Source organism: Pseudomonas sp. GW821-FHT02A08, assembly GCF_059422045.1.
The window spans coordinates 1-57,671 of sequence record NZ_JBWKWD010000011.1; the positions used below are offsets into that span (position 1 = coordinate 1).

The 57,671-nt window shown below is 58.8% G+C and carries 46 protein-coding genes and 2 pseudogenes (1 of these 48 running past the window's edge); 8 read left to right on the plus strand and 40 right to left on the minus strand.

What is annotated here, in order from left to right; all coding sequences use genetic code 11:
- Positions 1 to 281: 281 nt before the first annotated feature.
- Both AC07W4_RS10395 and ptrR read right to left on the minus strand, forming a co-directional pair.
- Positions 282 to 2,486, minus strand: coding sequence for an OsmC domain/YcaO domain-containing protein (locus AC07W4_RS10395; protein WP_495032345.1), 2,205 nt, complete (start codon positions 2,484 to 2,486; stop codon positions 282 to 284).
- Between the two features lie 77 nt (positions 2,487 to 2,563).
- Entirely contained in the window at positions 2,564 to 3,442 is an 879-nt protein-coding gene (ptrR, locus tag AC07W4_RS10400) for a putrescine utilization regulator PtrR (RefSeq protein WP_008047600.1), read from the minus strand.
- A gap of 100 nt (positions 3,443 to 3,542) precedes the next feature.
- On the opposite strand from ptrR, the gene AC07W4_RS10405 reads away from it, so the two are divergent.
- Together AC07W4_RS10405 and AC07W4_RS10410 are read left to right on the plus strand one after the other, a co-directional pair.
- Positions 3,543 to 4,934, plus strand: a complete 1,392-nt coding sequence (locus AC07W4_RS10405) for an aldehyde dehydrogenase family protein (protein WP_495032346.1) — start codon at positions 3,543 to 3,545, stop codon at positions 4,932 to 4,934.
- A gap of 632 nt (positions 4,935 to 5,566) precedes the next feature.
- Positions 5,567 to 5,773 (plus strand): hypothetical protein, encoded by a 207-nt coding sequence (locus tag AC07W4_RS10410; RefSeq protein WP_495032347.1) that lies wholly within the window; start codon positions 5,567 to 5,569, stop codon positions 5,771 to 5,773.
- Here the strand turns inward: AC07W4_RS10410 and AC07W4_RS10415 are convergent.
- Positions 5,760 to 6,131, minus strand: a complete 372-nt coding sequence (locus AC07W4_RS10415; RefSeq protein WP_495032348.1) for a proteasome subunit beta — start codon at positions 6,129 to 6,131, stop codon at positions 5,760 to 5,762. The two genes, AC07W4_RS10410 and AC07W4_RS10415, sit on opposite strands and share 14 nt — an antisense overlap.
- 56 nt (positions 6,132 to 6,187) lie before the next feature.
- On the opposite strand from AC07W4_RS10415, the gene AC07W4_RS10420 reads away from it, so the two are divergent.
- On the plus strand, positions 6,188 to 6,529 hold the full coding sequence (locus AC07W4_RS10420; RefSeq protein ID WP_495032349.1) for a hypothetical protein: 342 nt from the start codon (positions 6,188 to 6,190) through the stop codon (positions 6,527 to 6,529).
- 67 nt (positions 6,530 to 6,596) lie between these two features.
- Here AC07W4_RS10420 and AC07W4_RS10425 read toward each other — a convergent pair whose 3' ends face one another.
- Positions 6,597 to 6,878, minus strand: coding sequence for an excalibur calcium-binding domain-containing protein (locus AC07W4_RS10425; protein WP_495032350.1), 282 nt, complete (start codon positions 6,876 to 6,878; stop codon positions 6,597 to 6,599).
- Positions 6,879 to 7,376: 498 nt separating this feature from the next.
- Between AC07W4_RS10425 and AC07W4_RS10430 the strand changes: the two genes are divergently transcribed.
- Positions 7,377 to 8,009, plus strand: coding sequence for a sulfotransferase family 2 domain-containing protein (locus AC07W4_RS10430; RefSeq protein WP_495032351.1), 633 nt, complete (start codon positions 7,377 to 7,379; stop codon positions 8,007 to 8,009).
- 63 nt (positions 8,010 to 8,072) lie between these two features.
- On the opposite strand, the gene AC07W4_RS10435 is transcribed toward AC07W4_RS10430, so the two are convergent.
- Complete coding sequence (locus AC07W4_RS10435; RefSeq protein WP_495032352.1) at positions 8,073 to 8,276, minus strand: hypothetical protein; 204 nt, start codon at positions 8,274 to 8,276, stop codon at positions 8,073 to 8,075.
- A 40-nt stretch (positions 8,277 to 8,316) separates the two neighbouring features.
- On the opposite strand from AC07W4_RS10435, the pseudogene AC07W4_RS10440 reads away from it, so the two are divergent.
- A pseudogene (locus AC07W4_RS10440) lies at positions 8,317 to 8,532 on the plus strand (integrase); the annotation flags it as partial.
- A gap of 320 nt (positions 8,533 to 8,852) precedes the next feature.
- Here AC07W4_RS10440 and AC07W4_RS10445 read toward each other — a convergent pair.
- From AC07W4_RS10445 to gtdA, 24 genes and pseudogenes are all read right to left on the minus strand, one after another.
- On the minus strand, positions 8,853 to 10,178 hold the full coding sequence (locus tag AC07W4_RS10445) for an acetylornithine deacetylase (protein WP_495032353.1): 1,326 nt from the start codon (positions 10,176 to 10,178) through the stop codon (positions 8,853 to 8,855).
- Positions 10,179 to 10,188: 10 nt separating this feature from the next.
- Entirely contained in the window at positions 10,189 to 11,214 is a 1,026-nt protein-coding gene (locus AC07W4_RS10450) for an FAD-binding oxidoreductase (protein ID WP_495032354.1), read from the minus strand.
- Positions 11,215 to 11,410: 196 nt separating this feature from the next.
- Positions 11,411 to 12,814 (minus strand): amidase, encoded by a 1,404-nt coding sequence (locus AC07W4_RS10455; RefSeq protein ID WP_495032355.1) that lies wholly within the window; start codon positions 12,812 to 12,814, stop codon positions 11,411 to 11,413.
- On the minus strand, positions 12,811 to 13,674 hold the full coding sequence (locus tag AC07W4_RS10460; protein WP_495032356.1) for an alpha/beta fold hydrolase: 864 nt from the start codon (positions 13,672 to 13,674) through the stop codon (positions 12,811 to 12,813). Before AC07W4_RS10460 ends, AC07W4_RS10455 begins: the two co-directional genes overlap by 4 nt.
- A gap of 55 nt (positions 13,675 to 13,729) precedes the next feature.
- On the minus strand, positions 13,730 to 15,067 hold the full coding sequence (locus AC07W4_RS10465) for an aromatic ring-hydroxylating dioxygenase subunit alpha (protein WP_007994901.1): 1,338 nt from the start codon (positions 15,065 to 15,067) through the stop codon (positions 13,730 to 13,732).
- Between the two features lie 170 nt (positions 15,068 to 15,237).
- Positions 15,238 to 16,452 carry an AraC family transcriptional regulator gene (locus tag AC07W4_RS10470; protein WP_495032357.1) on the minus strand — a complete coding sequence of 405 codons (1,215 nt, stop codon included), beginning with the start codon at positions 16,450 to 16,452 and terminating at the stop codon, positions 15,238 to 15,240.
- A 43-nt stretch (positions 16,453 to 16,495) separates the two neighbouring features.
- Positions 16,496 to 17,047 carry a cupin domain-containing protein gene (locus tag AC07W4_RS10475; protein ID WP_008047627.1) on the minus strand — a complete coding sequence of 184 codons (552 nt, stop codon included), beginning with the start codon at positions 17,045 to 17,047 and terminating at the stop codon, positions 16,496 to 16,498.
- 62 nt (positions 17,048 to 17,109) lie between these two features.
- Positions 17,110 to 18,216: an alcohol dehydrogenase catalytic domain-containing protein gene (locus AC07W4_RS10480; RefSeq protein ID WP_495032358.1), complete on the minus strand. Its 1,107-nt coding sequence runs from the start codon at positions 18,214 to 18,216 to the stop codon at positions 17,110 to 17,112.
- A 129-nt stretch (positions 18,217 to 18,345) separates the two neighbouring features.
- Positions 18,346 to 19,614, minus strand: coding sequence for a DUF1329 domain-containing protein (locus tag AC07W4_RS10485; protein WP_495032359.1), 1,269 nt, complete (start codon positions 19,612 to 19,614; stop codon positions 18,346 to 18,348).
- A gap of 20 nt (positions 19,615 to 19,634) precedes the next feature.
- On the minus strand, positions 19,635 to 21,242 hold the full coding sequence (locus AC07W4_RS10490) for a DUF1302 family protein (protein ID WP_495032360.1): 1,608 nt from the start codon (positions 21,240 to 21,242) through the stop codon (positions 19,635 to 19,637).
- Positions 21,243 to 21,307: 65 nt separating this feature from the next.
- The gene (locus AC07W4_RS10495) at positions 21,308 to 23,680 is read right to left on the minus strand and encodes an efflux RND transporter permease subunit (RefSeq protein WP_495032361.1); all 2,373 of its coding nucleotides are present in this window, start codon (positions 23,678 to 23,680) and stop codon (positions 21,308 to 21,310) included.
- Between the two features lie 35 nt (positions 23,681 to 23,715).
- Positions 23,716 to 24,765 carry a WD40/YVTN/BNR-like repeat-containing protein gene (locus AC07W4_RS10500; protein WP_495032362.1) on the minus strand — a complete coding sequence of 350 codons (1,050 nt, stop codon included), beginning with the start codon at positions 24,763 to 24,765 and terminating at the stop codon, positions 23,716 to 23,718.
- Between the two features lie 198 nt (positions 24,766 to 24,963).
- Positions 24,964 to 25,677 (minus strand): methyl-accepting chemotaxis protein, encoded by a 714-nt coding sequence (locus AC07W4_RS10505; RefSeq protein ID WP_495032430.1) that lies wholly within the window; start codon positions 25,675 to 25,677, stop codon positions 24,964 to 24,966.
- Positions 25,654 to 26,937: pseudogene (locus AC07W4_RS10510) on the minus strand (PDC sensor domain-containing protein); the annotation flags it as partial. The gene AC07W4_RS10505 and the pseudogene AC07W4_RS10510, both read right to left, overlap by 24 nt.
- Positions 26,938 to 27,039: 102 nt before the next feature.
- Complete coding sequence (gene dmpG, locus AC07W4_RS10515) at positions 27,040 to 28,059, minus strand: 4-hydroxy-2-oxovalerate aldolase (protein ID WP_495032363.1); 1,020 nt, start codon at positions 28,057 to 28,059, stop codon at positions 27,040 to 27,042.
- A gap of 10 nt (positions 28,060 to 28,069) precedes the next feature.
- On the minus strand, positions 28,070 to 29,005 hold the full coding sequence (locus AC07W4_RS10520) for an acetaldehyde dehydrogenase (acetylating) (RefSeq protein WP_495032364.1): 936 nt from the start codon (positions 29,003 to 29,005) through the stop codon (positions 28,070 to 28,072).
- 32 nt (positions 29,006 to 29,037) lie between these two features.
- Positions 29,038 to 29,844 (minus strand): 2-keto-4-pentenoate hydratase, encoded by an 807-nt coding sequence (gene mhpD / locus AC07W4_RS10525; RefSeq protein WP_495032365.1) that lies wholly within the window; start codon positions 29,842 to 29,844, stop codon positions 29,038 to 29,040.
- 118 nt (positions 29,845 to 29,962) lie between these two features.
- Positions 29,963 to 30,832: an alpha/beta fold hydrolase gene (locus AC07W4_RS10530; protein ID WP_495032366.1), complete on the minus strand. Its 870-nt coding sequence runs from the start codon at positions 30,830 to 30,832 to the stop codon at positions 29,963 to 29,965.
- Positions 30,833 to 30,875: 43 nt separating this feature from the next.
- Complete coding sequence (gene mhpB, locus AC07W4_RS10535) at positions 30,876 to 31,820, minus strand: 3-carboxyethylcatechol 2,3-dioxygenase (protein WP_495032367.1); 945 nt, start codon at positions 31,818 to 31,820, stop codon at positions 30,876 to 30,878.
- Positions 31,821 to 32,203: 383 nt separating this feature from the next.
- Positions 32,204 to 33,403: a 3-hydroxybenzoate 6-monooxygenase gene (locus AC07W4_RS10540; RefSeq protein ID WP_495032368.1), complete on the minus strand. Its 1,200-nt coding sequence runs from the start codon at positions 33,401 to 33,403 to the stop codon at positions 32,204 to 32,206.
- Between the two features lie 65 nt (positions 33,404 to 33,468).
- Entirely contained in the window at positions 33,469 to 34,107 is a 639-nt protein-coding gene (gene maiA, locus AC07W4_RS10545; RefSeq protein WP_495032369.1) for a maleylacetoacetate isomerase, read from the minus strand.
- 21 nt (positions 34,108 to 34,128) lie between these two features.
- A complete protein-coding gene (locus tag AC07W4_RS10550) occupies positions 34,129 to 35,496 on the minus strand; it encodes an MFS transporter (protein ID WP_108231499.1) in 1,368 nt (455 codons plus the stop codon).
- Between the two features lie 86 nt (positions 35,497 to 35,582).
- Complete coding sequence (locus AC07W4_RS10555) at positions 35,583 to 36,281, minus strand: fumarylacetoacetate hydrolase family protein (RefSeq protein WP_495032370.1); 699 nt, start codon at positions 36,279 to 36,281, stop codon at positions 35,583 to 35,585.
- Positions 36,282 to 36,311: 30 nt separating this feature from the next.
- Positions 36,312 to 37,361: a gentisate 1,2-dioxygenase gene (gene gtdA / locus AC07W4_RS10560; protein ID WP_495032371.1), complete on the minus strand. Its 1,050-nt coding sequence runs from the start codon at positions 37,359 to 37,361 to the stop codon at positions 36,312 to 36,314.
- Positions 37,362 to 37,535: 174 nt separating this feature from the next.
- Here gtdA and AC07W4_RS10565 point away from each other — a divergent pair, with 174 nt between their 5' ends.
- Both AC07W4_RS10565 and AC07W4_RS10570 read left to right on the plus strand, forming a co-directional pair.
- Entirely contained in the window at positions 37,536 to 38,471 is a 936-nt protein-coding gene (locus tag AC07W4_RS10565; protein WP_007992557.1) for a LysR substrate-binding domain-containing protein, read from the plus strand.
- A gap of 1,236 nt (positions 38,472 to 39,707) precedes the next feature.
- Positions 39,708 to 39,836: a hypothetical protein gene (locus AC07W4_RS10570; RefSeq protein ID WP_264082326.1), complete on the plus strand. Its 129-nt coding sequence runs from the start codon at positions 39,708 to 39,710 to the stop codon at positions 39,834 to 39,836.
- Between the two features lie 189 nt (positions 39,837 to 40,025).
- On the opposite strand, the gene AC07W4_RS10575 is transcribed toward AC07W4_RS10570, so the two are convergent.
- The 8 genes from AC07W4_RS10575 to AC07W4_RS10610 all read right to left on the minus strand — a co-directional run bounded on the left by AC07W4_RS10575 (position 40,026) and on the right by AC07W4_RS10610 (position 49,100).
- The gene (locus AC07W4_RS10575; RefSeq protein WP_495032372.1) at positions 40,026 to 41,222 is read right to left on the minus strand and encodes a hypothetical protein; all 1,197 of its coding nucleotides are present in this window, start codon (positions 41,220 to 41,222) and stop codon (positions 40,026 to 40,028) included.
- A 999-nt stretch (positions 41,223 to 42,221) separates the two neighbouring features.
- Entirely contained in the window at positions 42,222 to 42,386 is a 165-nt protein-coding gene (locus AC07W4_RS10580) for a hypothetical protein (RefSeq protein WP_495032373.1), read from the minus strand.
- 228 nt (positions 42,387 to 42,614) lie between these two features.
- The gene (locus AC07W4_RS10585) at positions 42,615 to 43,175 is read right to left on the minus strand and encodes a hypothetical protein (protein WP_495032374.1); all 561 of its coding nucleotides are present in this window, start codon (positions 43,173 to 43,175) and stop codon (positions 42,615 to 42,617) included.
- Complete coding sequence (locus AC07W4_RS10590; protein WP_495032375.1) at positions 43,172 to 43,687, minus strand: hypothetical protein; 516 nt, start codon at positions 43,685 to 43,687, stop codon at positions 43,172 to 43,174. Before AC07W4_RS10590 ends, AC07W4_RS10585 begins: the two co-directional genes overlap by 4 nt.
- Before the next feature lie 69 nt (positions 43,688 to 43,756).
- Positions 43,757 to 45,364: a DUF2357 domain-containing protein gene (locus AC07W4_RS10595; RefSeq protein ID WP_495032376.1), complete on the minus strand. Its 1,608-nt coding sequence runs from the start codon at positions 45,362 to 45,364 to the stop codon at positions 43,757 to 43,759.
- A gap of 3 nt (positions 45,365 to 45,367) precedes the next feature.
- Positions 45,368 to 47,632, minus strand: coding sequence for an McrB family protein (locus AC07W4_RS10600; protein WP_495032377.1), 2,265 nt, complete (start codon positions 47,630 to 47,632; stop codon positions 45,368 to 45,370).
- A gap of 305 nt (positions 47,633 to 47,937) precedes the next feature.
- A complete protein-coding gene (locus AC07W4_RS10605) occupies positions 47,938 to 48,768 on the minus strand; it encodes an HNH endonuclease (protein WP_495032378.1) in 831 nt (276 codons plus the stop codon).
- A gap of 71 nt (positions 48,769 to 48,839) precedes the next feature.
- Positions 48,840 to 49,100: a hypothetical protein gene (locus AC07W4_RS10610; protein WP_495032379.1), complete on the minus strand. Its 261-nt coding sequence runs from the start codon at positions 49,098 to 49,100 to the stop codon at positions 48,840 to 48,842.
- Between the two features lie 117 nt (positions 49,101 to 49,217).
- Between AC07W4_RS10610 and AC07W4_RS10615 the strand changes: the two genes are divergently transcribed.
- The gene (locus AC07W4_RS10615) at positions 49,218 to 50,093 is read left to right on the plus strand and encodes a helix-turn-helix transcriptional regulator (protein ID WP_495032380.1); all 876 of its coding nucleotides are present in this window, start codon (positions 49,218 to 49,220) and stop codon (positions 50,091 to 50,093) included.
- A 327-nt stretch (positions 50,094 to 50,420) separates the two neighbouring features.
- Here AC07W4_RS10615 and recD read toward each other — a convergent pair whose 3' ends face one another.
- The 3 genes in view from recD to recC are tightly spaced (each overlapping or abutting the next) and all read right to left on the minus strand, a layout consistent with a single transcriptional unit that may run on beyond the window.
- Positions 50,421 to 52,514, minus strand: a complete 2,094-nt coding sequence (gene recD, locus AC07W4_RS10620) for an exodeoxyribonuclease V subunit alpha (RefSeq protein WP_495032381.1) — start codon at positions 52,512 to 52,514, stop codon at positions 50,421 to 50,423.
- Positions 52,511 to 56,185, minus strand: a complete 3,675-nt coding sequence (gene recB, locus AC07W4_RS10625) for an exodeoxyribonuclease V subunit beta (protein WP_495032382.1) — start codon at positions 56,183 to 56,185, stop codon at positions 52,511 to 52,513. Before recB ends, recD begins: the two co-directional genes overlap by 4 nt.
- Positions 56,182 to 57,671 carry the final stretch of an exodeoxyribonuclease V subunit gamma gene (gene recC, locus AC07W4_RS10630; protein WP_495032383.1) on the minus strand. Its footprint extends 1,981 nt past the window's final position, so the window shows 1,490 of its 3,471 coding nt (coding positions 1,982-3,471); the start codon falls outside the window, past its right edge; the stop codon is at positions 56,182 to 56,184. Before recC ends, recB begins: the two co-directional genes overlap by 4 nt.

The following is a 57,671-nucleotide window of genomic DNA, read 5'->3' on the forward strand; positions in this document are numbered from 1 at the left end:
CAGTCGTGAGTCCAGCTGACGCGGCCTGCCTGACGTACCGCAATGACTGATTTTACGACTGCTTCGCAGCCGAACGCCGCCTCGCGGGCTCGGCAGCTGCTACAGATCGCATTACCGCTTGACTGACTGGCATTAGCCCAAACGCCCTTCTATATAGAAGGGCTTCCTCATAGGCAGCAACAGCCCATGACAGAGCCAAAAAAACGAGACCACCGTGTACAGGCGATTTGCCTGCCTCCAAAAAACAAAAAAGCACCCGAGGTGCTTTTCTGTTATCGCCATCAGCTGGACAAGGCCGTCACCCTCGCCCGCGCCATGTGCAGCTTTTTGTAGCTGTCGATCAGGCGAAGGTGCCTGTCGAGCCCTTCGAGCTTCATGCTCGTCGGCGTCAGACCGTAGAAACGTACGCTGCCATCCACGGACCCTATCGCCGCGTCCATCCGTTCGTTGCCGAACATCCGGCGGAAGTTGACCTCGTAGTCGCTCAGTTCCAGATCATCGTCCAGCTGCATTTCCAGCACGACGTTCACGGCTTGGTAAAACAAGCCCCGCTCGACGGTGTTGTCGTTGTATTGCAAGAAGGCCTCCACCAGATCCTTGGCCTGGTCAAACTTCTGCAAGGCGAGATAAATCAGCAGCCGCAGCTCCAGGATCGTCAACTTGCCCCACGGCGTGTTGTCGTCGAACTCGATGCCGATCAAGGTGGTGATGTCGGTGTAATCATCCAGCTCGCTGTTTTCCAGACCCTGGGCCAGCGTTCTCAGGCCGACTTTGCTCAGGCTGTGCAGATTGAGGATGTCGGCGCGAAACTGCAGCGCTTTGTTGGTGTTATCCCAGATCAAATCTTCTACCGGATAAATTTCCGAGTAGTCCGGCACCAGAATGCGGCAGGCCTTGGCGCCGATGTGCTCATAGACCGCCATGTACACTTCTTTGCCCATGTCTTCGAGAATGCCGAACAAGGTCGCGGCCTCTTCGGCATTGGAGTTTTCGCCTTGACCGGAGAAATCCCACTCAACGAATTCGAAATCCGGCCTGGCACTGAAAAAGCGCCACGAGACCACACCGCTGGAATCGATAAAGTGCTCGACGAAGTTGTTCGGCTCAGTCACCGCCTGACCTTCGAAGGTCGGCTGGGGCAGATCGTTCAGGCCCTCGAAACTGCGGCCTTGCAGCAGCTCCGTCAGGCTGCGTTCCAGCGCCACTTCCAGGCTTGGGTGCGCGCCGAACGAGGCAAACACGCCACCGGTACGCGGGTTCATCAAGGTCACGCACATCACCGGGAACTCCCCGCCCAGCGATGCATCCTTGACCAGCACCGGGAAGCCCTGCTCTTCCAGGGCCTGGATACCCGCCAGGATGCCCGGGTATTTCGCCAGCACTTGCTGCGGCACATCCGGCAGGGCCATTTCACCTTCGAGGATTTCGCGCTTGACCGCGCGTTCGAAGATCTCCGACAGGCACTGCACCTGGGCTTCGGCCAGCGTGTTGCCGGCGCTCATGCCATTGCTCAGGAACAGGTTTTCGATCAGGTTGGACGGGAAGTACACCACCTCATTGTCCGACTGGCGCACAAACGGCAGTGAACAAATGCCACGCTGGGTGTTGCCGGAGTTGGTGTCGTACAGATGCGAGCCACGCAACTCGCCATCCCGGTCGTAGACCTTCAGGCAGTACTCGTCGAGGATTTCAGTCGGCAGTTCGTCCTTCGGGCCAGGCTTGAACCAGCGCTCGTCCGGGTAATGCACAAACGCCGCGTTGGCGATGTCCTCGCCCCAGAATTGATCGTTGTAGAAGAAGTTGCAGTTGAGTCGCTCGATGAACTCGCCAAGCGCCGATGCCAGCGCGCCTTCCTTGGTCGCGCCTTTGCCGTTGGTAAAACACATGGGCGAGTGCGCATCGCGGATGTGCAGCGACCACACATTGGGAACGATATTGCGCCACGAAGCGATTTCAATCTTCATGCCCAGGTCGGCCAGGATGCCCGACATGTTGGCGATGGTTTGCTCCAGCGGCAGGTCCTTGCCCACAATGTAGGTGCCCGCTTCGCCAGTCGAGTGCGGCATCAGCAACGCCTGGGCATCGGCGTCGAGGTTTTCGACCTCTTCAATCACGAACTCGGGCCCGGTTTGCACCACCTTCTTTACCGTACAACGGTCGATGGAGCGCAAGATCCCCTGCCGGTCCTTGGCGGAAATGTCCGACGGCAATTCGACCTGAATCTTGAAAATCTGGTTGTAGCGGTTTTCCGGATCAACAATATTGTTCTGCGACAGGCGGATATTTTCGGTGGGGATATTGCGGGTTTCGCAATACAACTTCACGAAGTACGCCGCGCACAACGCCGACGAAGCCAGGAAGTAATCGAACGGCCCCGGTGCCGAACCATCGCCCTTGTAGCGAATGGGTTGATCGGCAATCACCGTGAAGTCGTCGAACTTGGCCTCAAGTCGAAGGTTGTCGAGAAAGTTGACCTTGATTTCCATGCGTGCTTACCAGAATAACGAGCTATACGATTTGGCCGCCATTATCCGGTTTTTCAGCACAGACCGTTAACTTTCCACTATTTTTCGACCAACACCACCCCGCGCTCCTCAAGCAAGCGCACAAACATCGTCAGGCTCTGCGACACCGTCCCCCTGCGCCACACCAGCCAGGTGCGCAGATAACGGAACGACTCCGACAACGGCCAGACGCTGACCGTCGTGCACCCGGGCATGCTTTCGAGCATGCTGCGGGGCATCAGCGCCAGGCCGGCACCGGCGCTGACGCAGGCCAGCATGCCGTGATAGGACTCCATTTCGAAAATCTTGCCGGGCACCGCCGCGCCGTTGGCAAACCAGCTTTCGAAATGATGGCGATAGGAGCAGTTGGAGCGGAAGGCATAGATGTTTTCGCCGTTCACATCCTTCGCTCGATGAATCGGCTCATGGTTGAGCGGTGCGATCAGGACCATTTCCTCCTCGAATGCGGGCACGCCCTCCAGTGCCGGATGCAACACCGGACCATCGACAAATGCAGCGGCCAGCCGCCCCGACAGCACCCCGTCGATCATGGTCCCGGAAGGGCCGGTGGACAGGTCCAGTTCGACCTTGGCGTGCTTCTGGTTATAGGCGGCCAATAGCTCTGGAATACGTACCGCCGCAGTACTTTCCAGCGAACCCAGGGCGAAGGCCCCCTGCGGCTCCTCACCCGCCACTGTCGCGCGCGCCTCCTGAACCAGATCGAGAATGCGTCGCGCGTAATCCAGGAAACTCCAGCCGGCCGGTGACAAACGCAAGCGACTCTTCTCGCGAATAAACAGGTCCACACCCAGGTCCAGCTCAAGCTGCTTGATTCGCGTCGTGAGATTCGATGGCACCCGGTGGATATGCTGGGCAGCCACGCTGATGCTGCCGTGCTCGGCGACAGCCTTGAAGATTTCGAGCTGAACCAGATCCAAGTCATTCTCCAAACGTGAACGTTATGCTCAGTATTATTCAGTTTCCAGAAAACATATAGCCCCATAACCTGAGCACATTCCTACCTCGCAGGACGGTGCCATGACCCACGTATCCAGCCTTACCCATGCCATTTCGATCAACCCGACCACGGGCGAGCAGATCGGCCAATACCCTTTCGAATCCGATTCGGCACTGCAGGCCGCGCTGACGCGGGCCGCTACCGGGTTTCGCGCCTGGCGCGGCAAACCGGTTGAACAGCGCGCGCAGCTGTTGATCAACCTCGGCCAGGCCTTGCGCAACAATGCGCAGGCCATGGCGAACATGATCACCCTGGAAATGGGCAAGCCGATTGCTCAAGCCTGCGGCGAAATTGAAAAATGCGCACAGCTCTGTGAGTGGTACGCCGAACACGGCCCCGCCATGCTGAGCCCGGAACCGACCCTGGTGGAAGGCGGCAAAGCACGCATCGAATATCGCCCCCTGGGCCCGATTCTCGCCGTCATGCCGTGGAACTTCCCCATCTGGCAAGTCCTGCGCGGCGCGGTCCCCACGCTGCTCGCCGGCAATACCTTCGTGCTCAAGCACGCGCCAAACGTCATGGGCAGCGCCTACCTGCTGCTGGAGGCCTTCAAGCAAGCGGACTTCCCCGAAGGTGTTTTCGAGGTCATCAACGTCACCCCGGAAGGTGTATCCCGGGCAATCGCCGATCCACGCATCGCGGCCGTCACCCTCACCGGCAGCGTGCGAGCAGGCATGGCCATCGGTGCTCAGGCCGGAGCCGCACTGAAGAAATGCGTATTGGAACTGGGGGGCTCGGACCCATTTATCGTGCTCGACGACGCCGACCTCGATGAGGCGGTGAAAGCCGCCGTGATCGGGCGCTATCAAAACACCGGGCAAGTCTGCGCCGCCGCCAAACGCCTGATTGTCGAGCAAGGTATCGCCCGGGAATTTATCCGCAAGTTCGTCGAGGCCACCCAACAACTGGTTGTCGGTGATCCACTGGCTACCACCACCTATATCGGCCCGATGGCTCGCTCCGATCTGCGCGACGAACTGGATCAACAGGTGCGCGACACACTGGAAGAAGGCGCGACGTTGCTACTGGGTGGAAAGAAGGCGCAAGGCCCAGGTAACTACTATGAGCCCACCGTACTCGGCGACGTGACCGATCAGATGACATCATTCAAACAGGAGCTGTTTGGTCCTGTGGCTTCAATCATCACGGCCCGAGACGCCGCCCATGCACTGGAGCTGGCCAACGACAGCGAGTTTGGCCTCACCGCCACTATCTTCACGCGCAATGTCGAACTCGCCCGGCAGATGGCCGACGAACTTGAAACCGGCGGGGTGTTTATCAACGGCTATAGCGCCAGCGATCCGCGCGTCAGTTTTGGTGGCGTGAAGAAGAGTGGCTTTGGCCGTGAGCTCTCCCACTTCGGGGTGCGCGAATTCTGTAATGCACAGACGGTTTGGCTGGATCGGCGTTAAGGGCAGCGTGGAAGATCAGCTCGCAGTTCCTGCATGGTGAGCAATCCCTGTTTTCTGGGGTTACCGCACATCCAGCAGGAACATACCTTCCCATGGTTTGCAAAAAGCCCGGCGTTTTTCTCGCTGGTTGACCAGCATTCATAAGCCTTTTGCTTTGAATAGAAGCGAGCTTTTATGCGGCGCGTATCGTGTCGTCGTTGAGCTCTAGACATATTTTTCTCCTAAGCCGAATGCGACGAAGCCCCGGCAGATTTCTCTGGCGAGGCTTTGTTCGGCTCATTCCTAGACATATAGAAATGAAAGGGCTTAATTAAATTCGCTCATCCGTTCATTGATGTCAACAGGCATGCACGAGACCCGTTCGATCAACAACCCTCGACCTCCAGAGTCTCCCCTGACGTCCGAGCAAGGCCCGTGGAGATGAGGCCAGGCTCGTTTTTCCCTTTGCCCAACCCGCAATCATCAGTACCACACCCGCAATCCAATAACCCGGCCCGTCAGGCTCGCTGGATCGCCTCCCGATCGGGTTGCCTTGTTGTCATAAGTTGTCTCTGTAATCTAAAATAATGGCTGATTGCCGGTATCGGTGAGATCCCCCCCTAAACACCGATTTGATTTTACAGGGAAGAACAATGCACAAGTACAAATTGAGCTATGAGCACATCAACGCACCAAAAACCAGAACCGGCGAAGCGCCTGAGCGAATAGATGCCCATGAGTTGCTGCTGGAAGTGCTGGGAGTGGGCGGTAAAGATGGCCCAGTAATCTTCGAAAAAAAGTCGCTCAAGGAATCGCTCGAACTCATGAAATTCAAAAACGTCCGAGTTACCTGGCTGTAGCACGATCGGCCACGAAGAGCGTCCGAACCACCCCGCCAGTTGAAATATCCCGCTTCTGCGCCATCTCGCCTGACTCAGCCGCGGTGGCGCCCATATCCATCGCAGTCGTCGCGTGATCCTGACCGCTACCAACGACGTACGGCCTTTCGAGCCAGACTGGCGTTTTGCAAAGGCCATCCTTCTCGCCGTACGCGGCATAGCAATGTTTCTCGCCGTCGAACACGAAGGCCGAACACTCAACCGTTCCAGAGACGGGCTCGCCGAACCGGGCGCCGATCAGCTTCGCGTAATCGCATACATATCCAGTCAGGACGAAATTGACGCCCATCGCCTCAAGGAATTTGTCGTAAATGAGCACCGGGAACCCGCCTACACTGAGATGTACAGCGATTGAGAGAACATGGAGCTCCACGCATGCGGACCAGCGCCCTTGTGATACTCATTCTCAGCTATGCCGTGTTGGCGGTGGTTTTTTTCAAGCTAAATGCTCGAAACAATCGACGCCGCCGAGAAGGTCTTTACGAAGCCTTCGAAGCTACAATGCGAGAGCATGGGATCAAGTCTTTCGAGATCCTCAAGGAGAGTATTTTTATCGGCAACAACTTTCGGTCATCCGAACTGCACCGGATATTGTTAGACGATTCCGGGCACTACTTTCTTTATTTCCAGGCCAGTGGAACACAGCCAATTTTCATGCCGTTGACCGAAGAGCGAGCGTTACAAGCTGCACAGGGTGACATAGGAATTCAGGCATAGATCATCGCAACCGCTGATGCTGACCCGTGCCAGGGACACATGCAGCCTGCCGATGAGCGACGAGCAGTCACCGGCACCACTGCTTCTCACAAGGTATCCCGTCGTAGTCACCATCCATTTCCATTCCTGGGCAATTTTGCAGAAAGTCTGTGGCCTCTGCGCACGAGGTCATCTGCGAGCAATATTTGCGCCCATCGCATTTGACTGGAGCCGAAACAGGCTTTGGCGCAATCAAGACCGCAGAGATTATTGGGGGACTCGATGGCCGAGCCTCAACCCAGGACTGTAATTCAGGGGAAAACTTCCAAACCAACAGACCAACAACAAGCACAACCAAAATCAGTTTCATCTTGATCCATCCATGATGAGAGACCGTTTGTGTTCTCACGTTGCCTGCTTCCAGCATAACCCACTAATCCATATACAGCCTGCCAGTGAGACCTCCCGTGTGGGCTGACCGCTCGCGATCAGGTCGGCGCGGATGCCATTTGCTGCGAGACCAAGTCGCCCTGGACGAACGGGCGCTTTGCCATCAGCACGCATATATGATAAAAATCACTGGGTCCAAAGCAGACAAGGATGTGTTACTGAGTACGATAGTGAGTCAGCTGTAACTTCTCTTTCTACGCGAAAGCAATGCGCCCTGACTGCAAAACAAACTATTTAAGCGAATAGCGTTGATGTAGCTTACAAACAGACAATCACCAAGAAGGCATTATCACCAACGTTAAACCCCACAGAACCATATAAATAATACCCACTATTTTCACATCTAAATTCGTGTAACCCCCCAATCACGAATTGAGACTCCATCCGCGCAAGCAAAACATAATCAAGCCAAAACCATATGCTTTCAGAAAAAAACAATATTATTTTTGTGCACATACCAAAGTGCGGTGGAACATCAGTCGAGTCGGCAATTTGGGAAGATCATGAAAAGACCGAAGAAAACCTCTGGATGGGCTTTCTAGACAAATACCACAACAAATACCAAACCGGCGGCTTGCAGCACCTCAAAGCAATTCAAATCAGGCAACACATTGGGCGTTCAAAGTTTGATAACTTCTTCAAGTTTTCCATCGTAAGAAACCCATTTGCCAGAATCGTGTCGCAATTCCTGTACATGGAGTCCAGGCCTGACCTCAGAGACTACATAGGCATGAACGCCGATGACAGCCTCATAACATACCTACATAAAATTCAAAAAAGAAGCCATGTCCAATGGGAGCAGCAAGTCTCATTTCTTTATGATTACAAAGGCAACCTGCTCGTTGACAAAGTCATCCAGCTAGAACAAATAAACAGCTTGCCAGAAATACTAAAGAACAACACTCCAATCAGCATTGAAAGAATACCCCGAACCAACACAAACAAATTCAAGTATCACTACAAAGACTACCTGTGCACTGATTCAATCAGCATAATCACTGATCTTTACTTCGAAGATTTTGAGGCTTTTGGATACTCAACCTCTCCTTGAAATTTCGATAACTCAAACCTGACGACATTTGGTTTTCCCACGGTAGGGAGCAGGCTCACTAGATCACTGACACGCCATGTTTGCAGCCACCAGCTGTTTCTCGTAGCCCTGTCGCTGCCTGATCTCAGCCAGCAGCGCCCGGACCTTCGCCTCCAGCGGGTCCGGCTTCTTGAGCCCCGCAGTTAAAAAGGCCGGTACCTCCACCGGCGCCACCTTGCACCGCACCGGCGCAGTGACCTCACCCGTGGCAAGAAACAAGGCCACCATGTCTACCTCTCCCCCTTCGCCCTGCATTTCTTTCAGGAACTCAAATTGCTACGCAGGATGGAAGGAGGAAGAGATGCCAGGCTTCCACGAAGTGCGAGCGCTGTCGCTGCACCTGTACAAGAAAGCCGGAAAGGATGGGCAGAAGATCGCAGGCCATGCGAGCGAAGGCATAACCAAAAGCTACCAGCGAGACCACGCAGAAGTCGTCTGGTCCGAGGCGATTCCCGACCTGAATATCAACGAAATCACCGGGTAGTTTTGCGCCAGTTTTGCGCAGGCACAAAAAAGCCGATCTATCTTATCGGCTTAAGTGTCTGATTTTACTCAGTAAACATGGTCGAGACTGAGTGATTCGAACACTCGACCCCTAGCACCCCATCTCCTTTTGCATACTTCTTGAAAGACTCCAGAATTTCACCCTGGATTCTTCGAATCTAGTATTTACTTGAGCTCCAGCGGTGTTCAGCTCTACGAGTGTCCAGGAACCCCCATCAAGAGCCGACGTTTTTGTGGGGGGAAAAGTAGGCGGAACCCATTTCATGGCCAAAATTACCATCAAAGAACTCGAGTCGCTGACTACAGGCCCAACTCGCTACGAGGCCGGGTCAGGGTGTCGATCAGTGCGTACATGATTTTCTTGGCGCACGGCAGCAGATCCGGGATGTAGGTTGCACCCATGCCCCCAAGCCCCTCGGCGACCGGCAGCGGTGCACCTTCGGCCGGCCATGGCCAGCCGATGCGCGCAGTGGGGATGCCGAGACGACGCAGCGCGGCACCGTCGGTCTGCCCACCGAGCAGGTCGGCCTCGCCATGGGGACGCCGCTCGATATGCTCCCAGCCACGTCGGGCGGACTGCACGATCCAGTTCTGTGCATCGGTGCTACCGCCGGCCACCGAGCCGTACATCTCCCAGTCGAGGACCAGTTCCGGGCGTCGCGCCTGCAGATCGCGGACGAACTCGGCAAACTGCGTCTTGACCTCGGCGGGGCTGGTGCGCGGGTTGATCCGCACGTCGAAGAAGATCTCGGTAACCGCCGATGGAAAGGCCGGGCGTTCCGGATTGCCACCGCGCACCCCGGCGATCCAGCCATGCGGCTTGATCTGCCCGGACGTGTTGCGCTCGGCATACTCAATAATCCACTGCTCGAGGTCCTGGATCACCGTCGCCGCCGGCACTACCGAGCTACGGAAGCCCGGCGTGCCGCGCGGGACACCGGCATAGCCGAGGGTTCCGTGCACGCGCAGCTTGAACCAGCCCATGCCAGGTTCCTCGTGATACACCCAGTTCCAAGGCTTCATCACGATAGCGAAGTCAGGCGCGCCGCCACGGTTGATCAGGTGTGTCACGCCATTGGACATACCGGCATGTTGGCGGGCGGAGATGTCCACCGGCATGCCGCCATCGGCCAGGCCGACCAGCAGGTCGCCAACCAGCGGTACTTCGGCCTCGATCAGTGCAGTGGCCACCTCGGTGAGGGTCGCGATCATGCCTTTGGGATTGGAAGCGCCAAGGCCGAAAACCCAGTCATCGATCTGCTGCGCCGATGGCCGCATGTCCGCTTCGTCGGCGGGACCGGTAAGGATCTTCTCGGCTTCGTCCAGTTCCAGGTGGGTATCGATCGGTGAATACAAGAGAACGCTGGCGCCGCCGCCGCTGCCGCGCAGTTCGGCCAACACATTGCCACTGGTGAAACTCATTGGCTGGTAACGTGCGGCCATGCCAATGTTTTCGAGGTAGCCCTTCATGTGCTCGCTGGCTGCACGGGCCGCACCAGTAGGGCTATGGATGTTGGTGATGGTGTACAACAAGTTCTGCAGGCGTTTGGGGTCGATCCTGGCGCAGGCCTGTTCATACCACTTCATTTGCTCGGTGGAGAAATTCACGGGCGTGGTGGATTGCATGGCGGGTTCCTTAGTGGCTGGCCACAAACTGTTCGGCGAAGATGTTCGCGGGATTGGCGCCCAGCTCGATCAGCCGCGTTGTAGCGGCATCGATCATCGGCTGCGGGCCACAGAGATAGGCGACCGTGTCGGCACTCACATCGCCCTCGCGCAGCGCGCTGACCGGGCTGCCCTGGTGCAGGCCGTCACGCGGCTCGCGATCGACACAGATCCGCGCCTCAAGGCTTGGCAGCCATTGCTGGCGCAGTTCAATGTCCTCGAGACAGAACAGCGCGTCCGGGACCGCGCAACCGAAGCTGAGCAGCATCGGCGGCTTGCGTCCGCTGCCTTGGCGCAAGGCATCGATCATCGACAGAATCGGCGCCAGGCCGGTGCCACCGGAGACGAAAATATGTGGCGCGCGACGTTTCTCCTCGCGCAGAAAAAACGCGCCATAAGGGCCGCTCAGCGTCAGCACGTCCTCATTCGTAGCCTTCTCTTCCAGATAGCTGGACATGGCGCCGCCCGGTAACAGGCGGACCAGGAACTCCAGCGTCGGCAGCTGCGCCGCGGTGCTCGAGGGTGAGTAGCTGCGCACCACGCCGTAACCGGGCACTTCAATCTGCATGAACTGGCCGGGTCGGAATTCCAGCCAGTCGCCATCGGCCAGCTCCAGGGTCAGGCGCATCACATTGCTGGCAATACGCTCGACAGCGTTGACGAAGACGTGCACTTGCTGCGCCGTGCTGGAGCCGACTTCGCTGCTGTAAGCGACATCGAAAGTGCAGTCGGACTGCGCTTGGCAGAGGCACAGCAGGCGCTGTCCGGCGCTGTACTCGCTGGCCAGCAGCGTCGAGCTGGCGCCCGGGCGGGTGCACGCATCGCCGCTTGCGAGTTGGGCGATACAGCTTGAACAGCTGCCGGAACGGCATTGATAGAGCAATGGAATTTCCGCTGCGAGCGCGGCATCAAGAATGTTGGTTTGTTCGGCGACGCTAAAGCTACGGCTGACGCCATCGGAGAAATTGACAGTGACTTGGTGCTGTTTATCGTTCATGAGAGTTCGGCTCCCTGGCAGGCATCGGGCTACGGCCGTAAGCGGCCGGATTATTGACATGGGCCGATCATAGAAAGCCTTGGTGGGTGTCGGCGCTCCCTTGGGCTACAGGCTTATCCCGACAGCGCAGAATCCTGCTGGCACAACGCAGGCAAAAAAAACCCGTACCAAGTGGTACGGGCAAACCAAGGAGTCATCAGAGACCGGCAGGACGCCGTCGGTGCCAGTCGGTAACCTTTTGCACAGCCATACCTGCGCGACACAACACGGCCTCGCCGCCCCGGCCGGCAATGAACTGGCAGCCGATCGGCAGGCCATCGTCGGTGAAGCCGCAAGGCAGGCTGATACAGGGGTGACCGCTGACGTTAAACGGTGCCGTGAACTGGATCAGCCGGCGATTGGCCTCCGGGTCCAGAGCCAGGCTGGCCAGCTGTTCGTGGGTCGGCGCAGCGTAGGGCTGTACCGGGGCGAGCAGCAGGTCGACGTCGTTCAGCACGTAGTCCAACTCACCGCTGAAACGCTGCGCGTCGAGCAGTACGCGCTGGTAGTCCATGCCACTGAGTGCTCGCCCACCGTCAATCAGGCGGCTCAGTGCCGGACCGTATTGCGCTGCACGTTGCGGGTAAGTGGCAGCGTGTGCAACGGAAGTCTGCACGCCGCAGTGAGCCTCCCAGTTGCCGCTCACCGCACGGGTGTCCGGCATACACACGCGCTGCAGCGTGCCACCGCCATCACGGACAATCGCCATGATCCGTTCCAGTGCTTGCTGAATCACCGGGTCGACACCATCACTCAACCAGACCTCGTCAATGCCGACGCGCAAGCCGCGGAACGAATCCTCGATGCCGGGCACCTCCAGGCAAACGCTGGGCAACGAAGTGGGGTCCTTGGGATCGTGGCCGGCGATGGTCGATAGCAGGAACAAGGCATCGCGTGCGCTGCGGGTGATGGGACCGATGTGGTCAAGGCTGGCGGCCAGCTCGAAGCAACCATGACGGCTGACCCGACCCCAGGTCGGCTTGAGCCCTGTGAGGCCATTGGCTGCGCAAGGGAAACGGATGGAGCCACCGGTGTCGCTGCCAATCGAGGCATAACACAGACCCGCGGCGGTGGCCACTGCACTTCCACTGGAAGAAGCGCCGGCCCAATGGCCCGGATGCCAAGGATTGATCGGCGTGGGCAGGTCCGGGTGATGGATGGCGAAAGCACCCTCTGTCATCTGCAGCTTTCCAAGCAGCACACCCCCCGCCTCGCGCAAGCGGGTGACGACGGTGGCATCTTCCTGCGGGATGAATGCCTGGTGAATCGGCATGCCCGCTGCCGTGGGCACGCCGGCCGTGTGCAGCAAGTCCTTTACCGCCAGCGGGATGCCATGCAGCGGGCTACGGCATTCGCCACGCGACAGTTCGCGTTCCGCCTCGCGTGCCTGGTCGAGCGCCAGCTGCGCAGTGACCGTGACAAAGGCGTGCAACGTCCCGTCGAGCCGTTCGATTCGTGCTAACTGCGCCTCGGTGACTTCCACCGGAGAGAGCTTGCCGGTGCGAATCAGCAGTGACAGTTCGTGCAGCTCAAGATAGTGCAGATCGCTACTGCCGATCATCGGTAGCCTCCAAGGAAATTCAGTGCCAACGCGTTGAATTCGGCTGGCTGTTCGCTCTGCAGGTGGTGGGCAGCGTTGCCCATCACATGCAGGCGAGCATCGGCAAACTGGTTGACCATCAGCATCGGTACATCGATGCCACCAAACCAGTCATGCAGCCCCCACAGGATCAAGGTCGGTGCCTGCACTCGAGCAAACAGCGGCATCAGGTCTTCCGGTTCACCGAAGGCGCCGGGCTGCTTGAACAGCGCACGCAAACCCGGGTTGCAGCTCGCTTCATAGCGCAGGCGCAGGTTCTCCTCGTCGATTGCAGCGTCGTCGTGCAGCTCGTAGCGCTGGATCAGCGTGCGCATCTTGTCCTGACTCGGCCCGCCATTGGCGAAGAAGTAATCGCTCATCAGCATCGCGGCATGCTTGCTGGATAGCGCCAGCGGTTGCATCACACCGCGTGCTACCGGCTGCGAGCCAATCAGGACCAGGCGTGCGACCCGCTCTGGATGATCGGCCGCCAGGCGGATCGCCACGCAGCCACCGAACGACTGATTGACCAAATGCGCCTGAATGATGCCCAAGGCATCCATGAATCCCAGCAGCATGCGCGCATGCCAGCTGAATACCGGGCCGTCGACCGCCACCATGTCCGAGCCACCGAACTGCGCAAAGTCGAGAAAGTAACAAGTGTGACGCATCGCGAATGGCGTGGCGCTGAGGCGGAAATTACTCCAGGCAGTACTGCCCGGGCCTCCGCCATGGGTAAAGATCACCGGCAGGCTGTCGTCCGGTCCGTCGACCTGACGGTAGTGCAGACGCACGCCGTCGACGGTGACCCAGCGGCAGGTGGAAGCGAATTCATTGTCCATCGAAAATACCCTCGCCTGAGGCTGTCCGGCAGCAGGCGCCGGACAGCTGAGCACATCACTCTTCGGCAATCTGCCGGACCTTGTAGCCCGGACGGTGACCATCGGCGGTTTCCTTGAAGATCAGGCTGGTGTCCTTCACGGCGCCCTTCACACCACGTCCCGGTTTGGCGATACCGCGGTTCCAGCGCGAAGCCAGCTTGCGCCAGGTGATCGGTGAAATGTCGGTGGCCACCAGCTGCTCGTCGTCCCAGCCCGTACCGTCGGCATAGAAGTTCTGCATCGCCTCGCGGGCATAGATGTCGCAGTCGTTGAAGCCGTGCAGGCACAACGGCTTGTACACATGGTCAAAGCGGTGCTGGTGCTTCTGGCGCTCTTCAGGGGTGTCGCACACGCGTACGATGATTTCCCAGTACTCATGGGTATCATCGGTGATCGGCACATACCATTCGTATTGGGTCATGTGCTCGCCGGGCCAGTTTTCCACCATCAAGACACCGGGCAGCACCACCGAGGTGCGGTATGGGCGACCATTGAGCCCTTCCACTTTCAGGCCCAGTTCCCGGTTTTCCAGCACCGGCGCCCACTTGTCGGTGAACAGCCATTGCATCATGCCTTTCGGACCGTTCTCCTCCTCGATCACTTCAATGCAGTCATCGCTGGTCGGCAGCAGGCCGAGCGGAAGCACCCAGTCCATGGCGTGGACGATGGTGTTGTCTTTGTGCACAAGGATGTGAGCGTTGTCGAAGCCGTTTTCGCAAGCGATCCGCCAGTTGCCGAAACCGGTGCGGTGCATGCCGAGCGCCACCGCATTGTCATCGAGCACGCCCGGCGAAGCCGGCCACATCGGATGCGGGAACTGCTCGCTGCGTTCCGGAAAACGGAACGGCAGGTCGTCAGCCAGCGGTGGTACATCCTCGTCGGGGAAGCTGTCCTCGCGGACGAAGACGAAGATCATGCCGTTGACCTCGTGCACCGGGTAGGTGGTGATACCGGTGGTGCCGATCAGCTTGTCGTCCGGGTTGGCAACGATGGTCACCAGCTTGCCGCTTTCGAGGTCGAAGGTGAAACCGTGATACCAGCAAGAGATGGTGCTCTTGCTAAAGCAGGTCGGCTTCTCCGACAGGCGCACACCACGGTGCAGACACTGGTCCTTGAGGGCATAAACCTGACCATTGACCCGGCGCAAAACGATCGGGATGCCGCAGATCTGGATGCCCTCGACCTGGTCTTCAGCCAGCTCGTTGCTGAACAGCCCTGGATACCAGTGGTTGACGAAGCCCCAGGCAGCATCCTTGTACGGCTGGTACTGGCTCTGGGTCTTGGCGTTGTTGGCGCGGGCATCGCTGATGCCGGTTTTAACCACGCGACGGCGAATGATGGGTTGCTCGGACATGTGGGGACTCCCAAAAGGCTGACAGGACATTGGCGTCGCACTACGGCACGCTTGACGGTCATCCTAGGAAGTAGAGACGCAGCTGACGCTCCCGAGACTGTGCGGCTTATCCCGCCAGCGCAGAAAATGCGCAGAGAGGTCAGAGGGGCGGACATCCCTGTCCATTGAAATCAGCGGGACAACGTCTCCGACGGGCTCTCGCCGAAGCGACGCTTGTAGTCGGTGGTGAAATGGCCGAGATGACTGAAACCCCAGCGGAAAGCCACAGTGGTCACGGTAACGGAACCAGGGCTCTGGCGCTGCAGCTCCTCGTGGACATGGCGTAGGCGCACCTCTTTGAGGTAGAGCATCGGCGAGGTGTTGCGGTAACGGCGAAAGCCGGTGAACAGAGAGCGACTGCTGACCCCGACATGCTCGGCCATCTCGACGATCGAAATCGGCTCATGGGCGTGATCTTCGATGAAGCGCTCCACGCGCTTGACGAACGATGGGGTGACAGAGGTTCGCGGGTCACTGCACAGCTCAGCGCTGTAGGTGTGCGGCTGGCACGTCAGCAGCGTGTCGACCAGGATATTTTCGAACTGTGCGGTGAGCAGCGCAGGTATGTCCTCATCGACCGACAGGCTGTCGTAGAGCCAGCCGACCATGCGCATCCAGCGCCGACCCTCGGCGGTGTCCAGCGGCATCGACGGTTGAAACTCGATGGTGTTGCGTAACGTGCGGCCCAGGTGCTGCTGACAATGCCGTTCAAGCAAACTGCGCTCGACGCGAATGATCAGCTTCTCGGTACCGGGACAATGATGAATCTTGAACGGTGCATGGGTATTGAGAATCGACCCGAGCTGCGGTGTGGAATGCACCCGCTGATTGCCGTACTCAATCATTTCCTGACCACGGATGGGCATCTGAATAAGCGCGAAAGAATCGAGGACGCCAGGCTCGATGGTGATATCACCACCGTAGCTCATGCGACCGATACCGATGCCCCCCAATCGGCGATAGTAGATGCTGGTATTGACCGCCCCCTTGCTACTCATACTGCGCAGGCGATTCGCGCAGAAAATGCGCTCCCCCCATTGAGTGGCTTCTTCTATGTCCTGAGTGCGACATACTTCGAATCGGGACAGGACTGTTTCGGGCGGCGTTGTTGCCGCAAAAACCAGATTTTCCATTGCTTTTACCCTCCGCCCAATGCTGTGGGCAGACAACTTTGCTACTGCAAGACAAACACGCTTAATTGTTTTTTTTTCGGCTAATCTCGGGCGTGCAATGTGGTGTACTCCTGCTGGATCGCTGCGCATTTTCGCAAGGCCAGTTCGACGTGATGAAAAGGCAAGAAGCATGCCCTGAAAGCCAAGCGCCCCGCTGTTTCTGACAAACGCCACAAAAGCGTCCGAAACCCCGTGTTTTACGGTGTTTTACGCCCTTTCAGACCGGGTTTGGCGACCGTGTACCCCCCACCAGAACGAACAGCAGGCGAGCCGGAGTGTTACCGGGGTTACGCCACGCATGACGAGTACCCATTTGCACCACGATATCGCCCTGGCGCAATCGGTTAGTGCACCCGTTATCGAGCTCCAGGTCGACTTCACCTTCGAGCACTACGCCGTAGTCGATGGTGTCGGTGCAATGGAAACCCGGATGGTCCGCTTCGAAGCGTTCACCGAGTCCTGGTAGTCGGGCACAGAGCTCCAGCCCGGCGGCTACTGGATCGAAGTCGGCGATGCCGATGAGATTGTCTGGTGCAAAGGTGACCAGCAGCGCACTGGTACCGCCCGGCCCCGGCACTACCGATACCACCTGCGGCGTCGGGTCGACGGGCCAATCGACGATGCGCGCCTGCGGTTCGGTCTGCCATATCAGTGCGGCAGAAAAACCGGGGGAATGGGTGAAGGATTCGGCGCCGGCGAGCGGGCCGTTGCTGATGATGACTGAACTGCCGGAACTGTCTCGGCCAGTCACGATGCGCATTGTTGTCATTGTCTGAACGCTTCCGAGTAAGTGTGAGGCCCACGCCGGTCTTCGCGGCGCGGGCAGGATATTCAAGCGTGAACGATATGGAAGTTGGTGAAGCCGTTGGCCTGGGTCTGGATATCCTCGAGTGCTTCGTTGAGCCGTTCGAGCGGATAGCGGCGCTCCTCCAGTAACGACAGGTCGACACTGCCGGCTTCGATCATGCGGGCCATCTCGTCACCCTCGGCGGTGGTGAACCACAGCGAGCCGATGTACTGCAACTGAGCGCACATGAACGGGTGCGGATCAATCGGAACAGGACCCGCGACGCCGCCGATCTGGATGATCCGGCCACCCCGTGCGACGGCTTGCATGGCATTGACCGACAGCGTCGCCGGTGCCTTGGCGCCCAAGGTATCGAGCATCACATCGACGCCCCCGGGAACCAGCTCACGCACCTGTTCCTGGATGTCGCTGGCACCGATGCATACCGTGACGATGCGCTCAGGTGACAATTGCTTGAGCCTGGCCAGAGCGTCCTCGTCACGCGCCGCGACCACGATGCGTGCCGCGCCGAACGCCAATGCGAGCAGTGTCGCACCGACCCCGAGCGTACCGGAGGCGCCGAGAATCAGGATGCTCTGCCCCGGCCGCAGTGCTGACTTGCGGATCGCCGAATAGGCCGTGCCAAGGTAGCCCAAGCGAGTCGCCTGGGCGAAGCTCAGCTTCTGCGGCAGACGCACCAGACTGGTCGACGGCGCAGTCATGTACTGGCTATAGCCGGCGTGGGGATAGTGCTTGAAAATCGCCTGCGAGCCGGGGCCGAAACCGAAATAGCCCAGGAAGGTATAAGCGTCGCAGCGCGGCGCCTCACCCTGCCGACAATAACGACACTCGCCGCAGCCGACGCCAGGATTGACGTAGACGCGGTCTCCGGGCTTGAACGCCGAGACCTTCGCGCCTACCGCGCTAACGGTTCCGGCACTGTCCAGACCGAAGACCGCCGGCAGCGTTGGCAGCGGCAGAAACGGGTACCACTCGGGGAAATGGGTGGTGACGTTCTTCAGATTGGGGATCACCCCGCTGGCCTCGACTTTGACCAGCACGTCGTGGTCACCGGGTATCGGCAAGGGGACTTCATCAAAAGTGAATCGACCGCCAATCTCGTGCAGGCGCGCGGCTTTCATCATCGACATGGTTAGGTTCCTCTGGTCGTGACACCCCGCATGGGGGTGCATCCGACCGTTTGATCTGTGTGGGCTGGAGTGGGTGTGGAACAATCCAGACGAGTGCCCGACCGTATGACGGCCAGGCGCGCAGGCGGACTAGCGCCCCGCCTTCTGCAGGGCCTGCAGGGAGAAGTCATTGGACTTGGCGTCGAAGTTGGTCTTCCAGGTCTTCGTGTCGATCAAGGACAGCGTGGCGTGATTGCGCTGGAAGTCGATCACGGCACTGCCGGTGGTGCGCATGTCGCCGTCGGCCGCGTTGTAGGCGGTGTGCCACTCCATGAACTTCCAGAACTCGCCCTTGCGGTTGTAGGCTTCGGCGAAATGGACGCGTGGGTATTTGGTTTCCATGTACAGCACTTTCTTGCTGTACGGGTGGGTCGACGGCGTGATGGCCTCGACCACATAAACCTCACGCGGCTCGTACAGGTCGTTGTTCATGTTCCAGTACGGCGACTGGTTCTCCAGCACCGCATATTTTTCCTGGGCAGACGTGCCCTGGGTGTTCCACAAGTCGACCTTGCCATTCGCGGCCGCCAACACCCAGCGCTTGCCCAGCAGTTTGTATTGCGAATACCAGCAAGGCCGGGCGTTGAAGCCCTCCAGGTCATCCTGCAATTGGTCGGAAGCGCCGACCGGATCCATCCAGGCCCCGCCGGACAGGCGACGTACCCGGCGTACCGCGGGGATGTAGGCCCACACGTCGTTGACCTTCGCGTCGTCGTACATGACGGTATAAGTACCGAGCCCTTTCATATCGGACGGCGACTTGAAGTACAGCAACTGCCGACCGCGCTCGCTACCATCGCCTTCCACTGGACTCCCCCCGGTCAGACGACCTTTCATGGTGTACCGGGAAAACTCGGCGACCGGCTCGGCATGAATGCCACGCCCGCCGTCGATCAGCAGCTGGGTGAAGTTCTGCACCTGGGACACATCACCGATGAGTTGGCCGAGGTGGAAGTTCCAGACAATTTTTTCTGCCGCCTGAGGGTCCTTCTCATCAATGTTCGGGAAGGGAGCGCCGGCACCCCAGCCATCGATCCGGCAGGCTTCCTTGTTGATCGAGGTCTTGCCGGCGTTGGCCGCTGTCGCCGCGACCCAGCGAGGATCGAGCGCAACGTTCTTCGACTTGGCCAGGGGCAATTTCCAGCCGCTGTTACGGATGCGCCACTCCATCTTCTCGGTGAGCAGACTGGCGATGGTGTGCCCTTCGAATGTTTCGTTCTTGATCTGGTCGAGGTTGGCGGCGGAAATCACCGTGCCGGCCGGCAACTCGGCAGCGCCGGCGAGGCACGACAGGCTGCTTGCAACAGCGATGAGGCTCAGGGACAGGGACTGGCGCAGGATATAACGGGATACGGTCATGACAAAATCTCCGGCGTGGCTCAGAAGAGGTAGGTCAGGCTGGTGTACAGCTGATCGCGGTTGTGGAAGTAACCGAACATGGTGGTGCTGTCACAGGTCGCGGCGTTCGGCGCAGTGCACTTGTCACTGTTGCGCGACGCGTCGTCCCAGAAGGCGTCGTACTCGACCTTCCAGCGCCATTTGCTGGTCAGCTCGAATGTCACCGACGGCACGGCGAAGCCGCCGCCGTTGCTCAGGTCAGCGCCCAGTACCAGGTTCGGGTGGATGCGGCCGCTGCCGTAGCTGAGGTCGAAGATGGTAGTGGCGAGGATCGAGTGTTCCTTGACCTTGCCGCCCCAGCCGACGCTGTAGAGCAGCTGATCGTCCTTGTCGAAGTTCTGCACCCATTTGTCGAACAACTGCACCGAGAAGAACATTGGTTTTTCCGTGCCCAGCAGGGTCTGGGTGGCAGCGATGTTCTTGTCCATGCGCAGCATCATGGCAACCACGTCCTTGCGGGTGAAACCGTCGAAGCCGGGCGCAACGATCTGGCTGATCAACGTTGGCGTGGAGAGTTCGATCTGGTAAGGCGCATCCTTGATGTAGGCCACCTCGGTGCTGAGCACCGCATCGGCCAGCTCTGAGTAGCGGCTGGCGCTGAAACCGAAGATATCGACGATCGGATAGATCACTTCGCCGGCAACGCCACGCGTCTGGTCGGTGCCATGGGTGACCGCGCCGGACGGCGTGTTCGGCTGGCCGATGATGGCGAGGTTGTTTGACGCATTGAGGATCGGCGAGTTGTAGAAGGTCTTCAGGTACGACAACGAGTAGTTGGTGTCGCCAACCATACCGCTCCAGCGCAAGCCACCGGTGAAATCGCGGTAGTCGCCCTCGTCGTTTTCAAAGTTGTACGGGTCAATGTTGCGAAAATCGACACCGGCATAGGGTTGGCTCGACCAGCGTCCGCCATAGATATCGATCTCGGTGCCGATGTCCTCTTTGCGATCCAGGCCAGGGCGGACGAAGACTTCCAGGCCACCGTCCAGCTCGGGCACATCGACATTCATCTTGATGATGTTGTTGGTCTTGCGCAGCTCCTCGTTGGCTGGCTCGAGGAAGCTGCGCCAGGTGTAGTCGAAGCCATGCACCAGATCGTTGGCGGCGAAGAAATCGGTTTCGCCCCAGGCGATCTGCTGCTTGCCGATACGGAACGAGGTGCGCTCGCCAACCGGGAAGTCGACGTACAGCTCACGGATCTCCTGCTTGTTGTAGAGATCCATGATGTCGCCCTGGCCATCGGCGTGGTGGTAGTTGTTCGCGCCCATGTCCTCCAGATGTTCGAGGAAGCCGGTCTTGACCTCACGCGAGGCACGCAGCTTGGCGACGACCGAGACCTTGTCGGTGGCCTGCCAATCCAGATTGAGCCGCGCGGTGCTGCGCGCCATCGACAGTTTGCCCTTGTCGTTGTAGTTCGGTGTGTCCTCCCAGTTCTTGGCGTTCCACGACAGTTCTTCGCGCAGATAACCATCGTATTTGAAGCTGTCCTCAGCCAGCAGTGGCATGGCCAGCGTACTCAGCGCGATCGCTAAAGTGAGTTTGTCGATCGGTGCGCGCATGCGTGCGCCCGGGTTGTGGTGTTTGCTCATGATGTCTCCCCAAGAGATGGTGGCAGCGAGGAACCGTTGGTTGTTGTTGTTTTGGGAATCTCGTCTCAGGTCAGCTGACACGCCGAAGCGGGTGCAGCGACCGATGCCTGTGACCGCTCGCCAAAGATGAAGCGCGGGCGGCACACATAGATCAGCGATGGCATGACGAATAACGCGCAGAACGCCGAGGCACTCAGCCAGATGGCCATGAGCAGGCCCATTTCCGCCTGGAAGCGCAGCGACGACATCCACCACAGCAGGGTGCTGAGGATCAGCACGCTGGCGGTGACGATCACACCCATACCGGCCGAATGCAGAGCTCTGCGGACCGCCTCCTCGGCGCTGGCGCCAGCGGCGACCTCTTCCTTGATCCGGTCGGCGATGTAGAACGCGTAGTCCACACCCAGACCAATGCCGAGCGCAGCCACCGGTACGGTGTTGATGTTCATGCCGATGCCCTTCCAGGTCATGAAGGCGAAGGTCAGCATGTTGGAGATGATCACCGGGACCATGAACAGCATGCCGGCCACGCTGGAGCGGTAGACCAGGGTGCAGAGAACGGCGAGTACCAGCAGGGCAAGGGCGATGGCCTCGATCTGGCTGGACAGGATGATTTCGTTGATCGCCGCCATCACACCGACCAGGCCGCCCGCGAGTTGCCATTGACCTTCACTGAGTGGATGGCTGGCGATGAACTCCTTGATCCGCTCCACGGCGGTCCGGATGGTCTCGCCCTGACGATCGCGGAACATCAGCGTCACTGAGCCGTTGGCGTACTGGTCATCGGCAAATCGCGAGGTATCGCCCGGCTCGGAAATCGAGTCGAGCATGGCCATCAGGCTGCCGTTGACGCCCTCGCTATCGGCCAATTCGAGGTAGCGTGGGTTGCCTTCGCGCAGGCTGCTGTTGACCAGCGGCAGCACGTCGGAGATCGAGACCGAGCCGCCGATCTCCGGTTGCGCTTCCATGAAACGCTGGAAGCTGTTCAACGCCTTCAGCGCGTCGTTGCGCTTGACCAGACCGGCATGGCCATCCTCGCCGAGCACCACGAACATCCGGTCGACCCCATCAAAGCGGGCGTTGATCGCAGCAGAGTCGAGGTTGTATGGCGAGTTCGGCCAGAGGATCGGCGAACCGGGGTTGGCGTCGCCGATCTTCAGGTTCAGCGAGTACACGCCGGCACTGAGCACCACCAGCAGGCTGCCACCGAGCACCCAGTAACGGGCTTTCGACAGGCTGACCCAAACACTCAGGTCGAGCACCTTGCGTAGTACCGGCAAGCAGTTGATCGGGTGCGCGGTGCCGTGCGGCTTGCGGATGAAGGACAGCAGCACCGGGGTGAGGATCACCGCGCTGATGGTCAGCGTCGACACCCAGACCACCGACAGCACAGTGAGTTTCTGCAGCATCGGAATCGGACTGAGTGCGACCACCGCCATACAGGCAGCATCGGCGATCACCCCGAGCATGCCGGGGCGGAACAGATCCGCCAGAGCGACCCGGGCGGCGATGCGGGAGATATCGGCACCGGGTGCAAGCAGCTCGATTTCGTCGTCGAAACGGTTGACGATCTGCACCGAGTGCGACACCGCCCGTGAGGTGATCAGCATCGCCACGACAATGACCAGCGGCTCGAAGTTGATGCCCAGCAGACGACAGATGCCCAGCGCCCACAGCGCACTGACCGCGCCGGCGAGCAACGGCAGACTGACGCCACGCCAGGTACGCAGGAGAACGAAGAGCAGGATCAGGGTCAGCGTCAGGGCACCGATCACCAATTGCAGGGTTTGCGGCAAGTAATGGCCAACCCACCCGTAAAGGATCGGGTCGCCGGCCACGCGAATTTTCACGCTGCCATCGTCGACCTTGGCGATCAGACCGCGGATCTCGCTGAACACCTTGGCGTAGTCGACCTGTTGATCGATGAAATCGACGGTGATCAGGGTCGCCTGCAGGTCCTTGGACACATACGGGCCATACACCAGCGGGTTGCGCAGTACCGCCTGCTTCAGCCCGGCCATCGCCTCGGCGTTGGCCGGCAGGTCCGGCCACATCAGCGGGCGACTCTCGATGCCAGCGGTAGAGGCACGTACCTCTTTGAGCTTCTTCGAGGCCAGAGAGGTGATCTGGTAAGGATTGACCGCGGAGACTTCGCGCAGTCCAAGGGTGACATTGCGCACCTTATCGAGCACGTCGGTGCGGAAGATATCGCCCTGCTCGACCTCAAACATGATGGTGACCATGTTCGAGCCGCCGAAGGTGTCTTTGAATTTCTCGTGGGTCTGCACGTATTCGTGACGCGACGGCAGCATGTCCTCGAATACCGTGCGGACTTCGATGTGCAGGGCGAACCAGCCCAGCGTCAGGGTCAGTGCGAGCAGCACACCAGCCACCCAGGCGCGTCGACGGATACAGAATTCGGCAATATGTTCGATCATGCTGTTTTCTCGGATGAAGTGGGCCATGGCAGGGATCAGGGTTTCAGAGGCGACCAGCGCCGGCCGTTCCAGCGACCAAGGTCGGCGCCGGCCAGCCAGAGATCGTTGCCGACGGCCAGGGCACGGGTGTGCCAGGACAGGTTGCGGTCATCCAGAACGCCGACCTTCCAGCTGTCGGCCTCGCCGCTGCCACTCACCCAGCGTCCCAGCGAGCCGGTAGCGAACCAGCGGGCTTGCGTCGGGTTCCACAGCACGTCGAACAGGTGATCGCCTATGTCCAGGTCGATGTTCTGCCAATGCCGACCAGCATCGCTGGTCACCAGCAGCGCACCTTCCAGGCCGACCGCCACGCCATTCTGTGCATCGCGAAACTGCACCGACATCAGCGAGCCGGGCAGCGGCGCTTCGATTGCTTCCCAGTGCTGACCGAGGTCATCGCTGCGCAGGATGCGGCCGAACTCGCCGACCACCACCAGCCGACCGCCGTCGAGGATGGCCACATCGTTCCAGGCAACGTCTTCTTCCTCGCGCAAGCGCAGCCAGCTCTGGCCATAGTCATGGCTGATCAGCAATGCACCCATCTCGCCGGTGGCAATGGCCAGGCCGCCCGCAGCGATACGCACGCGGTTGAGCTTGTTGGCGATCTGCGAACGCGGCACATTGGCCGCCGCTTGCCAGAGACGACCGCCATCCAGGCTGAACAGCACAACACCGTCGTTGCCAACCGCCACGGCATGGCTGCTGTCCCATGCGGCGATGTCCTGCAGAGTGCGCTCGGTCGGCGTGGCCAGCCGGCGTAACTGGCCGTCCACAGCGAAGGCGAGGATCTTGCCATTCGAGCCACTGACCCAGACTTCACCGTCCGGGGTCAGGGCCAGACCGTAGAAATGGTCCCGTCGTTCGAGCAGCGGCGGCGTCACCGTGGCGCCCACCGGCTGCGGTTTGATGAACAGACCGGCCCACAGCAGGCCGCCGATGATCGCCCACGGAAGCGCCGCCATCAGGGCATGCAGGGCACGTTGACCGAGGGTCGCGGGCGACACCGGCAAGGCCGTGGTTTGATCGATTTTTATAAGTTTTGACATGGGTCGATTCCGCCGGGTTAGCGTCGTCTATGGCTGACGACTGAGGCAGTTCGACTCTAAAGTCATGGCCGAACAGGGGACTATCCCGGCACTGCCTGACTTGTCCCTTGGGCGCCGATTAATGTCGATGCGGGCATTTTTCGGAGCGACGGGCGCGCTGCGAACCGTTACCGGTCCGCCACACACCGCAGGCGCGAATCACAGTCGAAAACGGCTCACCAAACCGTCAAGGCGGCCCGCCAAAGTCTGCAGGTGGTGACTGCGCTGGTGAACCTGGCCAGCACTCTGTGAAGCGCTTTGCGCGGAACTGGCGATGCTCACCAGGCTTTTCGACAGCTGTTCACTGGTGGTGGCCTGCTGCTCGGTAGCCGTGGCAATCTGTCGGCTCATGTCGCGCACCTGGCCAATCATTTCGGTGATGCGCTGCAGTGCCATGCCGGCCTCACGCGCGTTGACAACATTTGCCTGCGAGGTGTCGCGGCTCTTCTGGACCATCGCCACCACACTGCGCGTGCTGTCCTGGATCATGCCGATGCTCTTGCCGACTTCCTCGGTCGAGCTGTGTGTGCGCCGCGCCAGGGCGCGCACTTCGTCGGCAACGACGGCAAAACCTCGGCCCTGCTCGCCGGCCCGCGCCGACTCGATCGCCGCATTGAGTGCCAGCAGGTTGGTTTGCTCGGCTATATCACGGATCACCGCCACCACTACGCCAATGGCCTGGCTGGCTTGCTCCAGTTGTCCGGTCAGCCGGGAAATCTGTCCGAGCATCTGCGCATCCTCGACGATGGCGCTGCTTAACCGGGCCACCGTGGCCTGCCCCTGCGCCACCGCCATATCGCCCTCTTGGGTGGCCTGCGCAGCCTGAACAGCATTGGCGGCCACCTCCTCTACGGTCATGGCCATCTGCTGCATAGCGGTGGCCAACTGACCGATCTCATCTCGCTGGGTATCGACCACGACGCCGGTGGACTGGCTTTCCTGCTGCAGGCTGGTGGAGGTCTGTTGCAGGGACTCGCTGTTGCCTTTGATCTCTCCCACCAGGTCGGCCATGGTGCCAAGGAAGCCATTGAGTTCACGTGCCAGGGTTGCCAGCTCGTCGCGCCCCTTGACCGGCAGGCGCGACCGCAGGTCCGCCTCGCCCGAGGCCAACTGCGCAATGGCCTGCACCACTGCATTCAGCGGTCGCGCCATGGCTTGGCCAAGCAACAGGATCAGACCACCGACCAGCAGCACGGCGACGCTGCCGAGAATGAGCATCTCGATCGCGAGGGTCTTGACTCCACCGAGCACCGCCGCGCTGGGCAGGGCGACGCCGAACGACCAGGGTGTAGCGGTATTGCCGATGACGACCGGCACCGCGAGCATGAAGACTTCTTCGCGCATCGCTGGCGAGACGAAGCGCAGGGACAGGGACTTGCCATTGCGCACCGCGTCGATCATCGACTGCAAGTGGTCGCCCAGAAAATCCGCTTCGGTATCGGCCGAACGGCGGCCCACACGCGTCGGATCAGGATGAGCGACCAGCGTCGTATCAAAGGCAGTCAGCGCCGCCAGACCTACATCCAAAGGGCGCAGTCGGGCGACTCGCCGCTGCAGTTGATCGGCATCCAGGCCCAAACCCAGTATGCCGATCAACTGCCCGTTCACGCGCACCGGCACTTGCACGAGGATCACCGGTCGCGATGCAGAAAGGCCAGGTAACGCACGCGGCGGCGCGACACTTTCGCGCTCGCCACCCATAGTTCCCAGCGCCTCGCGTACCGCCTCACGCGAGGCGCCCGGGGCCCGCTGCACGCCCTGCTCGCCACGCAGCCAATACAGCGTGTCGCCGGTTTGCGCTGGTAACCACCAGGCGGCGCTTGCCTGCGGGCTGTTCTGCAACAACGATTCGAGCAACTGATCAGCGATGCGGCTGTCCACCAGCTTGCCGTCGACTATTTCCCGCGACAGCAGGTCAGCACTGGTCCGCACGCCTTGCAGCGCGCTGTCAAACCAGGCGGCAATCTCGGCGGCTTGTTGATGGACGATGGCGTCCACCGCGACTTCTGCAAGTGTCTCGGTAGAGGTGCGACTCGACTGGTAGACCAACAGTATCGTCGCCAGATAGATCAGCAGCGTCAGCGGCAGGATGGTGAGCAGTAGTTTGTTCTTCAGGGACAGGTTGGCCAGCATGACGAACTCCTGTAGAGGGTGGCCAGGCCGAGAGTCCCTGGCCAACACGCTTGCGATGACCCACCGGCGAGCGACTGCCCGCCGGGGGAACCAGTACCCGGATCAGGATCTGGTGGTGGCCAGCAAGTCCAGCGCAACATCGACGATCATGTCTTCCTGACCGCCGACCATGCGCCGCTTGCCCAGCTCGACGAGGATGTCGAGGGTCTTGAGGCCGTACTTGGCGGCGGCGATTTCAGCGTGGCGCAGGAAGCTCGAATAGACCCCGGCGTAACCCAGCGCCAGGGTTTCGCGATCCACCCGCACCGGCCGGTCCTGCAGCGGGCGAACGATGTCGTCGGCGGCATCAAGCAAGGTGTAGAGGTCGGTGCCGTGGTTCCAGCCGAGGCGCTCGGCAGCGGCGATGAACACCTCCAGCGGTGCGTTGCCGGCACCGGCGCCCATCCCGGCGAGGCTGGCATCGATACGATCACAGCCCTCCTCCACCGCGACGATGGAGTTGGCCACGCCGAGGCTCAGGTTGTGGTGGGCGTGCATACCGGTTTCGGTTTCCGGTTTGAGCACCGCCTTGAACGCGCGGAAGCGCTCGCGCACATCCTGCATGTTCATCGCGCCACCGGAGTCGGCCATGTACACGCAGGTCGCGCCGTAGCTCTCCATCAACTTGGCCTGGGCGGCCAACTGCTCGGCCGGGATCATGTGGCTCATCATCAGGAAACCGACGGTATCCATGCCCAGCTCGCGGGCGTATTCGATGTGCTGTTTCGAGACATCCGCTTCGGTGCAATGGGTGGCGATGCGTACCACCCGGGCACCGGCGTTGTAGGCCGCTTTCAGGTCATGCACGGTGCCGATGCCCGGCAACAACAAGGTAGTGATCTTGGCGTGGCTGATCACGTCGGCGGCGGCTTCGATCCATTCCAGGTCGGTGTGGGCGGCGAAGCCGTAGTTGAAGCTCGACCCTTGCAGGCCATCACCGTGCGCCACTTCGATCGAATCGACCTTGGCTTTGTCCAAGGCGCGGGCGATGTCCTGCACGTTCTGCAGCGAATACTGGTGACGAATCGCGTGGCTGCCGTCGCGCAGGGTGACGTCGGAGATGTAGAGTTTTTTACCGTTCATGAAATTCTCCTCAGGCCTGTTGCATCGACTGCGCCATGCGCTCGGCAGTGGCCAAGGCAGCGGAGGTCATGATGTCGAGATTGCCGGCGTAGGCCGGCAGGTAATGGGCGGCACCTTCGACTTCGAGGAACACCGAGGTCTTGAGGCCCGAGAATTTGCCGAGGCCAGGAATGTTCAGTGGTGCGTCTTCAGGGATGACGTCGAACTGGACCTTCTGCTTCAAACGATAGCCCGGCACATAGGCCTGCACGGCGGCGGCCATCTCTTCGATGGAGGCCTCGACCTTGGCCTGGTCGGCCGCCTCGGACAGCACGAACACCGTGTCGCGCATCATCAGTGGCGGCTCGGCCGGGTTCATGATGATGATCGCCTTACCCTTGGCCGCGCCGCCGATCAATTCAATGGCCCTGGAGGTGGTCTCGGTGAACTCGTCGATATTGGCGCGGGTGCCGGGACCGGCGGATTTGCTGGCGATCGAGGCGATGATCTCGGCGTAATGCACCTTGGCCACGCGCGATACCGCCGCGACCATCGGGATGGTTGCCTGACCGCCGCAGGTGACCATGTTGACGTTGAACTGGTCGAGGTTCTGTTCCAGGTTGACCACTGGTACACAGTACGGGCCGATGGCGGCGGGTGTCAGGTCGATCAGGCGGATGCCGGGTTTGATCGAGCGCAGAAACGCATCGTTCTTCACGTGAGCACCGGCCGAGGTGGCATCGAAAACGAAGTCGATGTCCTTGAACACGTCCATGCGGGTCAGGCCCTCAACGCCTTCATGGGTCGTGGCCACCCCCATACGTTGAGCACGGGCCAAGCCGTCCGAGGCCGGGTCGATGCCGACCATGACCGCCATTTCCAGATGCCTGGCGTTACGCAGGATTTTGATCATCAGATCGGTGCCGATGTTGCCGGAGCCGACGATGGCGACTTTGAGTTTTTTCATGGTGTTTACCTTTTGTGCACGCAAGTCGCCGATCACTCGGCGCTACTCTCTACCTTGAAGTCCACACCGACACGACCGATACCTTCGATCTCGGCCTCGAATCGATCGCCCGCCGCTACCGGTGCCATCGGCCCCAGCGCGCCAGTGAGAATGATGTCGCCGGCCTTGAGCGGTTCACCCAAACGCGCCATGGTCCGAGCCAGCCAGACCGCGGCATTGAGCGGATGGCCCAGACACTCGGCGCCGCTGCCGCTGGAAACCTCTTCACCGTTGCGGGTCATGCGCATGCTTGCCAGACGCAGGTCGAGGCCTTCCAGGCGACGGGCTGGACCGCCGAGCACGAAGCAGCCACTGGAGGCGTTGTCAGCCACGGTATCGACGAAGCGGATGTTCCAGCCCTGGACCCGACTGCCAACGATTTCCAGTGCCGGGACGACCCAGCCGGTGGCCGCCATTACGTCGGCAAACGTGGTGTCGACGCTTGGCAGGTCGCGCTCCAGGATCAGCGCGATCTCGGCTTCGATCTTCGGTTGCAGCACACTGGCGAACGGCACCACCTGGTTGTCGCCGTAGCACATGTCGGCGAACAAGGTGCCGAAGTCCGGCTGATCCACACCCAATTGACATTGCACCTTGGGATTGGTCAGGCCGATCTTGCGCCCGACCACGCGCCGACCGCTGGCCACGGCATGGGCGACGTTGAGCCGCTGGATGGCGTAAGCGGCCTCGGCGTTGTTTTCGCCAATCTGCTCGCGCAGCGGTTCGATCGCTTCACCGCTGGCCTGGGCCTGGCGCAAGGCGCTGGCCAGTTGATCCAGGGTCTGTTGGGTAACACTCATAACTCACCTCAGAGATTGCGCGCTGCTCAAGCTTCGCCCGATACCCTGCCAAGAGGGTATCGAGCATGCCTGGCGCTGGAGTGGGAGGAACCGAAGTCCGCCAGCGCCAGGTGCCCGATCAGTGGCTCAGGAAATCCAGCACCATGCGGTTGAAGGTGTCGGCGTGCTCCCACTGCGCCCAGTGGCCGCAGCTGTTGAACACGTGCAGTTCGGAATTGGGGATGCCGGCGATCAGGCGCAGGCCGGTGTCCATCGGCACGAAACGATCGTTACGACCCCAGATAACCAACGTCTGCGCCTTGATTTCGCCCAGGCGCGGACCGAAGTCAGGGAACTGTTTCGGATTGATGGAATGGCTCTCGACGAAATTTTCCAGGTGATCACGACGTGACAGCATGTTGTCCAGGCGAGTCTGGAACAGCTCTTCAGTGAGGTCGCGGGTGTCGAAGACAAAGACGTTCATCATCTTCTTCAGGTGCTCGACGGTCGGCTCGCGGTACAGCCCCTGCAGCAGCTTGATGCCTTCAGTCGGCATTGGTACAAACGAACTCGCACCACCGGTACCGCCGCCCATCAGCACCAATTTGCCGACCCGCTGCGGGTTGGCCAGAGCGAAGGCGACAGCGCTGTGACCACCCATGGAGTTGCCGAGAATATGCACTCGTTCAAGGCCCAGCACATCGAGCAGGCCTTCCAGCACGCGGGCATTAAGATCCGAGCGTGAGCCGGTGCAAACGATGGAGTCGCTCTTGCTCCAGCCTGGGCAATCCATGAGGATCACCCGGTAGCCGGCCTCGACCAATGGCTCGATGTTGCGGTTGAAGTTGGCCCAGCCGCTGGCGCCCGGACCAGAACCGTGCAGCATCACTACTGTCTCGGCGCCTTGGCCGCAGTCGTTGTAATGGATGTTCAGCTCAAGATCGCCTTCGTTGATACGAGCGAACTTGCTGCTGGACGCTTCGGTCAGGGCTTGGGATGTTTCTCTCATTGGCTAACTCCTTGAGTTCAGAGAATGGCATTACGAAGTCGCTTCAGACCGACGGTTTGGCACTGAGCGAGCCGAAGCCTGCGATCCATTCGGGAATCGGGCGGTAGTAACGGTCGTTTGCCTGATAGGGACCAAAGGCCGAGAGCGCGGCGAAAGCCGCCACCCAGGTTTTCACTTCGTGAGTGGATTTACCGGCGAGGGCAGACAGCTCGGCATTGCCCAATCCGTCCAGTTCGGCAAGGCGCCCTTCGGCCAGAATGTCGAGGAACTGCTGATCCCATTCCGGGTTGAGCGGGTGCAGCGAGCTCGGGTCTTCGATGAAGCGTTGAGCCGCGAGGATGACCCGCTGCTGGCGCGCTTCACGTTCATCGGCCGGCAGGTTTCGGCCGCTGCCCATCAGCCGGTCGGCCAGGCGGGCATCCACTTTGGCCAGCTCCGGCACCGGTGGCTGATGCGACAGACCGCCGGATGCAAGGAACAGGACCCGTTTATTCAGCGTGCGGGCAAAAGTCCCGATGGCCTCGCCTAGCAGGCGGGCCCGCTGGAAACCCGGCAGAGGGATGGCCACTGAGTTGACGAAGACCGGGATTACCGGGCAACGCTCGAGCCCACCAAGCAACAACTCGAGCGGTTGGGCAAAGCCATGATCGACCTGCATGCAGTAGGAAACGGCCGTGTCCACACCCGCATCGAGTACCGCCGTGGCGCAGGCCTCGGCCAGATCTCTAGGTACACTGAGCGGACCGGCAGCGGTGCCGAAGTCACCGATGGCATGGGCGGCCATGCCAATGCAGAACGATGGCATCACGTCATAGAAAAAGCCGTTGTAGTGATCCGGCGCGAACAGGATCACCAGCTCCGGATCGAACTGTGTGATCCGCTGCCGGGCGTCGCCCACCACGCCATCGACCTCGGCCAGCACCGCCGGAAGCGGGTCGACATGACCGACCAGTGGGGTATGCGACAGGCATTGCAGATAGGCACTCACTTCAGGCCACCTTGCTTACACGAAAGGGTGACTCGGTACGTCGCATCATTCATGAGCGATCAACTCCGTAGCAGACATCAGTAACCAACCTTGATTGGCGCTCTGGTTTCGTCGGTTGGCATCTCACGCAAAAACTTCGTCCGGCAAGACACCTGGTCGTCTGTGCTCATTTCCAACTGCGATCCCAATACGTCGCCATAGACATGACCCGATCATAGGAAGCTCTCCCGGCATCGGCGCTCCAATGGGTTACGCCGTTATCCCGACAGCGCAAAAAACTGCGCCAAAGAACGACCTTTCTTTGGACGAAAAAAAATGGACCTCTTTTCAGAGATCCATTTTTTAATGGCCCGTGTTTGCGTTAGGCGAAGTCGTTAAGCGGATCAGTGCTTCATGCAGTTATCGAGGCTCCAGCCGTACAGCCACTGTATGGCGTCGTAGAACTGCTCCTGCGTACGTCCTTCCCATAGCTGGTTGCGCACCTGACGCTCGACGCCTTTGGCGTGGTAGAGGCGTCCCATCTCCCGGGCTGACCAGAGTATGCGGGCGGTGCGTGGGATACGGATGGTTTCGTACAGACGCAAAGCAGCTTGCAGGTCGAAGTTGCATTGCCTGACGGCCTGCCCCAGTACCACGGCGTCCTCCAAAGCACTGCAGGCGCCTTGGGCCAGGTATTGGGTCATGGGATGCGCGGCGTCGCCGAGGATGGTCACACGACCTTCGCCCCAGTTTTCCACCGGGTCGCGGTCAGCCGTGGCCCAGCGCCGCCAGGAGGTCGGACGGTCAAGCATTTGCCGTGGACGCGGGTGAATACCCTCGAAGTAGCTCAGTACTTCCTCTTTGCTGCCTTCGGTAACGCCCCACTCCTCCTGTTCCTTGCTGTGGAAGGTGACGACCAGGTTGTATTGCTTGCCACCACGCAGCGGGTAATGCACCAGGTGGCAACGCGGGCCTGCCCAGAGCATCGGCGCGTTGACGCGCAAGTCCTCAGGCATATCCTTTTCCTCGACCACCGCGCGGTACACCACGTGCCCGGTCACACGCGGCGGCTCGCCATGCAGCGCATCGCGAACCACCGAGCGCACTCCGTCGCAGCCGATCACGGCATCGGCGCGGTAGGTATTGCCGTGACTGTCGGTCAGCGTTACGCCATCGGCGTCCTGCTCAAGGTTTTTAATGCAGACCGAGGTTTTGAACTGAATCAGCGGGTTGTTTTGCACCACTTCAAGAATCGACAGATGAATGTCGACACGGTGGATCACTCCATAGGGGTTGCCAAAGCGCTTGCGGAACGCTTCACCGACATCGATGCGAGCGACTTCGTGGGCATCGATTGCATCCATCATGATCAGATGATCAGTGAACACCGAGCGACTCCGTGCGGCCTCGCCCGCTCCCAGAGCGTCGAGCGCCGCATAGGCATTCGGGCCAAGCTGGATGCCGGCACCGATCTCGCCGATATGGTCAGCCTGCTCCAGTAGCAGTACCGCAATACCCTGCTGGGTCAATGCCTGGGCAGCGGCGAGGCCACCGATGCCTCCACCGACGACGATAACCGACTGTTTTTTATCTTGTGCAGTCATGATTCCGGTCTCCAAATAGGTTGCTGAGCAGGCTGCTTGAATGGGCAGCGAAGCCTGCCGATTGGTTATGCAATGAAGTCGGGCTGCCGTGCAGGTGCAGCAGCCAGAAATGCAGGCAGCTCCAGGCAATGGCGATACACCGCCATCACCCGCGGGTAAGAGGAAAGGTCGCAGCCCATGCGCTCGGCATTGGCCACTTGCGGTATCAGGCAGCAGTCGGCCAGGCCAGGCTCGTCACCCATGCAGTAGTTGCCGCTGCCATGGCGTTGCAACAGTGCTTCGACGGCGGCCAGGCCTTCGGCCACCCAATGTTTGTACCAGGCAGCCTTTTGTTCAGCGGTGACGGCCAATACGTTCTGCAGGTAATTGAGCACCCGTACGTTGTTGATCGGATGGATATCGCAGCCGATCAGGTTGGCGATTTCCAGCACGCGGGCACGCTGCAGAGCATCGGTCGGGATCAGCCGTGGGCCGGGGTACTGGCTGTCGAGGTAGTCGATGATGGCCAGGGATTGGGTCAACAGAGCGCCATCGGCATCGAGCACCGGCACACCGCCAATCGGACTGCGCTCGCGATGATCGCAACTGTACTGTTGACCGACCCGCAGGTTGATGCCCTGGTAGTCGTAGGGCAGATCCTTCAGCGCAAGCGCGATACGCAACCGGTAAGAGGTGGAGCTATTGAAGAAACTGTAGAGCTTCATAGTGACTGTACCTATGGCAGATCAATGAACGACGATTGAGGTCTGCTGCAGCGAGCGGCTGTAGCGTAGGCCCATCAGAAATATCGCCGCGCTTGCCAGCACGGCGGGCACCATCAGGAGGGTGAAGACGCCGCTAAAACCCATGCCCATGCCTAGCATCCAGCCACCGCCGAGGGTGCCGAGAACCGCGCCGATGCGGCCGACACCATGGGCCCAGCTGACCCCGGTGGCACGCATAGTGGTCGGGTAGAAGCCGGCAGCCAGCGCATTGGCCCCAACTTGCGATCCACTGATGCAAAAGCCCATGCCGAACACACCGAGAACCAACAGGATGTACTGATCATGGAAGAGACCGATCGACATCAGGCAGAAGGCGCCTGCGATGTAGGCACAGACCAACACCCAGAATGGGTTGCAGCGATCCATGGCCCCACCCAGGACAATGGCGCCCACGGTGCCGCCAACCTGAAACATGGCGCTGATCAGCGCTGCCTGGCTGAGCTGCAGGCCGGTATCCTTGATCAGGATCGGCAGCCAACTGGTCATCATGTAAATGATCAGCAAGCTCATGGAGAATGAACTCCACAGCAGCAGGGTTCCCATGCGATGGCTACCGCTGAGAATCTGGTGGATCGGCGACTGGCGAGTGTTGGATTCACCGATACCATCGTGAATCTCATAGCTGAGGTTGCTTGCCAGCGGTTGTGCCGAGATGCGTTGCAAAATGGCGCTGATCCGCGCCGCAGGCGCCGAGCGCTGCACCAGGAATCGCACCGACTCAGGCAACAGTACAAACAGAAACGGCAAACACAACAGCGGTAACAGGCCGCCAAGAAACAGCATGCTGCGCCAACCGAACACTGGGACCATCTGAGCGGCTACTACCCCCCCGAGCGCTGACCCCAGGGTGAAGCCGCAGAACATAGTGGTGACCATCAACGAGCGACGGCGTTGCGGGCAGTATTCGGAGGTCAGGGTGATCGCATTGGGCATGGCGCCACCCAAGCCAAGTCCGGTAAGAAAACGCATGGCGGTCAGGCTCAGGACATCTTGTGATGCACAAGCGGCCAGGCTCCACCCACCGAAGAATAAAACGGAAATCAGCAATATGGTTTTGCGACCGAAACGGTCAGCCAAGGGGCCTGCGATGAAAGCCCCCAGCATCAGGCCGAGCAAAGAAGCGCCCAGTACCGGGTTGAGTTGCGCAGGCGTCAAACCCCATTCGTCGCGCAAGGCCGGGGCGATGAAACCGACGGCGGCAGTGTCCAGACCATCAATGGCCGTCACCAGAAAGCACAAGCCCAGAACCAACCACTGAAAGGGGCTGACCGGCCTGGTGTCGATGAAGTCCTGTACATCCACACTATTATTTTTATCAGTGGAAGACATAAGCGAATCCTCCGGGCCCGCGCAATGCGGGCCACGTATTGGCCTTCAATCCGGGGCCGGCGGCGTGGAGCCGGCCCCGGAGCGGGTTAAACGACGTCGACCTGGATCTCGCCCAAGCCTTCTACGCCACCAGTCATGCGTTCGCCGACCACCACCGGGCCCACACCTTCCGGTGTACCGGTCATGATCAAGTCTCCAGGCTGCAGTTCGAAGAATCGCGAGAGATAGCTAATGGTTTCCGGGACAGACCAGATCAGCTTGTCGATATCGCTGCGTTGCTTGTCAGTGCCATTGACCTGCAGCCACAGACCGGCCTTGCTCGGGTGGCCAATCTGACTGGCCGGGTGCAATGGACCGATCGGAGCCGAGGCATCGAACGCCTTGCCGATTTCCCAAGGGCGGCCCATTTCGCGCATTTTCATCTGCAGGTCACGGCGGGTCATGTCCAGGCCAACGGCGTAGCCGTAGACATAGTCGTTGGCCTGCTCCAGCGGAATATCGCGACCTGTCTTGCCAATGGCCACGACGAGCTCGATTTCGTAGTGATAGTTGCTGGTTTCAGCCGGATAAGGCAGTTCCAAGGGCTGGTAATAAGCCACCGGCACCACGGAGTCGGCCGGTTTGCAGAAAAAGAACGGCGGCTCGCGGTCGGGATCAAAACCCATTTCCCGCGCATGAGCGGCGTAGTTACGGCCGACGCAATACACCCGGCGCACCGGAAAAGTGTCAGTGCTGCCATTGATCGACAGTGCAGTAACCGTTTGAGGCTCGACAACGTAAGTCATGCTCGACTCCTGATAGAAACGAATTAGGGATTAACGGGATTCACGGGATTCGCGAAGAATGCCCAGCGCTTCCTGGACCGGTCGGTCAGAGAAGCTGAACAGCACGCAGTCTTCATCGGTCTGAAAATTCACCGCCGCCCAACTCGGCACAACGAAGATGTCGCGGGCTTCGAACTCATGGCGCTGTCCGGCGATATTGACGCTGCCCCGGCCTTCCACGACCGAAAAAACCGTGGCATCGGTATTGCGGTAAGTCTGACCGCGGAAACCTCGCGGCAGAATTTGCATGAAGGTCGCGATGGTCGGCATCGGCCAGCCGCCGGTAAGCGGATTCACGTAGCGCAGCTTCACCCCATCCCACGGATCGACCTGATCCTGGCGCAGCAGGATGTCGAGCGCCTCGCGAGTACGGGCATAGGGGTAGTTGAATACAGGCGAAGTTCGCGAGCTGGATTCATGATGCATCGGCAGTAAATTCATGCCATAGCGCGCGTAGCTGTTGCCTTCGGGGCGGGTCAGTGGCTGAACCGGCTCCTCGTAGTTTTCGGCGAATCCAGCGCCAAAAAAACGCACCATGGGAATGTCCAGACCGTCGAGCCAGATCACCGGCTCGCCGCCTTCGGCTTCAGTCGGGTTGCCATGGTCATGCCAGGTCCAGGAGGGTGTGATGATGAAGTCGCCGGGCTCCATGGTCGTGCGTTCGCCGTCGACTGCCGTAAACGCCCCGCGACCTTCGACGACAAAGCGCAGCGCTGATTGACTGTGGCGATGACTTGGGGCGATCTCACCCGGCAGGATCATTTGCAGTCCGGCGTACAGGCTCGAGGTAATCGAAGCCGAGCCACGGATGGCAGGATTCTCCAGGACCAGAACGCGACGAACCGCTTCTTCTGCCGAGATCAAACGACCCGCTTCAGTCAGATAAGGACGCAATTCCCGATAACGCCATAACGCACCGACACAGGCATCGGCAGGCTCTTTGGGAACCAGATTGTGCAGTTGCTCCCAAAGCGGGAAGAGATGATGCTTGTCGATGCGCTGGTAAAAATCGGCACGCACATCGTTGATTTTGTTATTCATCAGGACACCCTGGCGAGTTAGCCGAAGGTCAAACCCTTTAGCCGGGTAAACGCTTCGAAGAGCGGTTTCCATGCGAGGTAGAAACCGTTGCCCGATGAATTATCCTGCAGCATCACATATCCTAATAATGCTATTTTACGATCAACACATGCCAATAAATGTATAGGTAAAAAGATGGACTGGACCCGCCGACTACGACTCAGTCACCTGCAATTGCTGATCAGCCTGGCTGAGACCGGAAGTATCAGTGAGGCTGCCCGGGTGACTTTCACGACTCAGCCGGCCCTTTCGAAATGGCTGAAGGAACTGGAGGATAGTGTTGGCGCGCCCTTATTCGAACGCCATGCCCGCGGGCTCAAACCGACCTCTCAAGGGCACATGTTGTTGGGTCATGCACGGCGGGTCTTGAGTGAAATGGACCGAGCCCAGCAGAATCTGGCCGCCATGCAGGAAGGCAGTTCGTATCGTGTTGCCATCGGCACATCACCCGCTTCTGCGCCTAACCTGGTGCCAGCGGCGATCATCCAGTTTCTGCGTTTACATCCCAATGCACAGGTGGAGCTTCAGGAAAACACCATGAATGTGCTGCTCGAGCGACTGGAGCAAGGGCAACTGGACCTGGTGGTTGGCCGCTTCGACAATTTCGCCCCTCGTCACAGTCTGTGCAGCGAACTGCTGTATGAAGAGACCATGCGGGTGATCAGCAGGCCGGGGCACCCGTTGACCAGCCAACCTTCACTGGACTGGGAGGCATTGCATGCCTTCGACTGGATTATGTGGCCAGTGGGCACGCCGATTCGCAGCAAGCTGGACATCACCCTGACCAACGCCGGTCAACGGCCTTTGCCCTATCGGGTGGAGTCATCCTCGCTGATTGCAAACCTGTGGCTGCTGCAATTGAGCGACATGCTCTCGATCGCCTCGGACCGCGTGGCCGACCACTTCACCCAGCGCGGCCTGATCGTCCCGCTGGAATTTGAACTCGATGCCCTGGGCACATTAGGAATGTGCTGGCGCAAAGGTACAGAGAGCGACCAGGGGATCGCCGACCTGCTCGATAGCCTGCGCTACGCGTCAGCCAATCAGATCGAGTTTCCGGATGCTCGCTGAATAGGACGCTGCAGTGTCCTGTTAGCCACCACGTCATAGCTCGAGTTGCAGACACAAGCGTCGCGCTTGCGTGCGTACTGAGCAAACAGTCCTTGAACCGCTGCGCCAGGCTTTCCAGGATTCCGGGGCTGTGATGCTGACGATCCCACGCACCGTGCAAGGCAACCTCATGTTCAATTCCGGAGCGGGTGGCGAGGCCTGGATCAACACGCCGTACAGACCGTAGCGCGGTAAATCGGTGACGACGCCCACTCCCCGACCGTTGGCCGCGAGAGCCTGGATGATCTGCGATCTCGCGCAAGGATCCCCATGAACCACCATGCCCTACTAGTACTACGTTGATTCTCAGTATCTGCCTGATCACATTGTTCGGTGCGCTCGGCTAGTCGCCATAAGCTAACCCCCAGTGGACAAGAGTTGGAGAAGACTGCCTGACGAGCCGTCAACCAGGTCCATCCCTGCCCTCCATCGGCAAACTTCCTGCGGGGGACATTGGCACACAGAAATCTTGCGTCCATCTCCTCCGGAAGAGGTGAGGATTTCACCTGGAGCCAGTCGTTTTGTGGGGGGTAAAAACGTCCAAAAATAAAAAGGGGTCGCGAGATAAAATCTCGCAACCCCTTGGATTATATGGTCGGGACGGAGTGATTCGAACACTCGACCCCTAGCACCCCATGCAAGCGGCCCCCTCTACAGGCCGCTAACCACAAGGCTTCGCGCTTGGCGCTCGCTGCAACGATGCCCAACTGTGCGGAACAGGGAATTACAAAGTCACTCGGAAAGTCACTAGGCCTTTTTTGGTTCTTCACGGATTACCGGGAAAGACGCTCTTGATTTTCATGAAAAAGAATTCGCTGTCCAGGTAAAGCATCAGGATTGAGGCGAAAGCTCCCGCCTCAATCCCTTCCTCGATACTTCAAATCCCACTGCCCCACCACTCGTGATTGCGGCTATTGCTCCCCCAGTTCCTCGCTACATCCCAGCTCTCACTGACTACATTGCACTTACGCTCGGTTCCAACCTGGCCTAGCCTGGCTTGGATCGGCTGGTCGATAGATTTCAGCTCGATGGAAGGTTACTCACCTGACCGCCGATCACATGACGCTTTCTATCAACCAGCCAACAGTCGGTACGAAAATTTCCACGCCAGTTCCCTATATGGCCGTGCACTCACTGCTGATACTGGCCCCGTCAACTTGCATCGGGCACGTTGGCAAAATCATCAGGAGCCGGACCATGAGCAAGCAGTCTGATCAAGACAATCGCGCTAACCAATTGAACGACAACAATGACGCCTACTGGCAATCTCGAGGTGAAGATGAGCGCCCGGACGATTGGGATACCCGCTCAGAGGAGAACGACTGAAATGGCCAAAGCCTATAAAGCGCCACAAGACGCCCAGTCGGACTATGGCAATGCGAACAAAGGCACTCGCGGCACCAATCCTTTGTACGACAAGGCCCAAGGTAACCGAGGGAAGCAACTGGACCCACGACAGCAGCCACGTTCTGGGCATTGATAACGGCAAGTAGAGGCTGCTCACGCAGCCTCGTTTTAATTCCGAGCGCTCATTGGTCGGTCCAATTGCGTTCTGGCAAAACGATATTCTTGAGCGTAAGCGCTCATGACGGACGCCACTTCGTCGTGCGTCAGACCGATATGCGTAAGATGAAGTCGTACCAAGGCGAGGGTCTCGCCAAGTCGCAAAACGGATGCTTGAATCCAGGCGTCATAGGCTTTTCCCTCTGGATCGGCATCTTTCAACCGGGGTGATTCTTTGGTCACCGCACCGACCAGATCGAGAAGTGTCCGGAATTTCGGACGGCCTTTTTTCGCTTGAACCCAATTCCTGAGCAGCTTTATGCGAGCTGGCCCATCCACACCCTCAGGGGCTGAACTATTTGCCCAACGGTTTCCAAGATAGGTCGTCACTTTCTGCTTTCGTTGCCAGTCACAAAGCTTTGCGAGGTGTTCAAGAGCCCCAAGCATCGGATTGCTCCATTCTCCGCTTAGCGGTTTGTAGACTGGTATGACACCGTCAAAGGGAATCAGCTCCGACATGCCGTCCCGTTCCACCGCTTCCCAAAAATTCTCAACAACGGTATCTGCTACGTACCAGGCAAGAAGGCGAAGCAGGACAGTGAGTACATCAGCGGTGAGAACGCTTGAAATCACCTGGTCAACAGACGCTTCATTGTCCTCCCGCTGAGTGGAATCAGGTGCAGATTTTGCCCGTAGCGCAGCACACCCGAACCGCGACACTAACGGCGAACTGGCATAGCGTCGCCAGTTCTCTTCCAAGCCTTGACCAGCCCGAAGCGTTTCGGCGTTTAACACTGTGGCATCCCGGACAAATTGGACCCAGAATGCCTTGGCCGCCTTGTGATGGAAAAGTCCGCTGCTAAACAGGCCAATCCAGGCCGCCCCTACCGGCCAAACGTAGTCGGCATCATGAGGTCGCAACAGTTCATCAATCAGCGCGGTAGGGACGGCGCGGATCAAACGGCTCATTGCGCTGCGTCCGAGCGGTCGTAATGGGCTGACCAGCATCCTGGCCATTGTTTTGGCTACCGGGAGCGAAGGATTGCCCGCGCGAACGCCCTCCCATATTTCTCTATGGCTGGTGTGCAGGAGCTTCCAGAACGACTCCACAGGCAAAAGCAATGCTCTGTTACTGATCAGGCGAACCATTCTGGGGTCATCTAATGACAGCAGATCCTTATACAAGTCCTCGGGGCTTTTTGTGGTCATTGCGTGACATCGGAAATGATGATGACTGAAGAGGCTAGTCGTTTTGCATGCCGTTGGCTTAGTAACTTGTTTTTATCACTGTGGGCCACACGCGGACATTCAACTCCAGCGTCACATTCCCAGCGACAGTGCTTCGCCAGTTCTGTGCGCACAGTGGCTCGACCTTGTTCAGGTCAAGATCCCAAGGCGACGAATCCTGCATGCGATTCGCGCGGTCTTGAGCAGCCGCTAGTCAATGTCCACAGCCAGAAGCCGTCGTTCGTTAGCCCGACGCCGACACCGCCAAAGCTCCTAGGAACAATTTCATGTCGTTCCCTTGTTGAGATTTTTCGAGACTTTAGTGCTTCAAGCATCAATGATGCGCTTCTCGAACAACCTAGACCTCATCCTCCTCACTTATTTGAGAGCCGAGATAAACAGCCTTTAGCGGTGCGAAGAAATTTCTTGGGGGTTCGTTCGAGCCGTCTACCACGACCAGTCGCCACTCTTGCTCGTATGTCCTATGATGGGCTGGACAGACAAAAATAATATTTCGTTATATTTCAATATTTTAAAAACAAAAACCTCCTTGATTTAGCAAAAATCAAGCAGTGAAAAAGGCAGAAAAAGCCCCGAAAGAGCTATTTTTTTTCACGAAAGTCTGTCCAATCCATGACATACCGGATTGACATCCCAGACATGACGCTAAGCGATTTCTCAAACTAGCCAGCAATCTTGACCGCTGCGCTGAAGTGAGTTGGTCGACATTGGAAGGCCACTGGCTGATGGTAGTGGGCATCAGGGCTATGAGGATAACGGTGTCTACCAACCCACTCACCTGCTTTGCCTGGACTCACTTAGCGAAGCTCCAAAGGCATCGCTGTGAAACGTGGTCATCGCCGTCTGTGATGACAAAAGCAAAGCCGTGCGCAACGGCATTTACTCCTGCGATTATTGAGGCATGGGTGGCTAAGTATCACCCTGCAAGCTGGACCAGTTGTTGATACTTTGCTTGGAGAGCTAATGCACACTGCCCAAGCCTTGGGCCTTGAGGATCATGCGGTCAAGCATTGCGAGCATGTCGTCGACATCAATGTCCTGGAAGCGGCAATTCGCCTCCTGTTCGAGAATCATGGCGGCGAATTCTTCGCTGTACTCCACCTCACCCTCAGCTTCAACTTGCACGGGTGATGAGTCATCCGAGAGATCATCAGCTGGATCGTTACACATCGCGAACCTCGCACTGAGAAGGGACTTTAGCTGAACGGTCGCGCCAGTTTGGCCTTAAAGATTTCCAGCCGCGTAACAGGCCGGACACCCAGATTGGCGTGCCGGCATGAGGGAACAGCGCGACGGGGAGTGTCGTGATCGGCTGAACCAAAGTACTCTGCTGACAGCCACGCCCTGCTCGCTCTATCTCTGCAAAAGGCCATTGATCAGGCGATAGGCCTCAGGCAATGCAATCGTCCCGACCTCAACTGCTTCAATCAGTCGAAATGCTTTGTCCGCGCTGATGACATCTTTCTCGATCACTTCTCGAAGTGAGGAAATAAATCCGGACTTATCCAACAGCGTGACCGTCCCCGCACGTTCCTTGACTTCCATTTCAGCCAATCGCTCCTGGTAGACCAGCAACAATTCCTGCTTGCGCCCTTCCGACATCGCGCCGCCGCGCACCCAACGCGAAACTCCGTAGGCCAGGACGCCGCCGACTGCTGCGGTGCCTAACGCCCAGCCCAGTGGAGTCGCAGCCACGGCAGTGACACCTACCCAACTGGCGGCCGTCGTGAGGACCGGAATACTGGTCACACCCGCGATACTCGCCACAGTGCCTGCTGCTGCGGCGCCGAGGCCGATACCGAGTGTGCTGATACCCACCTCACCCAAGATACGTATACGGTCATGGGGCGAGCGCTCAAGTTCACCGATGACTTTGAGTAGCTGCTTTTTGCTGACTTTCGGCTGCCGACTCATGACGCTTTCACCGGCACCAGTTCAGCCATGAGAATCTTGAACGTCTGAATGAACAGGTCGAAGAACGCCCGGGCGATCTCCACCAGGTTCTGCGGAAGCTCCAGAAAGTTCACACCCCCGCCGTTTCCTGTCGGGTGCTTATCATTTTGATGACCGGTAATAGCCATCGTCAGGCCAAACAGTGCGCCCAAGGGCGCCAATATCGAACCGAGGAGCGGAATCGAAGCAACCAACGACGCAATGGCTGCGCCCAATACGGTGCCGATTGCCAAGCCCTTATGTGTCCTGATGAAGTCGCGCAACTTCATCACGATGAGCTTACCGATGGAGACAACCTTGTTACCGATGCGCTGAGTCACGTTAACCAGCTCTTTAAGTCGTATGGCGATATCGGGTTGCAGACCGCATTCGCGTAACCAGAGATAGAGATCGCTGCTGGCCATTGAATCACTCTCGGCTTGCATGAGTGCAAGCTCCAACTCGGCCTGAGCTTTTGAAATGATTGTTGTCATCGCACTTCCTTTTAGAGCGTTCCATGAGTTTCCATTCAGCACTTGCTGAAATCGGTTTCCAGCAGTCCATCACCCGTCAGTGACGCAGGACACTACCGCCACAGGTTGCTCCACTGATTCTGAGTCAGCACAACCCCTCACAAAGGGCTGTAGCACCGTATTCAGCCCGTTGTGTTCAACACTCAGCTCCGCGACGCCAACTCCATTGTCTTTCCGGTAATTCATCGTCTCCAATAACGGAGCGCCTCCTCCACGGGGAACAAGCAATACGGATAAATCCGGTTTGCGCCCTTCCCAACGCAAACAGTCACGATACAGGTGCGCAGACTCCATACCTTCCAGCACCCATTCGCGTTCAACTCGGTACTTGGCGTCCATTACAATGAACGAGCGCCCAACCGGACTTTTCACGGTGACAACAATGTCAGGGCGGCGCTCTCCGGAAATGCTGGAAAAGCAGTGGTTCTTCGGCTGATCAAACGCAGGGCAGCGTACCTGTAGCCAGACATCGACCTGTATGTCGGTACTCCTTCCTTCGCAACGTACGACGTCCACACGTGAGCCGGGCCATCGATAACTCCACTGCAAGTCGGGATAAATCGATTTCATCAGGCAGACCACTTGAAGGTAGCACCAACGCTCGTAGATCTCCCACGTCGGACTGATCCACAAACGTTCTCCCTCGCTACTTCCATCAATCCCCGGGCGCAGCACATACCAACCATAGCGATAAGCCCGGGCGTATGCAGGATGAGCGGAAATCGCGTTGAGCCCTGCAGCGGTAATACGAGGCTGACGCAAAGAACAGAAAGGTTCCCTGCGTTGAATCCTCCGAAGGGCTGTGTGCAATCTTTCAAGGAACTCAATACGCCGCCCAAGCCGAGGGGCCAATGCGGAGCGAGCGCCCGTGTCGCGCTCCCGATCAATAAGCTTTTGCAATCCAGCAATGACCTGTCGGCTGCGTCTCAGGGTTTCGCCAAGGACAACAGCCAACGCCTGGTTGGCCGGGTTATCGAGGTCCTCGAACACACTGGGCACATCAAAATTCAGCACCTCACCACGCGCATTCGCCGGCTCGAGATTATAGAGCAACGCTGTAGCCGCAGGGTCTTGCAAGGCACGACGCAGGGTCTGGCGATCAATACGACGCAGTTGATGCGCTGGTCGTAGTGTGCGCTCTCGATGCAATCGAGTCAGCGGCTTACGCAAGACTTCGGAGAGCGCCGACAACAGCTCCGGACCATAACGTTTCAGACGGGCATATTGCAGGTGTGGGTCACTCATTCGACCCTCACGACCTACCTCCAACTGAGCGTATTCTTTGCCAAGCAGCAAACGTGGGTCGAAAGCAAGGAGTTCGTCGAGCATCGCTGCGAACGAAACCTCGCCGAGCTTGCCTTGATCCGGGGCCACATCAAAGTGGTAGGTCGCTACGACTTTGCCACTGCCATCAACCAACTCAGCGATGACTTTTCCCGCATAGAAACCCGGTTGCCACCGCCAAGCGTCAAATGCCTCATGGCGCGAGGCCTCCAACGGCTCATCGTCAACAAACAAACGAGACTCGGGGATAATCTCAAAATAATAGGTGCCGCGCTCCATGAAACCCGAAACCAACGCTTCTGGACTGACAGTGAACGCGCTGCCTTGTTTGTCGATGCATCGAATAATCGCCATGTTTCAGCGCCAGAACCGGGCAGAACCCAAAGTGCGCAAATCATCTTGCAATTCGGCGACCTTGGCTGCCGAGTCCGCCAGCCTCATATCCCGCAACAGACTACTGGTGTCCGCGAAGGCAGCCTGGACCCGAGGTGTGTCTTCGCCGCGAAGCTTGGGCAGGACTTTGGCGTAGATGGCTTGATCCAATGCTGAGTCGAAGTCAATCACACCGCCGCGTTCTGCCTGCTCGATGTAGCCAATGACATCGTGAATAGTCCGCCAGCCGAAATGCAGGCGTGCCGGGCGCAGGGCATTGACCAACCCCTTCAGTGTGTCGCGCACTCTGGCAATTTGCGCCTCAGCCAAAGCGCTGGTTTTCCACCCAGGGAACGCTTCAACATCAATGTCCCAAAATTCGATCACTGCCGCCCGATCAAGTACCTTGTCACTCAGGCCATGTGTCGTTTCATCCATATTCACAGTGCCGATGATTACCAGGTTGCTTGGGTAGGTGATGGTTGCCGGCACACCGTTGATGTCATTGTCCTGAGAATGCAGCTCAATGTGATCACCCGTCTCCATGGCTGATAGCAGCGGAGCCAAGTATTGCTCGGGGTGCGACAGGTTCATTTCATCCAACACAACCGTATATGGACGCTCCGAGTCGGCGCTGGCCCTAAGCAGGAAATCGACGAATGCCGTTCGGACATAGCTCTCGCTATTCAAAGGATTGACGTAACCAAGCAGGCAAGAGGGATCATGCCAGCCTGGCTGGACGGGAACCGTAAGCAAGCACTCGGACGGGTGGGCTTGCCCCTTATGCAGCGCAAGCGCATACCCTCGAGCCAATACCGTCTTACCGGCACCACTGAGCCCGGTGAGCACAGCAAAGTGACGACGCGGATGACTCCAGAGTCCGGCGTCAAGGCGGGCAACCAGGCTGATCGGAAAGGCGATATTTTCGGGGAAACTACGCTGGATGGTTTCCAGCGAGGGTCGCTCGAATGGCACAACCTCTTCACTGGCTGGCATTACGCTGGTTGAAACGGTCCCTGCGTCTGGAGTGAGTGATTGGGGTTCCCAGTAAATTTGCGCGGCCCAGGTTTCACCGAGCTCGGTCAGGTGCAGCAGTTTGTCTGCACGGGTTTCGACCAATTGCAGAGCACGCAGCCAAAAGGTCAGACTGGTCAATGCTCGATCGCTGGTCCACCCGGGGTTTACCTTTCTCAATGCATCATTCAATGCACTGACGGACATCGGGACGCTGCGTAACGCATAGAGCATATGATCAAATCCGAGAACGCGGGTCAGCAGCCAGTCCGATACCTCATCAGGCTCGCCAGTCTCCAGCAGTCCCTCACCTCGCGGTGTCAGATGGATCTCGTCGCCTTGAGCCCGCAGCACGCCCCATTCGGCAATGAGTGAGTTGAGTTGCGTTCGGATGCTCGAGGTCGCGTGACTTGGGTTGATCGAGCGCATGTGCTCCACCAGGTCTTCTCGCTTGCATCCCTCTTTGGTGAACTCAATGATCGCCCTGATGGTCGCGATACCACCACCAATGGCTAGCATGCCGCGGCGTCGACGCTCAGCAGGTAAAGGATTCAAGCGCTCCTGGCCCGTTGTGGGGTCAGCGATTTCCGTGGCTTCGGCTTCCTGCTCCTTTACGAATTTCATGTAGAGCAGCCAAGGCAGAGTCATGCGTTCCAGCGTCGGTATCGATAGTCCTTTTTCTCGCTCACCCAAAACATCGTCAAGGCGCTCAAGCACACTCCGATGCAGAGAAAGCTCACGCTCCGTGCCTCCTACACCTATCAACGACGCCAAAGTACGCAACTTCGGGTAGTGAGCAAGAGTGGTCAGTTCAGTTGGGCACAGCGCGGCGAATAGACGATACTTTTTAAGCCGGGGATTGCGTCGCACAAGGGGTGGAGCGACTAGTTGATTCAACTCGCGCCAGCTTTCCTTGAGCACCTGGTCATGAAGGTGAGCGTCACCAGCTTTTAGCGATGCCCGAAGACTCCAAAGGCATTCGGCGACTCCAGGATTGGCGATCACCTCTGACACATTGACCGTGCCCATACCCGTTTTTGTAATGACCTCACTTTCCCACAGCAGCTCTTGAAACGCCGTACTACAAAACTCCTCCTGATCAGCGTCTTGTACTTTACGAAGGAACTCCGACAGCTTTTTCAGCCAGCTCTGATACCAAGGCAGCTCACGATTGTGAGCCAATACCGCCTCACAGGCTGCCTTCAGATTTGCGTCATCCTTCAGATCTACCGCCACAAGCCATGCCCCTTATTGTCCTGTTTGGGCGACAGCGCCCAATTCCGATTCTGCTAAACAATTGCATGCGGAGTTAAACCACCACTCTGGATAAGCGCTCGGCGCCACCCGCTCTCGACTCGCCACCATTCAGGCAAATACCCGAATCATCTTCCACTCACCACTCGGAATATCAAGTGGCCATCACAGCATACTGCATGGCAAATAGAAGCCCTGCAATCAACTCAGCGACGGTGAAGTCTTGGGGGGAGATAAGGCAAGCCCAGTACTCGATCCTGTGATCTCACCACGATTAACACGTGAGATTAGCTGCGCAATACGTGCTCGCGATGCCAAGCCAAGTAACTCAAATGACGGTCATGCAGGCTACGCAATCGACAATGCGGGCTGATGCCAAGTACCTGTCGCATCTCAGTGGTCAAAGTCTGCGCAATAACGATGTCGCCCTGCTCGGTGAAGCTGATCAGCCCCAGGTCAAAGGCTTGATCCAGATTGGGTGTCAGAAGCAAACCGTTATAGGGATCGAGACGCTCAAGATGCGTAGCGTCACGCCATGGTTTGATATGAGAAGCACGCAGCATGGAAGTGAGCGATAAGCCACTGACAGCACAACCTTGCCAATACTCGATCAGCGCCTGGCGATACGCACCTTGTCCTACTCGCGCACGGATGATGGCCTCACGTTCAGTCGAGCCGATCTGCTGCCCAAGCGGCGATTGCTCGAAGACCTCAATCAGGCTGATTTCGTCTTCGACCTGCTTGTGGATGCGCACCGACTCACCGCCAAGCAAGTCAAACAAGCTGTACAAGTCGTCTACATTGGCTACATCAACTGCGATCCCGGTTTTGCTGGTAGAGCCCGGTGCAAATGGAAACACTTCCAGGCTGGTACTTTTGTACGTTTCATTCGGTGCACCCTGCGTCAAAGCTATGATTTGTGCCCAATGCGCCGACTTCCGGTATGCCGGGTGCAACACCAAGGGCTGGCGCCCAACAGATCCACCTGTAGCGTAATGTTTGACGAACAGCGGGTGTTCAAGCCCCGGATGCACATAACCTCGCGCATAGGCTCTTTCGAACTTCATGCTGCAACCGTTTCCTTCCAGAAGCCGGCAAATTTCCAGCGAATCGAGCATGTGTTTCTCCTTTGCTTACTTCCTAACGGCGCCAATCAAAGGACCTTGCGCCAAGGCCCTCACACCTCAATCTACGGCAGCAATGCCTGCAGAATCTCAACTTTGCGCTGCAACTGTTCGACATGAGCCTTTTCCGCCCGCAGCGCCGATTTCAACTCTCGATTCTCCTCGGCGTGCCAGCTCAGCCGCGCCTGACGCTCCTTCGTCGTCGCATGCCAATGTTCGAGCAATCTCCAGGTTTTGTTGGTCTGCAGATACTGCACCAAAAGCATAAGCAGGATCATCAACAGCATCAGCATCGCTACCGACGCTATCCAATCCAAACCATCCATAAACATGTCCCTCATGTCATCAACTCAAAACCTGCCAGAGTCACGATATGTAGTGTCAAACGACACGTCTAGAATGTAGACTTGTACAGGTAAAGTATTCACTCACATGGAGGCGACATGAAACGCAAGCAAACCATCGAGCAGGTCCGTTGGGACCTCGCCCTTCGCTACCGACTGATCGAAACTGTCGCATGGTGGGAAGGCCGGCTGACCACGGTCCACTTGACGCAGAGCTTCGGCATCAGCCGTCAGCAAGCCTCCAAGGACATCAACACCTACATCACCGAGCATGCGCCTAAAAACCTTACATACGATCGACAGATCAAGGGTTACGTGCCGAGCAAACAGTTCAAGCCACTGTTCATCGATGACAGCGCCAGCGCCTACCTGCACCTGCTTTACCAAAACAATGCACGAGCGCCTCACGTTGAGGGATTGGCGTTGGCATATGCCCATACCAAGGTATTGGAGGTGCCTGACCGCTCGATCAAGGCCGAGATATTGCGACCACTGCTCAAGGCTTGCCGCGAGCATCTGCGCCTGGACATCGACTACGTTTCGCTAAACAGCCCCGTGCCTGAAGGGCGAACCATTGCGCCGCATACCCTGGTTTACACAGGCATGCGCTGGCATGTGCGGGCTTACTGCGAAAAAAACCGCGAGTACCGGGACTTTGTGCTGAGTCGACTGCGTGGAGTACCAGATTTGATGGACGGCGAAACCGAGAATGGCATCTCGGGCGACGACCAATGGAATAGTGAAGTCAACGTCATAATCAAGCCCGATGAACGCCTGACGCTAACTCAAAAAGCGATAATCCAGGAGGACTTCGGGATGGTCGATGGGCGACTACAGATTCCCTGTCGCCAGGCGCTGGTCAAGTATGTGCTGCAGCGGTATCAAATTGACCCGAAGAACATGGACCCGAAACCAGAGGCGCAACAGATCGTGGTGGAGAACCTCAAGGAATTGAAACCCTGGCTGTATGACTGATTCCGGTACTTTTCCACGGGCACCCTCTAGACAACCCGGCCTGTCGCTGTCCGACATGATTAGTCGCAAGATGCCTTCAGGCTGGTGCTCTTCGCGCCGGATCACATGCTCAAGATCAATTGCACGGACGGTAACGGCGAAGAAAATCAAATCCACCGTCATCGAGGAAAGCGCCATGAAAACTTGCCGAACCTTCATGCAACGCGTGGTCGTTACCGCCGGCCCCAAGCCAACCTCACCATCACTGTTCAGGCGGTGACCTCTACCATGGCAAAGGTCACCGCTGAAGGTCAGTATCCAGGCTACAAATGCCTGAATGCCCCCCACTCAGGTGCGTTGAAGTTTTGCCAGTTCGTCTTGAAGTTGCAGCGCCAACCCGCTGGTGCGCTGCACATTACGACTCACCGCCCCTTCAAATACGCCCGGACTGGCTTCGACCAGGCTGAACCATTGTTTGGCGCGGGTGATGGCGGTGTACAACAGCTCCTTGGTCAACACCGGGTTCAAGGCATCGGGCAACACCAGGGCCGTATGATTGAACTCCGAACCCTGGGACTTGTGCACCGTCATAGCGAAGACTGTCTCAACCTCCACCAACCGGCTCGGCATCACGAAGCGCACTCCACCACTACCATCGTTTCGCGGGAAGGCCACGCGCAGCACCAGCTCCGCGGAAGGACCGGGCACCCAGAGGGCGATACCGATGTCGCCATTCATCAAGTTCAGGCTGTAGTCGTTGCGAGTGACCAGTACCGGTCGCCCTTCGTACCAACCCTGTTCCCCCGACAACAGTTCACAGCGGCGTAATTCGGCGGCCACCCGCTGGTTCAGCCCTTCAACCCCCCAAGGCCCGCGACGTAACGCACAGAGCAGGCGGAACTCGTCGAACGCGGTCAACACTTTGCCAGCCCAACCAGCCCATAGGTCACTGTCCCAGGCAGTATCTCTCGCGGGACGCTGGTCTCGTAGCTGCACAAGATAATGACGATAACCAGGAGCATCGCCTTTGCCGTTGATAATCAAGTCAGTGAGCGCAGCATCATGCTCACCTCGCAATTTGAGGTTGAACAGCTGCGGTAATTGCTGATCCAGCAGACCTCGTGCTTCAACAGCGTTTTTCTCATTGACCAGCTTTGCCAGACGCCCGATCCCCTGCTGTGCATCGAAGCGTCTGGAGTAACGCAGCATGACGGTTTGCTGGGCCAGCGGATCGCCCAGACCGACTGCCGTTTGCAAACCCGGTGCGCTGACCGCCTCGCCACTGTGGGCTTTCAACCAAGCCATGGTCTGCTCGCTGTAGCCACCGGTTTCGGCATCACGACACAGGTCGCCCAACACCGAACCCGCATCCACCGACGCCAGCTGATCCTTGTCTCCCAGCAGAATCAAGCGGGCCTGCCAGGGCAACGCATCGAGCAAGCAGGCCATCATTTCCAGGTCGATCATCGACGCTTCATCGACCACCAACACATCCAGTTCCAGCGGCTTATCTCGATGGTGGATGAAGTTGCGCGAATCCGGTCGGCTGCCCAGCAGGCGATGCAATGTAGAAACATCAGTCGGAATCGCCTCGCGCACCGGCACGCTGACAGGCAGCTCACGGACGGCCTTGCCAATGGATTCGGACAGACGAGCAGCCGCCTTGCCGGTGGGAGCGGCGAGACGAATTCGCAGAGGTTTTCCCTCCTCCACGGCGGGGCTTTGCAGCAGCCCTAGCAATCGCACCACAGAGGTCGTTTTGCCGGTGCCGGGGCCACCGGTGATGACACTGAAATTGCCTCGTGCCGCCAGCGCGCAGGCAGTTTTTTGCCAGTCGCTCAGAGGTTCACCTTCAGGCTTGGAGATCTGCGGGAACAATGCTTCGAGCCGACTGGAAAGATTTACCGGAGTAACCGCCTCCACGCTCAAGCGACGACCCAATGACTCAGCAATACTGCGCTCGTAGTTCCAGTAACGACGCAAGTACAGGCGCTGGCCTGTCAACACCAACGGTCGCTCCGGGAAGCGCTGTTGCCCGTCCCGGTCTTCCACCATCGGACTCAAGGCCAATGCCTGGCGCCACTGCGCGATATCCAGACCCAGCAACCATTGTGAAGGTAGCTGGCTACCCTCCTCGCCTTCAGGAGGCAACGACAACACAAAGTCAGGGGCGTGCAGCGTAGCGGCCAGATCCAGGCAAGAGTGTCCACGCCCCAGTTGGTGACTGGTCATCGCGGCAGCCAGTAACACACTGGCTTGGGCCTGGGGATCCTGTTCGAGAATGAAGGTGGCGAACGAGCGATCCAGCGCGCGCAACCAGCCACGGCTCACCCAACTGTCCAGTTGATACAGCAGCTCCGTGCTGCTGGCATTACCAATGAACTCCGGCGGGTGATCAGCATTGCGCTGGCTATTGCTCAGTTGCTTAAGGGTCCGGCTCATGCGCTGGCCTCCGCGTGTTGTCCCATGAAGAGTTGGTCCAGCTGCTCAATCAGTTGCCGCGGCGGCCTTTCGAAATGCACACCGTGCGTCGGTGCCTGTTGCCCACGAACGAACAGGTACACCGCCCCGCCCATGTGCTGTTCGTAGTCATACCCCGGAAGGCGCAGCTTGAGCTGGCGATGCAAGGCCAGCAGGTACAGGCACAACTGCAGGTCGTAACGCTTGTCCAGCATCGTCGCGACCATCGCCTCGGCGTCGTAGGCCTGATCGTTGCTGCCCAGCCAGTTGGATTTGTAGTCCGCCACGTAATAGCGCCCCTGATGTTCGAAGGTCAGGTCGATGAACCCTTTGAACATGCCATTCAACTCGTTGGCGGCCAGTACGGGACGCGGTGCACCACCCAACGTGTATTGCCGCACCAGCGCATCAAGGCACTGAACGTTCACCGACCGGCTGGAAAACCAGAACTCCATTTCGACCTGATAAGTGCTCAGGGTCGAGAGTTTGCACTGGGTACCGTTGAAGCGCAGTGGCGCATTCAGATAACTGCCCAGCCAGGCGGACAGCGGTTCGATCCAGGTTTCCCAATCGCGCAGGTTGCAGCGTCGGGCGACGGTGTTATGCAGGGTTTCTGGATCTCCAGCCGCCTTGGCGAAGCCTTCGCGGCCGGCCCATTCGAACAGCCCATGGAGAAAGGTGCCTGGGCCCGCACCCCGAGGAAAACCGTGAATCCCTGCCCCTGCGGGCAAGGTTTCAACTTCGTCTTCCTCCTGCAAATTGGCTTCCAGCGCGGTCGCTGGCTCAAGGCTGACACCCGGCTCTGCTCCCATCAGGACATTGCCGTCAGCAATGGCCAAGGCCGAGTAACTGGCAATCCACCAGTTCGCCGCCAGCTTGTGCAGAGGGCGCAATGCCGGCCCTACCGGCGGTGGTACTGGCGCCGCATGCACATCGTCCGACGGCACCGGCGCTGCGCACACGGCAATGTCCGTGCAGCTGCTGGCCAAGGCCTCGAGCACACTGGGCAGTTGCGCCGCTGCGATCGGCTTCTCACCCGCCAGCATGTAGCCCAATCCGGCCTTGTGCAGATCCGTCGATGTGCCTCCTGCCCTGGAGCCCTGAGGCGCCACACAGATCCAGGTGGCGTAACGGGCTCGGGTCAGGGCGACGTAAAGCAGGCGCATTTCTTCGCCCATGCGCTCATCGTTGGCAAGCACTTGTGCCGGTTTTGCCTGATTCCCCTTGACCATTTCAATCACCAGCCCCTTGTCGTCATGGAACATCGGCGGCGTGGTGCTTCTGCCATCGATGGCTCTGGCGCTACAGGCAAACGGCAGCAACACCAACGGGTATTCCAACCCTTTGGACTTGTGCACGGTGATGACCTTGATCAGGTCCGAATCGCTTTCCAGTCGCAAAATTTCTTCTTCGCTCTGACCATCGACCTGCTCGGCCAGGTGGCGGATCAATGCATGTTCGCCATCGAGTTCGGCGGCGCTGCGTTGCAACCATTCGGCCAGGTGCAGCAGGTTGGTCAAGCGGCGCTCGCCCTGATCCTCCAGAAGCAAACGAGCCGGTACCTTGAAAGAGGCAAGCAACTTTCGCAGCATCGGCAGCACGCCTTGTTGCTGCCACAACACCCGAAAATCACGGAACAGCAGCACCTGTTGCTCCCAGAACAACTCATCCTGATTCAATTGCTCCAGGGTCTGCCATGACAGCCCGACGCTGCGGGTCGCCATGGCCGCACGCACCAGCCGATCACTGGTGGGTTGAGCGCACGCCCGCAGGATATACAGCAGGTCTTTTGCCTCTTCGCTTTCGAAGACCGAGTCCCTGTCCGAGAGATAGACGCTGGCCAGCTGTCGATGCGCCAGGGCTTTGCGGATGGCTTCGGCCTCCTTGCGATTCCGCACCAGAATGGCGATATCGGCGGGCCGCAAGGCGACGAATTCACCATTGCCTTTCAGCAAACCGGAACGCTCGGTTGCAGAGGGATCAAGCCAGGCCTGAATCGCCGACGCCGAGGCTTCAGCGGCTTTACGCAAGTAGGTGGCGTTATTGACCACTCCCTCGGTTTTCAGCTGCCAGAACGTCAAGGCAGATTGATCCGTACCCTTGATCTGCAACACATCGTCGCGCCCATTGGCCTGCACGCTGTTGAATGGCACTGGATTGCCCTGGTCTTCCGTGGCGAACCGAAATGCGCCGCGAGGCTGGGCTTCGGCGTACCGGAAGCAGTGGTTGGCCGCGTCGACCATCGCCTTGGTGGAACGATAGTTGGTCCCCAGTGTGTAATGACGGCCAGCCGTGGCCTCGCGTGCCTGGAGGTAGGTGTAGATGTCCGCGCCACGGAAGGAATAGATCGCCTGCTTCGGGTCGCCGATCATGAACAGGCCGCAGTCATCAAGGTTGTCGGGAATGCGGTAAATGGTTTCGAAGATCCGGTATTGAACCGGGTCGGTGTCCTGGAATTCATCGATCAAGGCGACCGGATACTGCTTGCGAATGGTCTCGGCCAGACGCATACCGGACGGGCCCTGCAAGGCCTGGTCAAGGCGATTGAGCAGGTCGTCGAAACCGATTTCGGCACGCCGGCGTTTTTCTTCGTCGAAGCGCTCGCGCACCTCATGCAAGGCATGTAGCAGTAGCTGAGCGCGGATATCGACTTTGGCGTCACGCTGTTCGATCCACAGATCGATCGCCTGGAACGCCTGATGTTCCGGCACCACGGCCTTGCCCTTGAGTTTTATGCCGGTCTGTCCGAAGGCGTGCACGTTATGCGGTGCGGGTTGCCCCTTGGACCACTGCGCCAATTTGTTCAGAAGGCCGTTGAAGACCGCATCCTGATCAATTTTTCTGTAGGTATTGCCATTCATCTGAGGACGCATGCTGCGCAACAGATCCTCGAGCTCGTCCTGATGTTCAAGCCAGAGCTTGCGAGCGTTGCGCTCAAGTTCGCCGACCGTTTCGTACCATTCACCGGGCTCCTTGAGTAACGCCTGCAAAGAGCCAGGGGCTTCAAGGGGCTGGGTATTGTATTGATAAGACGCATCGCGGCGTGACAGCAACGAACTCAGTGCATGCCCCAAGTCCTGGGGGCTTTTGAAGCAATCACCAATGGCTCGCACCTGCTCCACCGGCAACTCATAGAAATGCCGACGCCAATAGTCACGGACCACCTCGGCCAGCAACTCGCTCTGGTCGGTTTCCAGTGTCTGGGTGAACAGGCTGCCACTGTCGAAGGCATGCTCACGCAACATCCGATAGCACCAGCCATGGATGGTCGAGACCGCCGCTTCATCCATCCACTCACCCGCCAGTTGCAGCCGGCGTGCGCAATCGGGCCAGTCCTGCGGCGAGTACTCGGCACGCAATTGCTGCAGCAGCTTATCGTGCTTGCGCTCAGGCTCCAGAAAGCACTGCGCTGCTTCGGTCAAACGCGCACGAATACGGTCGCGTAGCTCCTGGGTCGCGGCATCAGTGAAGGTTACGACCAGAATCTGCGGCGGTGTCAGCAGGTCCTTGAAGGCGGCCTCGCCTCCATGGCCAAGCACAAGGCGCACGTACAACAAGGCGATGGTGAAAGTTTTGCCGGTACCGGCACTCGCCTCGATCAATCGGCTGCCATGCAAGGGAAAGTCGAGGGGGTTGAGATTTAGCGGCTTCATTGGTCGCTCCCTGCGCAGCTCGAAGAAAGATGATTGAACAGTCCGCCATACAGGCGCGTGGTCCATGAGGCGAAATGACCGGAGGCGCACAGTTGGTCGAAGTCAGCGTAGGCTCGGCGCAAGGCGAAAGAGCTCTCCGCCTCTCCAGTGCGCATGTAGCCCCCATCGAACGTCTCGCGGGCTTTCTCGGATGTCGCGTCGTTGTCTTCTCCGCCTTCCCCCACCTCCTCGAGCCAGGCGAATGCGCTTTTGCAGGCGACCGGCAGCGGTTCACGCATGCCCGCCACCCAGGCGTCGAGCAGCGACTGCAACTGTTCTTGTGCCTGTTGTATTGGCATTGGCCGGAACACCACATCCCCGTTCAAGCTGACCAGAATCGTGGTGCAGCCCGGTTCGCTCAACTGCAACGCAAGATGCCGTACCCAGGGGCGAACCAGGTTGTGCCAGCGCCAACTGTCGTCGTTGCATAGCTTCTTACTGTCCAGCTGCAAGTAAGCTCGCCCACCTTGGGCATTGCGGCGAATGCCACCGAGCCAGTCACTCAATCCCGGGCTCGATTCCTGCGCGGCGATCGTTGCTGCGGTCTGGCCCTCCTCGATTTCCGGCCACGCCTGCAACTGCGCGTGATAACGCTCGAGCATGTCCGGCAGTGGTTCGGCCAGTGCCGATGCGCTCAACGTACCGAAGCCGCCCAGCGGCAACTTGCCTTCACGCTGCAAACGTTGCACATGCAGATCGAGTTCGGCCACTGCGTTCTCAGGCTGGTAATCCTCTTCCACCCAACGCTTGAGCGCCTGGCTGAGTCGGTCTTGATGCTGCCAGTTCTCAAGGCCATCGAGCTGAAAGGTCTCGTCGTCGCGGCTGGTCAATTCGTCATTATCGAAATTGACCTTGAGCCGTTGCTGGAAGAACGCCCCGACCGGGTCACGCACAAACTCGGCCAGTTGGCGCAGGGTCAGTGGCGTGTCTTGCGCGAGCTGTGACAGCAGGCCGACCGATTGCTGCTCAGCCTGGGAATCATGCACCTCGCGCCACTCGTGGGAGTAAGTGAACAGCCCGTCAGGCCCTGGCTGGTCGGCAAAGTAAGCCGCACTGAAAGGCTGTAGCGGATGCTCCTGAGTCAAGGCGTGCAGCAGCGCCTCGGGCGTTGCCGAGCGCCAGCCGCTGGCCAGATGATCACGTAGTTGCCCGATCAGCACCGAGGGCACGCGCTCGCTGTTGTCGCGGATGTTGCGACCAACCCAACTGACGTACAGCTGTTGCCGGGCAGACAACAACGCCTCCAGCAACAGGTAGCGATCATCCTCGCGGCGCGAGCGATCTCCTGGGCGGTAATCGTTACGCATCAGGTCAAAATCGACCGGCGATTGTTGGCGTGGGTAATCACCATCGTTCATACCCAGCAAGCACACCACTTTGAACGGGATCGCACGCATCGGCATCAGCGTGCAGAAGTTCACCGCACCGGCAAGAAAACGCTGCGACA

What these genes read in the sequence shown, in the direction of transcription:
- AC07W4_RS10395 (WP_495032345.1), bottom strand. Translation starts at nt 2,486, where the DNA reads ATGGAAATCAAGGTCAACTTTCTCGACAACCTTCGACTTGAGGCCAAG.
- AC07W4_RS10405 (WP_495032346.1), top strand. Translation starts at nt 3,543, where the DNA reads ATGACCCACGTATCCAGCCTTACCCATGCCATTTCGATCAACCCGACC.
- AC07W4_RS10410 (WP_495032347.1), top strand. Translation starts at nt 5,567, where the DNA reads ATGCACAAGTACAAATTGAGCTATGAGCACATCAACGCACCAAAAACC.
- AC07W4_RS10420 (WP_495032349.1), top strand. Translation starts at nt 6,188, where the DNA reads ATGCGGACCAGCGCCCTTGTGATACTCATTCTCAGCTATGCCGTGTTG.
- AC07W4_RS10425 (WP_495032350.1), bottom strand. Translation starts at nt 6,878, where the DNA reads ATGAAACTGATTTTGGTTGTGCTTGTTGTTGGTCTGTTGGTTTGGAAG.
- AC07W4_RS10430 (WP_495032351.1), top strand. Translation starts at nt 7,377, where the DNA reads ATGCTTTCAGAAAAAAACAATATTATTTTTGTGCACATACCAAAGTGC.
- AC07W4_RS10435 (WP_495032352.1), bottom strand. Translation starts at nt 8,276, where the DNA reads ATGGTGGCCTTGTTTCTTGCCACGGGTGAGGTCACTGCGCCGGTGCGG.
- AC07W4_RS10445 (WP_495032353.1), bottom strand. Translation starts at nt 10,178, where the DNA reads ATGCAATCCACCACGCCCGTGAATTTCTCCACCGAGCAAATGAAGTGG.
- AC07W4_RS10450 (WP_495032354.1), bottom strand. Translation starts at nt 11,214, where the DNA reads ATGAACGATAAACAGCACCAAGTCACTGTCAATTTCTCCGATGGCGTC.
- AC07W4_RS10455 (WP_495032355.1), bottom strand. Translation starts at nt 12,814, where the DNA reads ATGATCGGCAGTAGCGATCTGCACTATCTTGAGCTGCACGAACTGTCA.
- AC07W4_RS10460 (WP_495032356.1), bottom strand. Translation starts at nt 13,674, where the DNA reads ATGGACAATGAATTCGCTTCCACCTGCCGCTGGGTCACCGTCGACGGC.
- AC07W4_RS10465 (WP_007994901.1), bottom strand. Translation starts at nt 15,067, where the DNA reads ATGTCCGAGCAACCCATCATTCGCCGTCGCGTGGTTAAAACCGGCATC.
- AC07W4_RS10475 (WP_008047627.1), bottom strand. Translation starts at nt 17,047, where the DNA reads ATGACAACAATGCGCATCGTGACTGGCCGAGACAGTTCCGGCAGTTCA.
- AC07W4_RS10480 (WP_495032358.1), bottom strand. Translation starts at nt 18,216, where the DNA reads ATGTCGATGATGAAAGCCGCGCGCCTGCACGAGATTGGCGGTCGATTC.
- AC07W4_RS10485 (WP_495032359.1), bottom strand. Translation starts at nt 19,614, where the DNA reads ATGACCGTATCCCGTTATATCCTGCGCCAGTCCCTGTCCCTGAGCCTC.
- AC07W4_RS10490 (WP_495032360.1), bottom strand. Translation starts at nt 21,242, where the DNA reads ATGAGCAAACACCACAACCCGGGCGCACGCATGCGCGCACCGATCGAC.
- AC07W4_RS10495 (WP_495032361.1), bottom strand. Translation starts at nt 23,680, where the DNA reads ATGATCGAACATATTGCCGAATTCTGTATCCGTCGACGCGCCTGGGTG.
- AC07W4_RS10500 (WP_495032362.1), bottom strand. Translation starts at nt 24,765, where the DNA reads ATGTCAAAACTTATAAAAATCGATCAAACCACGGCCTTGCCGGTGTCG.
- AC07W4_RS10505 (WP_495032430.1), bottom strand. Translation starts at nt 25,677, where the DNA reads ATGCAGCAGATGGCCATGACCGTAGAGGAGGTGGCCGCCAATGCTGTT.
- dmpG (WP_495032363.1), bottom strand. Translation starts at nt 28,059, where the DNA reads ATGAACGGTAAAAAACTCTACATCTCCGACGTCACCCTGCGCGACGGC.
- AC07W4_RS10520 (WP_495032364.1), bottom strand. Translation starts at nt 29,005, where the DNA reads ATGAAAAAACTCAAAGTCGCCATCGTCGGCTCCGGCAACATCGGCACC.
- mhpD (WP_495032365.1), bottom strand. Translation starts at nt 29,844, where the DNA reads ATGAGTGTTACCCAACAGACCCTGGATCAACTGGCCAGCGCCTTGCGC.
- AC07W4_RS10530 (WP_495032366.1), bottom strand. Translation starts at nt 30,832, where the DNA reads ATGAGAGAAACATCCCAAGCCCTGACCGAAGCGTCCAGCAGCAAGTTC.
- AC07W4_RS10540 (WP_495032368.1), bottom strand. Translation starts at nt 33,403, where the DNA reads ATGACTGCACAAGATAAAAAACAGTCGGTTATCGTCGTCGGTGGAGGC.
- maiA (WP_495032369.1), bottom strand. Translation starts at nt 34,107, where the DNA reads ATGAAGCTCTACAGTTTCTTCAATAGCTCCACCTCTTACCGGTTGCGT.
- AC07W4_RS10550 (WP_108231499.1), bottom strand. Translation starts at nt 35,496, where the DNA reads ATGTCTTCCACTGATAAAAATAATAGTGTGGATGTACAGGACTTCATC.
- AC07W4_RS10555 (WP_495032370.1), bottom strand. Translation starts at nt 36,281, where the DNA reads ATGACTTACGTTGTCGAGCCTCAAACGGTTACTGCACTGTCGATCAAT.
- gtdA (WP_495032371.1), bottom strand. Translation starts at nt 37,361, where the DNA reads ATGAATAACAAAATCAACGATGTGCGTGCCGATTTTTACCAGCGCATC.
- AC07W4_RS10565 (WP_007992557.1), top strand. Translation starts at nt 37,536, where the DNA reads ATGGACTGGACCCGCCGACTACGACTCAGTCACCTGCAATTGCTGATC.
- AC07W4_RS10570 (WP_264082326.1), top strand. Translation starts at nt 39,708, where the DNA reads ATGAGCAAGCAGTCTGATCAAGACAATCGCGCTAACCAATTGAACGAC.
- AC07W4_RS10575 (WP_495032372.1), bottom strand. Translation starts at nt 41,222, where the DNA reads ATGACCACAAAAAGCCCCGAGGACTTGTATAAGGATCTGCTGTCATTA.
- AC07W4_RS10585 (WP_495032374.1), bottom strand. Translation starts at nt 43,175, where the DNA reads ATGAGTCGGCAGCCGAAAGTCAGCAAAAAGCAGCTACTCAAAGTCATC.
- AC07W4_RS10590 (WP_495032375.1), bottom strand. Translation starts at nt 43,687, where the DNA reads ATGACAACAATCATTTCAAAAGCTCAGGCCGAGTTGGAGCTTGCACTC.
- AC07W4_RS10595 (WP_495032376.1), bottom strand. Translation starts at nt 45,364, where the DNA reads ATGGCGATTATTCGATGCATCGACAAACAAGGCAGCGCGTTCACTGTC.
- AC07W4_RS10605 (WP_495032378.1), bottom strand. Translation starts at nt 48,768, where the DNA reads ATGCTCGATTCGCTGGAAATTTGCCGGCTTCTGGAAGGAAACGGTTGC.
- AC07W4_RS10610 (WP_495032379.1), bottom strand. Translation starts at nt 49,100, where the DNA reads ATGGATGGTTTGGATTGGATAGCGTCGGTAGCGATGCTGATGCTGTTG.
- AC07W4_RS10615 (WP_495032380.1), top strand. Translation starts at nt 49,218, where the DNA reads ATGAAACGCAAGCAAACCATCGAGCAGGTCCGTTGGGACCTCGCCCTT.
- recD (WP_495032381.1), bottom strand. Translation starts at nt 52,514, where the DNA reads ATGAGCCGGACCCTTAAGCAACTGAGCAATAGCCAGCGCAATGCTGAT.
- recB (WP_495032382.1), bottom strand. Translation starts at nt 56,185, where the DNA reads ATGAAGCCGCTAAATCTCAACCCCCTCGACTTTCCCTTGCATGGCAGC.